The organism is Enterobacter sp. EGD-HP1, from assembly GCF_000733275.2.
Taxonomy (GTDB): domain Bacteria; phylum Pseudomonadota; class Gammaproteobacteria; order Enterobacterales; family Enterobacteriaceae; genus Enterobacter.
The window spans coordinates 1-55726 of sequence record NZ_AVOP01000035.1; the positions used below are offsets into that span (position 1 = coordinate 1).

The 55726-nt window shown below is 56.1% G+C and carries 60 protein-coding genes (1 of these 60 cut by a window edge); 40 read left to right on the forward strand and 20 right to left on the reverse strand.

Features of this window, described 5'->3' with window-relative positions; all coding sequences use genetic code 11:
• Positions 1–219: 219 nt before the first annotated feature.
• Positions 220–1875 (forward strand): glucan biosynthesis protein D, encoded by a 1656-nt coding sequence (locus N037_RS20055; protein WP_032642965.1) that lies wholly within the window; start codon positions 220–222, stop codon positions 1873–1875.
• 102 nt (positions 1876–1977) lie between these two features.
• On the forward strand, positions 1978–2517 hold the full coding sequence (gene rimL, locus N037_RS20060; protein ID WP_032642968.1) for a 50S ribosomal protein L7/L12-serine acetyltransferase: 540 nt from the start codon (positions 1978–1980) through the stop codon (positions 2515–2517).
• On the opposite strand, the gene ydcK is transcribed toward rimL, so the two are convergent.
• Positions 2512–3492: a YdcK family protein gene (ydcK, locus tag N037_RS20065; protein ID WP_032642970.1), complete on the reverse strand. Its 981-nt coding sequence runs from the start codon at positions 3490–3492 to the stop codon at positions 2512–2514. The genes rimL and ydcK overlap by 6 nt on opposite strands.
• Positions 3493–3606: 114 nt before the next feature.
• Between ydcK and tehB the strand changes: the two genes are divergently transcribed.
• Positions 3607–4221, forward strand: coding sequence for a tellurite resistance methyltransferase TehB (tehB, locus tag N037_RS20070; protein ID WP_072164034.1), 615 nt, complete (start codon positions 3607–3609; stop codon positions 4219–4221).
• Here the strand turns inward: tehB and pepT are convergent.
• Positions 4218–5447, reverse strand: a complete 1230-nt coding sequence (gene pepT, locus N037_RS20075) for a peptidase T (RefSeq protein ID WP_032642972.1) — start codon at positions 5445–5447, stop codon at positions 4218–4220. The genes tehB and pepT overlap by 4 nt on opposite strands.
• Positions 5448–5558: 111 nt before the next feature.
• Between pepT and N037_RS20080 the strand changes: the two genes are divergently transcribed.
• Positions 5559–7148 carry an ABC transporter substrate-binding protein gene (locus N037_RS20080; protein WP_032642974.1) on the forward strand — a complete coding sequence of 530 codons (1590 nt, stop codon included), beginning with the start codon at positions 5559–5561 and terminating at the stop codon, positions 7146–7148.
• A gap of 135 nt (positions 7149–7283) precedes the next feature.
• On the forward strand, positions 7284–7958 hold the full coding sequence (locus N037_RS20085) for a DUF3313 domain-containing protein (RefSeq protein WP_023335679.1): 675 nt from the start codon (positions 7284–7286) through the stop codon (positions 7956–7958).
• Positions 7959–7992: 34 nt separating this feature from the next.
• Here N037_RS20085 and N037_RS20090 read toward each other — a convergent pair whose 3' ends face one another.
• Complete coding sequence (locus tag N037_RS20090; protein WP_032642976.1) at positions 7993–8889, reverse strand: DMT family transporter; 897 nt, start codon at positions 8887–8889, stop codon at positions 7993–7995.
• A 174-nt stretch (positions 8890–9063) separates the two neighbouring features.
• On the opposite strand from N037_RS20090, the gene N037_RS20095 reads away from it, so the two are divergent.
• The gene (locus N037_RS20095) at positions 9064–9936 is read left to right on the forward strand and encodes a helix-turn-helix transcriptional regulator (RefSeq protein ID WP_032642978.1); all 873 of its coding nucleotides are present in this window, start codon (positions 9064–9066) and stop codon (positions 9934–9936) included.
• Here the strand turns inward: N037_RS20095 and N037_RS20100 are convergent.
• Positions 9916–11082: a benzoate/H(+) symporter BenE family transporter gene (locus N037_RS20100; protein ID WP_032642980.1), complete on the reverse strand. Its 1167-nt coding sequence runs from the start codon at positions 11080–11082 to the stop codon at positions 9916–9918. The genes N037_RS20095 and N037_RS20100 overlap by 21 nt on opposite strands.
• A gap of 92 nt (positions 11083–11174) precedes the next feature.
• On the opposite strand from N037_RS20100, the gene N037_RS20105 reads away from it, so the two are divergent.
• On the forward strand, positions 11175–11702 hold the full coding sequence (locus N037_RS20105) for a helix-turn-helix domain-containing protein (protein ID WP_032642982.1): 528 nt from the start codon (positions 11175–11177) through the stop codon (positions 11700–11702).
• 80 nt (positions 11703–11782) lie between these two features.
• The gene (locus N037_RS20110; protein ID WP_023335684.1) at positions 11783–13747 is read left to right on the forward strand and encodes a peptidase U32 family protein; all 1965 of its coding nucleotides are present in this window, start codon (positions 11783–11785) and stop codon (positions 13745–13747) included.
• On the opposite strand, the gene N037_RS20115 is transcribed toward N037_RS20110, so the two are convergent.
• Entirely contained in the window at positions 13748–13978 is a 231-nt protein-coding gene (locus N037_RS20115) for a DUF2554 family protein (RefSeq protein ID WP_032642984.1), read from the reverse strand.
• Between the two features lie 243 nt (positions 13979–14221).
• Between N037_RS20115 and N037_RS20120 the strand changes: the two genes are divergently transcribed.
• Positions 14222–14584 carry a hypothetical protein gene (locus N037_RS20120; protein ID WP_023335686.1) on the forward strand — a complete coding sequence of 121 codons (363 nt, stop codon included), beginning with the start codon at positions 14222–14224 and terminating at the stop codon, positions 14582–14584.
• Between the two features lie 164 nt (positions 14585–14748).
• Here N037_RS20120 and N037_RS20125 read toward each other — a convergent pair whose 3' ends face one another.
• Together N037_RS20125 and ftrA are read right to left on the reverse strand one after the other, a co-directional pair.
• Positions 14749–15285, reverse strand: a complete 537-nt coding sequence (locus tag N037_RS20125; protein WP_032642985.1) for a dihydrofolate reductase family protein — start codon at positions 15283–15285, stop codon at positions 14749–14751.
• Between the two features lie 40 nt (positions 15286–15325).
• Positions 15326–16333, reverse strand: coding sequence for a transcriptional regulator FtrA (gene ftrA / locus N037_RS20130; RefSeq protein ID WP_032642986.1), 1008 nt, complete (start codon positions 16331–16333; stop codon positions 15326–15328).
• A gap of 73 nt (positions 16334–16406) precedes the next feature.
• Between ftrA and N037_RS20135 the strand changes: the two genes are divergently transcribed.
• The 8 genes from N037_RS20135 to zinT all read left to right on the forward strand — a co-directional run bounded on the left by N037_RS20135 (position 16407) and on the right by zinT (position 24425).
• Positions 16407–16820 (forward strand): rhodanese-like domain-containing protein, encoded by a 414-nt coding sequence (locus N037_RS20135; RefSeq protein ID WP_023335689.1) that lies wholly within the window; start codon positions 16407–16409, stop codon positions 16818–16820.
• Positions 16821–16976: 156 nt separating this feature from the next.
• The gene (locus tag N037_RS20140) at positions 16977–18080 is read left to right on the forward strand and encodes a cobalamin-independent methionine synthase II family protein (protein ID WP_032642987.1); all 1104 of its coding nucleotides are present in this window, start codon (positions 16977–16979) and stop codon (positions 18078–18080) included.
• Positions 18081–18282: 202 nt separating this feature from the next.
• Entirely contained in the window at positions 18283–19554 is a 1272-nt protein-coding gene (gene urtA / locus N037_RS20145; RefSeq protein ID WP_014883816.1) for an urea ABC transporter substrate-binding protein, read from the forward strand.
• 24 nt (positions 19555–19578) lie between these two features.
• On the forward strand, positions 19579–21153 hold the full coding sequence (gene urtB, locus N037_RS20150) for an urea ABC transporter permease subunit UrtB (protein WP_032642988.1): 1575 nt from the start codon (positions 19579–19581) through the stop codon (positions 21151–21153).
• The gene (urtC, locus tag N037_RS20155) at positions 21153–22226 is read left to right on the forward strand and encodes an urea ABC transporter permease subunit UrtC (RefSeq protein ID WP_032642989.1); all 1074 of its coding nucleotides are present in this window, start codon (positions 21153–21155) and stop codon (positions 22224–22226) included. The genes urtB and urtC overlap by 1 nt, the downstream gene beginning before the upstream one ends.
• The gene (gene urtD / locus N037_RS20160) at positions 22226–23023 is read left to right on the forward strand and encodes an urea ABC transporter ATP-binding protein UrtD (protein WP_032642991.1); all 798 of its coding nucleotides are present in this window, start codon (positions 22226–22228) and stop codon (positions 23021–23023) included. The genes urtC and urtD overlap by 1 nt, the downstream gene beginning before the upstream one ends.
• Positions 23024–23032: 9 nt before the next feature.
• Positions 23033–23731, forward strand: coding sequence for an urea ABC transporter ATP-binding subunit UrtE (urtE, locus tag N037_RS20165; protein WP_032642993.1), 699 nt, complete (start codon positions 23033–23035; stop codon positions 23729–23731).
• A 52-nt stretch (positions 23732–23783) separates the two neighbouring features.
• A complete protein-coding gene (zinT, locus tag N037_RS20170) occupies positions 23784–24425 on the forward strand; it encodes a metal-binding protein ZinT (protein ID WP_032643373.1) in 642 nt (213 codons plus the stop codon).
• A 45-nt stretch (positions 24426–24470) separates the two neighbouring features.
• Here the strand turns inward: zinT and ydeE are convergent, their stop codons facing one another.
• Complete coding sequence (gene ydeE / locus N037_RS20175; protein WP_032642995.1) at positions 24471–25688, reverse strand: efflux MFS transporter YdeE; 1218 nt, start codon at positions 25686–25688, stop codon at positions 24471–24473.
• Positions 25689–25881: 193 nt separating this feature from the next.
• On the opposite strand from ydeE, the gene eamA reads away from it, so the two are divergent.
• Positions 25882–26784, forward strand: a complete 903-nt coding sequence (gene eamA, locus N037_RS20180; RefSeq protein ID WP_023335697.1) for an O-acetylserine/cysteine exporter — start codon at positions 25882–25884, stop codon at positions 26782–26784.
• 32 nt (positions 26785–26816) lie between these two features.
• Here eamA and marB read toward each other — a convergent pair whose 3' ends face one another.
• The 3 genes from marB to marR are packed head-to-tail and all read right to left on the reverse strand — an operon-like array spanning position 26817 to position 27904.
• Positions 26817–27035, reverse strand: coding sequence for a multiple antibiotic resistance protein MarB (marB, locus tag N037_RS20185; protein ID WP_023335698.1), 219 nt, complete (start codon positions 27033–27035; stop codon positions 26817–26819).
• Positions 27036–27068: 33 nt separating this feature from the next.
• Entirely contained in the window at positions 27069–27449 is a 381-nt protein-coding gene (marA, locus tag N037_RS20190) for an MDR efflux pump AcrAB transcriptional activator MarA (protein ID WP_008502237.1), read from the reverse strand.
• Between the two features lie 20 nt (positions 27450–27469).
• Positions 27470–27904 carry a multiple antibiotic resistance transcriptional regulator MarR gene (marR, locus tag N037_RS20195; protein WP_008502236.1) on the reverse strand — a complete coding sequence of 145 codons (435 nt, stop codon included), beginning with the start codon at positions 27902–27904 and terminating at the stop codon, positions 27470–27472.
• A gap of 255 nt (positions 27905–28159) precedes the next feature.
• Between marR and N037_RS20200 the strand changes: the two genes are divergently transcribed.
• Complete coding sequence (locus N037_RS20200; protein ID WP_023335699.1) at positions 28160–28825, forward strand: MarC family NAAT transporter; 666 nt, start codon at positions 28160–28162, stop codon at positions 28823–28825.
• Between the two features lie 84 nt (positions 28826–28909).
• Here the strand turns inward: N037_RS20200 and N037_RS20205 are convergent, their stop codons facing one another.
• Positions 28910–30106, reverse strand: a complete 1197-nt coding sequence (locus N037_RS20205; RefSeq protein ID WP_032642997.1) for a sugar transporter — start codon at positions 30104–30106, stop codon at positions 28910–28912.
• Between the two features lie 177 nt (positions 30107–30283).
• On the opposite strand from N037_RS20205, the gene N037_RS20210 reads away from it, so the two are divergent.
• The 3 genes from N037_RS20210 to N037_RS20220 all read left to right on the forward strand — a co-directional run bounded on the left by N037_RS20210 (position 30284) and on the right by N037_RS20220 (position 32458).
• Positions 30284–31072: a PhzF family phenazine biosynthesis protein gene (locus N037_RS20210; RefSeq protein ID WP_032642999.1), complete on the forward strand. Its 789-nt coding sequence runs from the start codon at positions 30284–30286 to the stop codon at positions 31070–31072.
• A gap of 27 nt (positions 31073–31099) precedes the next feature.
• Entirely contained in the window at positions 31100–31891 is a 792-nt protein-coding gene (locus tag N037_RS20215; protein ID WP_032643001.1) for a PhzF family phenazine biosynthesis protein, read from the forward strand.
• Between the two features lie 84 nt (positions 31892–31975).
• Positions 31976–32458: a GNAT family N-acetyltransferase gene (locus N037_RS20220; protein ID WP_032643003.1), complete on the forward strand. Its 483-nt coding sequence runs from the start codon at positions 31976–31978 to the stop codon at positions 32456–32458.
• Here the strand turns inward: N037_RS20220 and ptrR are convergent.
• Positions 32412–33290, reverse strand: coding sequence for a putrescine utilization regulator PtrR (gene ptrR / locus N037_RS20225; RefSeq protein ID WP_023335713.1), 879 nt, complete (start codon positions 33288–33290; stop codon positions 32412–32414). The two genes, N037_RS20220 and ptrR, sit on opposite strands and share 47 nt — an antisense overlap.
• A gap of 98 nt (positions 33291–33388) precedes the next feature.
• On the opposite strand from ptrR, the gene sad reads away from it, so the two are divergent.
• From sad to N037_RS20270, 9 genes are all read left to right on the forward strand, one after another.
• Positions 33389–34777, forward strand: a complete 1389-nt coding sequence (gene sad, locus N037_RS20230) for a succinate-semialdehyde dehydrogenase (protein WP_032643005.1) — start codon at positions 33389–33391, stop codon at positions 34775–34777.
• Between the two features lie 107 nt (positions 34778–34884).
• The gene (locus N037_RS20235) at positions 34885–36474 is read left to right on the forward strand and encodes a methyl-accepting chemotaxis protein (protein WP_032643007.1); all 1590 of its coding nucleotides are present in this window, start codon (positions 34885–34887) and stop codon (positions 36472–36474) included.
• 62 nt (positions 36475–36536) lie between these two features.
• The gene (gene glsB / locus N037_RS20240; protein WP_023335716.1) at positions 36537–37463 is read left to right on the forward strand and encodes a glutaminase B; all 927 of its coding nucleotides are present in this window, start codon (positions 36537–36539) and stop codon (positions 37461–37463) included.
• A complete protein-coding gene (locus N037_RS20245; RefSeq protein WP_023335717.1) occupies positions 37463–37819 on the forward strand; it encodes a DUF4186 domain-containing protein in 357 nt (118 codons plus the stop codon). The genes glsB and N037_RS20245 overlap by 1 nt, the downstream gene beginning before the upstream one ends.
• 113 nt (positions 37820–37932) lie before the next feature.
• The gene (locus N037_RS20250) at positions 37933–39372 is read left to right on the forward strand and encodes a sensor domain-containing diguanylate cyclase (protein WP_032643009.1); all 1440 of its coding nucleotides are present in this window, start codon (positions 37933–37935) and stop codon (positions 39370–39372) included.
• A gap of 119 nt (positions 39373–39491) precedes the next feature.
• Positions 39492–40457: a sensor domain-containing diguanylate cyclase gene (locus N037_RS20255; RefSeq protein ID WP_023335719.1), complete on the forward strand. Its 966-nt coding sequence runs from the start codon at positions 39492–39494 to the stop codon at positions 40455–40457.
• Positions 40458–40539: 82 nt separating this feature from the next.
• Positions 40540–41067, forward strand: coding sequence for a GNAT family N-acetyltransferase (locus N037_RS20260; RefSeq protein WP_032643011.1), 528 nt, complete (start codon positions 40540–40542; stop codon positions 41065–41067).
• Positions 41068–41185: 118 nt separating this feature from the next.
• A complete protein-coding gene (locus N037_RS20265) occupies positions 41186–42637 on the forward strand; it encodes a tagaturonate reductase (RefSeq protein WP_032643013.1) in 1452 nt (483 codons plus the stop codon).
• A gap of 201 nt (positions 42638–42838) precedes the next feature.
• On the forward strand, positions 42839–43753 hold the full coding sequence (locus N037_RS20270) for a bestrophin family protein (protein WP_023335722.1): 915 nt from the start codon (positions 42839–42841) through the stop codon (positions 43751–43753).
• On the opposite strand, the gene N037_RS20275 is transcribed toward N037_RS20270, so the two are convergent.
• Positions 43741–44289 (reverse strand): GNAT family N-acetyltransferase, encoded by a 549-nt coding sequence (locus N037_RS20275; protein ID WP_032643015.1) that lies wholly within the window; start codon positions 44287–44289, stop codon positions 43741–43743. The two genes, N037_RS20270 and N037_RS20275, sit on opposite strands and share 13 nt — an antisense overlap.
• A 176-nt stretch (positions 44290–44465) precedes the next feature.
• Here N037_RS20275 and N037_RS20280 point away from each other — a divergent pair, with 176 nt between their 5' ends.
• The 8 genes from N037_RS20280 to N037_RS20315 all read left to right on the forward strand — a co-directional run bounded on the left by N037_RS20280 (position 44466) and on the right by N037_RS20315 (position 51503).
• Positions 44466–45428 (forward strand): hypothetical protein, encoded by a 963-nt coding sequence (locus N037_RS20280; protein WP_032643017.1) that lies wholly within the window; start codon positions 44466–44468, stop codon positions 45426–45428.
• The gene (locus tag N037_RS20285) at positions 45428–46015 is read left to right on the forward strand and encodes a hypothetical protein (RefSeq protein ID WP_032643019.1); all 588 of its coding nucleotides are present in this window, start codon (positions 45428–45430) and stop codon (positions 46013–46015) included. Before N037_RS20280 ends, N037_RS20285 begins: the two co-directional genes overlap by 1 nt.
• Positions 46016–46025: 10 nt before the next feature.
• Positions 46026–46496: a GNAT family N-acetyltransferase gene (locus tag N037_RS20290; RefSeq protein ID WP_032643022.1), complete on the forward strand. Its 471-nt coding sequence runs from the start codon at positions 46026–46028 to the stop codon at positions 46494–46496.
• Between the two features lie 12 nt (positions 46497–46508).
• Positions 46509–46949, forward strand: a complete 441-nt coding sequence (locus tag N037_RS20295; RefSeq protein ID WP_032643024.1) for a GNAT family N-acetyltransferase — start codon at positions 46509–46511, stop codon at positions 46947–46949.
• 145 nt (positions 46950–47094) lie between these two features.
• On the forward strand, positions 47095–48090 hold the full coding sequence (locus N037_RS20300) for an alpha/beta fold hydrolase (RefSeq protein ID WP_032643026.1): 996 nt from the start codon (positions 47095–47097) through the stop codon (positions 48088–48090).
• 44 nt (positions 48091–48134) lie between these two features.
• The gene (locus tag N037_RS20305) at positions 48135–48875 is read left to right on the forward strand and encodes a response regulator (protein WP_032643028.1); all 741 of its coding nucleotides are present in this window, start codon (positions 48135–48137) and stop codon (positions 48873–48875) included.
• Entirely contained in the window at positions 48872–50170 is a 1299-nt protein-coding gene (locus tag N037_RS20310; RefSeq protein WP_032643030.1) for an ATP-binding protein, read from the forward strand. The genes N037_RS20305 and N037_RS20310 overlap by 4 nt, the downstream gene beginning before the upstream one ends.
• A gap of 142 nt (positions 50171–50312) precedes the next feature.
• Positions 50313–51503: a cytochrome c biogenesis protein/redoxin gene (locus tag N037_RS20315; protein ID WP_032643032.1), complete on the forward strand. Its 1191-nt coding sequence runs from the start codon at positions 50313–50315 to the stop codon at positions 51501–51503.
• Positions 51504–51508: 5 nt separating this feature from the next.
• On the opposite strand, the gene tam is transcribed toward N037_RS20315, so the two are convergent.
• Together tam and N037_RS20325 are read right to left on the reverse strand one after the other, a co-directional pair.
• Complete coding sequence (gene tam / locus N037_RS20320; RefSeq protein ID WP_032643034.1) at positions 51509–52267, reverse strand: trans-aconitate 2-methyltransferase; 759 nt, start codon at positions 52265–52267, stop codon at positions 51509–51511.
• 83 nt (positions 52268–52350) lie between these two features.
• Positions 52351–52935 (reverse strand): GDP-mannose pyrophosphatase, encoded by a 585-nt coding sequence (locus N037_RS20325; RefSeq protein ID WP_032643037.1) that lies wholly within the window; start codon positions 52933–52935, stop codon positions 52351–52353.
• Positions 52936–53021: 86 nt separating this feature from the next.
• Between N037_RS20325 and N037_RS20330 the strand changes: the two genes are divergently transcribed.
• Positions 53022–53783: a DeoR/GlpR family DNA-binding transcription regulator gene (locus N037_RS20330; RefSeq protein ID WP_023335732.1), complete on the forward strand. Its 762-nt coding sequence runs from the start codon at positions 53022–53024 to the stop codon at positions 53781–53783.
• Between the two features lie 48 nt (positions 53784–53831).
• Here N037_RS20330 and N037_RS20335 read toward each other — a convergent pair whose 3' ends face one another.
• From N037_RS20335 to N037_RS20350, 4 genes are all read right to left on the reverse strand, one after another.
• Positions 53832–54194 carry a DUF4406 domain-containing protein gene (locus tag N037_RS20335; protein WP_032643039.1) on the reverse strand — a complete coding sequence of 121 codons (363 nt, stop codon included), beginning with the start codon at positions 54192–54194 and terminating at the stop codon, positions 53832–53834.
• A gap of 149 nt (positions 54195–54343) precedes the next feature.
• Positions 54344–54715 carry a VOC family protein gene (locus N037_RS20340; protein WP_032643041.1) on the reverse strand — a complete coding sequence of 124 codons (372 nt, stop codon included), beginning with the start codon at positions 54713–54715 and terminating at the stop codon, positions 54344–54346.
• Positions 54716–54857: 142 nt separating this feature from the next.
• Entirely contained in the window at positions 54858–55319 is a 462-nt protein-coding gene (locus N037_RS20345; protein ID WP_032643042.1) for a PACE efflux transporter, read from the reverse strand.
• 80 nt (positions 55320–55399) lie between these two features.
• On the reverse strand, positions 55400–55726 hold the 3' portion of the coding sequence (locus tag N037_RS20350) for an NAD-dependent epimerase/dehydratase family protein (protein ID WP_032643044.1). The gene runs 636 nt beyond the window's last position; 327 of the gene's 963 nt are visible here — the last part of the coding sequence; its start codon lies beyond the right edge, outside the window; its stop codon occupies positions 55400–55402.

Sequence of the window (55726 nt, forward strand, 5' to 3'; positions counted from 1 at the left end):
GATGTCGCACCGGGGCATTTTTACACACATTTCCCAGGCTTTCTTTACACCACTTTCGGGCCGTTCTGGTCGACAGAAAATATTTCTCACTTTGTTCAGATAATCACCGGCCAACAATTGGATTCTTAACCATTTTTGTTTAGGCTGTGCGTTCTTTCTTGCCGTCATTTCGCCGAGCGCGAAACACATTCACACGACCATAAGGACGTTTTTCCAGGCATGAATCGCAGACGTTTTCTAAAAGGCTCGCTGGCAGTGGCAGCCCTGAGCGGCACATCCGGCCTTGCTTCCCTGTTTTCCAAAGCGGCATACGCTGCCGACTCTGACATTGCTGACGGCCAGAGCCGTCGTTTTGACTTCTCCGTACTGCAATCCATGGCGCATGACCTGGCGAAAACCCCGTGGGGTGGCGCGCCGCGTCCGCTGCCGGACACGCTGGCCACCATGACGCCGCAGGCGTACAACGCCATCCGCTACGATGAAAAACAGTCACTGTGGAACAACATTGAAGGGCGTCAGCTGGACGTGCAGTTCTTCCATATGGGGATGGGGTTCCGTCGCCGCGTGCGGATGTTCTCGCTGGACCAGTCTACCGCCATGGCGCGCGAGATCCACTTCCGTCCGGAGCTGTTTAGCTACGGCGAAACGGGTGTGGATACCAAACAGCTGGAAGGGCAAATCGATCTCGGCTTTGCGGGCTTCCGCGCCTTTAAGGCCCCTGAACTGGCGCGTCGCGATATCGTCTCTTTCCTGGGCGCGAGCTATTTCCGCGCGGTTGATGACACCTACCAGTACGGCCTTTCCGCCCGCGGCCTGGCGGTAGATACCTTTACCGACACCCCGGAAGAGTTCCCGGACTTTACCTCCTTCTGGTTTGAAACCGTCAAACCGGGTGATACCACGTTTACCGTGTATACGCTGCTGGACAGCCCGAGCATCACCGGCGCCTATAAATTCGTGATCCACTGCGAGAAGAGCCAGGTGATTATGGAGGTGGAAAACCATCTCTACGCGCGTAAGGACATCAAGCAGCTCGGCATCGCGCCGATGACCAGCATGTTCAGCTGCGGCAATAATGAACGCCGCATGTGCGACACCATTCACCCGCAAATTCATGACTCCGACCGCCTGGCGATGTGGCGCGGCAACGGGGAGTGGATCTGCCGTCCGCTGAACAACCCGCAGAAGCTGCAATTTAATGCCTATATGGACAAAAACCCGAAAGGGTTCGGTCTGCTGCAGCTCGATCGTGATTTCTCGCACTATCAGGACGTGATGGGCTGGTATAACAAACGCCCGAGCCTGTGGGTTGAACCGCGTAACGACTGGGGTAAAGGCGCGGTTGGCCTGATGGAGATCCCGACCACCGGCGAAACGCTGGATAACGTGGTCTGCTTCTGGCAGCCGGAAAAAGCCGTCAAGGCGGGCGACGAGCTGGACTTCAAATATCGTCTGTACTGGAGCGCCATGCCGCCGGTGCGCTCTCCGCTGGCCAACGTCTTCGCTACCCGTACCGGCATGGGCGGGTTCCCGGAAGGCTGGGCGCCGGGTGAAAATTACCCGAAAGTGTGGGCCCGTCGCTTTGCTATCGACTTCGTCGGCGGCGACCTGAAGGCCGCTGCGCCAAAAGGCATCGAGCCGGTGATTACGCTCTCCAGCGGTGAAGCGAAGCAGGTTGAGATCCTCTACGTTGAGCCGTTTGACGGCTATCGCATCCTGTTTGACTGGTATCCAACCTCGGATTCTACGGAGCCGGTGGATATGCGCCTGTTCCTGCGCTGCCAGGGCGACGCCATCAGCGAAACCTGGCTGTACCAGTATTTCCCGCCAGCGCCGGATAAACGTCAGTATGTTGACGACCGGGTAATGCGTTAACTTTTGTGGGATTGTGCCGGGTGGCGGCTTCGCCTTACCCGGCCTACGTTTCAGTACTGTAGGCCCGGTAAGCGCAGCGCCACCGGGCGATGACGAGGCACCATGACATCTGAAATCATCCCCGTTTCACAACACATCGAACTACGTTCCGTCGAAGAGCGCTACACCGCCGACCTGCACAATCTCGTCGTCAAAAACAGAGCCTTTCTGCAAACCGCCTTTGACTGGGCGCAGCACGTGGGCAGCGAAGAGGATACCCGCCGCAACGTGCAGAGTAACCAGATGCTGCACCAGCGCGGCTACGCCAAAATGTTTCTGATCTTCAAGGATGATGCGCTGGTTGGCGTCCTGTCGTTCAACACCATTGAACCGACCAACAAAGCCGCCTACATCGGCTACTGGCTGGATGAAGATCATCAGGGGCAGGGCATTCTCTCCCGGTCGCTGCAGGCGTTTATGCGCTACTACGTCGTACGCGGTGAGGTCCGCCGTTTTGTGATCAAGTGTCGGGTGGCAAATCTGCAGAGCAACAACGTTGCCGTGCGCAACGGTTTTACGCTGGAAGGGTGCCTCCGGGAAGCGGAATACCTGAATGGCCGCTTTGACGATGTGAATATCTACGGGAAGATCGCGACGCTATAACGCCCCCAGCAGCGGGGTGCGGGTGATGCGCTGGTCGCCGTTAATCACCTTTTCGCCGCGCAGGTGAATGCTCTCCCCGGCAAAGGCTTCAATGACCGCATCGTCGGTGATTTCAACCCGGTGCTCAATAAGCACATCGCCGCTTATCCGTGCACGTCCCTGAATCACTACCTTATCATCCAGCATGATTGGCCCGCCGCGCAGCCAGGCCTGACCGCCAATCAGGACGTGGTGCTTGATGACGCAGTTTCCTTCCACCACGGCGTTCTCCGCAATTTGAGAGCTGTAGCGCACCGTCGGGATCGCATCCTCGTCAAAACCAGCAATCACGCGGGCGTTGCCATAGACCTTCGCGCAGTCGCACACCCAGACGTTATTCAGGTCATTACCTTCGAGGATGGCGTTGTCGAATACCTCGGCGCGGTGCTCAACAAAGGCAAAGTTGACCATCGCCTCGCCGTAGATTTGCGCCTGGTGCACAATGCGCGACTGGCTGACGGTCGCCTTATCGTAGATTTGCAGGATCTGTTCATGGTCCGGTGTCAGCCCTTTGGCAGCAATCACCACGCTGTGATGCAGTACGCGGGCCTCGCCGTAAATATGGCACTCGCCGCGCACGCAGGATTGCTGAATGGTGACGTTGTCACTTATGCGCGCGCCGTGACTGACCTCTGCACTGTCAAGCCAGCAACTGCCGCCGATACGGGCATCATGGCTGATGATGCACGGCAGGGTAAGACGCGCGTTGCCGGACACGACGGCACCGGCGAACACCACGCTGTTTTCATCGTAGATCCAGCAGTCGCCGTCCTGCGCGAGGGCGCGCTCATCGTCAACCCAGCCGCCTTTGGTTCCGGCCGTCACGTCGTTAAAATCCACTGTCGCGATAATTTGCCGCAGCGTCACAGAGTGGGTTGTCTCGCCGTTTTTCCATTGCCAAAGGCGTGTCTCGTCGCTAAGGCGATATTTGTTCATCTTTATGTCTCTGATAAGCGTCTTAACTAAACGTAGCAAATTTTTCGGTTTTCGAACGGCTGGCAACCAGGCGGTAAACGCCTTAAAATGGCATCCAGAATGCACTTTAAACGTATGCAGGCTCAGGAAAAAATAATGACCGTCGATGAAAACTACTTCACAGAGAAATATGGCTTAACCCGCACCCATTCAGAGGTGCTGTTCAGTGCGGAAAAGATAAAACCGGGTAAAACGCTGGATCTGGGCTGCGGCAATGGCCGTAACAGCCTCTTTCTGGCGGCTAACGGTTACGAGGTGACCGCGTGGGACAAAAACCCGATGAGCATCGATAATATCGAGCGCATCAAGGCGGAAGAAGGGATCGACAACCTCCACACGGCGGTTAAAGATCTCAACAGCCTGAGCTTTGACGGCGAGTACGATTTCATTCTCTCCACCGTGGTGCTGATGTTCCTGGAGTCAAAAACCATCCCGGGACTTATCGCCAATATGCAGCGCTGCACAAAGCCGGGCGGCTACAACCTGATTGTTGCCGCCATGGATACGGCGGATTATCCATGCACCGTGGGTTTCCCGTTTGCGTTTAAAACCGGCGAGCTGAGCAACTACTATGAAGGCTGGGAGTTGCTCAAATACAACGAAGACGTTGGCGAACTGCACCGCACCGACGAAAACGGTAACCGCATCAAGCTGCGCTTTGCCACGATGCTGGCGCGCAAGCCCGCTTAACGTGGGGCCAGCAGGCAGATCTGCAGCGCAGTCTTGTAAGACGCCTCGAACGACGACAGCGGCAGGAATTCAAACTTCGAGTGGAAGTTATGCGCGCCGGTGAAGAAGTTCGGCGTGAGAAGCCCTTTTGCCGAGAGCGCCGCACCGTCGGTACCGCCGCGCATGGGCGTCGGCTTCGGCGTGATGCCGAGCGATTCCATCGCCTCAAACATCAGGTCGATAGCGCGTCGGTCTTCGCCAATCGCATTGCTGATATTGCTGTAGGTATCTTCAATGCGATAGTCCACCCTGGCCGTTGGATGCTGGGCGGCAATCAGCGCGGCAACGTCGGCAATCTGCTGCTTGCGGGCGGCAAAGCTGTCCTTGTCAAAGTCCCGGATATTGGCTTTAAGAACGGCCTCGTTCTGCCCGGCCTGAATGCCGTTAAACCAGATATAGCCTTCACGCCCCTCGGTGCACTCTGGCGTTTGCTGGCGGTCAAAATGGCTGATGTAGTCAGTCGCCATCAGCAGGGGATTCACCAGCACGCCTTTGGCGGACATCGGGTGCGCGGTTACGCCGGTAAAGCGGATTTCAGCGGCTGCCGCATTAAAGTTCTCGTAGACAATTTCCCCCAGCTCGCAGCAGTCGATAGTCCAGGCAAAGTCGACGTCGAAGCGCTTAAGGTCCAGCGCCTTGGCGCCGTTCAGGCCGATCTCTTCATCAGGCACAAATGCCACGACGATATCCCCATGCTGATGTTCCGCCGTCAGGTTTTCCAGCACCGTCATGACGACCGTGACCGCCGATTTATTATCGGCGCCTAATACGCTGGTTCCGTCGCTGAAAATAATCTCCTCATTCGGGTAAGCCAGAATTTCAGGGTGCTCCTTAACCCGCAGCCAGATGTCTTTCTCTTTATTCAGACAGAGATCTTCACCGGTAAAGGTTAATATTTGTGGATGAATATCCGGTGATAATCCCACGTCCACGGTATCAATATGGGTAATAAAGCCGATGCGCGGCGCACCGGGCACGTTGCCTTTTTTTACCGCCGTTACCGTGGCGAATTCATCAATCACGATGTCGTCTAATCCCAGCTGTGACAGCTCCTGCGCCAGCTCGCGCGCCATGTCGTGCTGGCCCGGCGTTGAGGGCAGGGTTTTGACTTTGGGATCGCTCTGGCTGGTAATAGCGAGATAGCGGAAAAAACGGTGCGTTAATTGTCTGGAAAGCGGCGAGCCCATAGTGATTTGTTCCTTATTTATTTTTCAGGTGTTTGCCATCTCACTTTAATGTTATTTATGAAATGGCAAAAGAATTAATTAGCCGTCGAATTAAAAAGACAGGAATAAATGATGAAAAGCAAACTCACAACTCTCGCGCTGGCACTCGCTGCACTCACGGTCAGTTCCACCGTTGCCGCGAAAACGCTGGTGTATTGCTCCGAAGGATCGCCGGAAAATTTTAATCCTCAGCTATACACCTCGGGAACCAGCGTGGACGCCAGCGCCGTGCCGGTCTATAACCGGCTGGTCGATTTCAAACCCGGCACCACGGAGCTGGTGCCGAGCCTGGCGGAGCGCTGGGAAGTTAGCGACGACGGCAAGGTTTATACCTTCCATCTGCGTAAAGGCGTCAAATTCCAGAGCAATAAATCCTTTACGCCGACCCGCGACTTTAACGCCGATGACGTGATTTTCTCGTTTATGCGGCAGAAAGACGTGAATCATCCGTACCACAACGTCTCTAACGGCAGCTACTCGAACTTCGAAAGCCTGGAGTTTGGCAGCCTGATTACCGGCATTGATAAAGTGGATGACCACACCGTACGCTTTACCCTGGCGCACCCGGAAGCGCCGTTTGTCGCCGATCTGGCATGGTATTTTGCCTCGATCCTTTCTGCGGAGTATGCCGACGCGATGCTCAAAGCCGGCACCCCGGAGAAGGTGGATATGGAGCCCATCGGCACCGGGCCGTTTAAGCTGGCGCAGTATCAGAAGGATTCGCGGATCCTGTTTACGGCGTTCGCCGACTACTGGCAGGGGAAATCGAAGCTGGACCGGCTGGTGTTCTCCATCACACCGGATGCCTCCGTGCGTTTTGCCAAAATCGAGAAGAACGAATGTCAGGTGATGCCGTTCCCGAACCCGGCGGACCTGCCGCGCATGAAGGCGAACAAAGACATCAACCTGATGAGCAAAGCCGGACTGAATACCGGTTTTCTGGCGTTCAATACTCAAAAGCCGCCGCTGGATAACGTAAAAGTCCGTCAGGCGCTGGCGATGGCCATCAATAAACCGGCCATTATTGACGCGGTGTTCCATGGCACCGGCACTGCGGCGAAGAACCTGCTGCCGCCGGGCGTCTGGAGCGCTGACAGCGAGCTTAAGGATTACGATCCCGAAAAGGCAAAGGCGCTGCTGAAAGAGGCCGGTTTTGCCAACGGCGTGAGCGTCGACCTGTGGGCGATGCCGGTGCAGCGTCCGTACAATCCGAATGCGAAACGAATGGCGGAGATGATTCAGGCCGACTGGGCGAAAATCGGCGTACAGACCAACATCGTCACCTACGAATGGGGCGAATACCTGAAGCGCGTGAAGGGCGGCGAGCATCAGGCCGCGCTGATGGGCTGGACAACCGCAACGGGCGATCCTGACAACTTCTTTGGTCCGCTGTTTACCTGCACCTCGGCAAACGGCGGGTCAAATTCGGCGAAATGGTGCTATAAGCCCTTTGACAAAATTATTGCGGAAGCAAAATCAACGACCGATCGCGATAAACGCGTGGCGCTGTATAAACAGGCTCAGCAGATGATGCATGACCAGATGCCCGCGGTGATGATTGCGCATTCAACCATTTTCGAACCGGTGCGCAAGGAGGTGACGGGCTACGAAATCGACCCGTTTGGCAAACATCTGTTCTGGCAACTGGATATAAATCAGTAATTTTTCACTGCCCGGCACGCCTCCGGGCAGTCTTTTCGCAATTTGTGCTCCCCGCATCATTTTTTGTCACAACAAACCCACTCGTCTTTTGCTATAACTTCAAATGCATACTTGCAGATAACATGGAAAACTATCATGCGTACTCAAACTTTTTTTAAAGTTGCAGTGCTTACTGGTCTGTTGGCGCTGGCGGGCTGTTCTTCAAAAGTCGCCGCTCCCGAACAATACTCCGGCTTTTTAAAAGACTATTCAGGCTTACAACAGACAACATCTGCGACGGGAAAACCCACGCTGCGTTGGGTTGACCCTTCCTATAACGAAGCGAATTACGACAGTATTCTCTGGACGCCGATTACTTATTATCCAACCCCAAAACCAACCACTCAAATTGGTCAAAAAACGCTTGATGAGCTGTTGAATTACACCAATAACAAAATGAAAACGGCTATTGGTACGCGTAAGCCAATTGTGACCACGCCGGGTAAACACAGCCTGATTTTCCGCGGTGCCATTACCGGGGTGAGTTCGCAGAAAGAGGGTCTGCAGTTCTATGAAGTGGTGCCGGTCGCGCTGGTGGTAGCGGGTACGCAGATGGCAACCGGGCATCGCACCATGGATACGCATCTCTTCTTTGAAGGCGAGCTGATCGATGCAGCCACTAACAAACCGGTCATGAAGGTGGTGCGTAAAGGCGAAGGTAAAGATCTGAACAACGAAAGTACGCCAATGACCTTTGCGACGCTGAAGCAGGTTGTTGATGATATGGCGACAGATGCCACCATGTTTGATGTGAAAAAAACCGCTAAATAAAATAAAACGGCCTGCGTAATGCAGGCCGTTTTATTTACGCCGTTCGTAAGCGCCTGAACCAGGTTTCCGGTTTGGTAAACATCACCATATTTCCCCCCAGAATCAGCACTAATCCCACGATACCGTTGATATGCCAGACGTAGCCTTCATACACCGTGGAGATGGACAAGGCCACCAGCGGGAAGAGCAGCGTGCTGTAGGCCGCTTTGCCCGGACCAATGCGGCCCACCAGCGTGAAGTAGGCGCCAAAGGCAATGACCGAGCCAAACAGCGCCAGATAGAGCAGTGCGCCAACGTAGCTGAAGGTCCACTCCGGCGCGAAGCTGTCGCCTCTGAACAGGGCAATGCCGCCCATCACCAGCGTGCCGTAGAGCATCGCCCAGGCGTTGGTGGTCATGGTTTCCAGGCCTCTGCGCTGATGGCGCATGCTGATCATATTGCCCAGCGAGAAGCCGTAGGTGCCGAGCGCGGAAAGCCCAATGCCCGTCAGGAGCGACGCGCTCCAGCCGCTGGCCAGCAGATCGTCCCAGAAGAGAGTGACGATCCCGACGAGCCCCAGTGCCGCCGCCGTCCAGAACCGCGCCGGCGGACGCTGCCCGAAGAATATAAAGCTGTTAATGACGTTATAGAGCACGGCCATGGAGAAGATCACCGATTCCAGCCCGGTGTTGATGTGTGAAGCGGCGGTGTAAAAACACCAGAAGTTAAAGCAAAAAACGCAGCATCCCTGGAGCATGCAATAAAGGTGATCCCGCAGCGCCAGCTTGCGCAGGCGGCGCAGGGCGATTAACACCACCATCATCGTGAGGCTGGCGACGGCGAAACGCCAGAAAATAGAGACGGGCGCGGCTACGGGGCCCTGCTGCAGGAAAATCGCAATCCAGGTGGTTCCCCAGATGACCACCACCAGTCCGTATAATAATGCGTTCATACTTTTTCTCTTCTCAAACCACGGAAGCCCGCAGTATGGCGCTGAGATCCGCGACGGGCTTTCACCGGCTTGCGGGTGACTTGCAAAATCTTGCGCTTTTTTCTTCCACGGGGACTGGCAACGGGAGACAACTCTTCTTAGACTGATATTCCCATCAATCATGCGCTAACGGTTATGTCTCACGCTTACGATACCTTTGAAACGCTTTGCCAACAGAATGCGGTCCTGCGGGAAACCGTCTCGCTGAATTCGGGTATTCAGCTGGCAGCGTGGTACAACAAGCACGATACGATAACGGTAAAAAGTAACCATCATACCCTCAGCCTGTACGTGGCGGACGGTTACGAAAGCTACCAAAAGACGCCGGGCGGCTGGAAGAACGGCGGGGGACCGGACCGTTTCTGTCTGATGCCAAAAGAGAGCGAATCGACGTGGGATATCCGTGATGACCTGTCGTTTGTGCATCTCTACTGCACCGATGAACATCTGCGTGACGTGGGGGAAAAAATCTGGGATAAGCGGCCGCTTTCGCTGACGCTGGACGAGCGCATTTTCGGTAGCGATCCGAAGATCACCGCGCTGTATCGCCAGTTTTTGCTCGGCTGCGACTGGCAGCAGAATGCCAACCAGCTCACCCTGAGCACGGCCTCTACGCTGCTCCTGACCCATCTGCTGCAAAACTACTCTAACGTTCAGTGGAAGCTGCCGGTCGTCACCGGCGGGCTATCGCCGTTCGTGCTGCGCAACGTGCTGGCCTTTATCGAAGAGAACCTGGGCCAGCCCCTGACGCTGGCTGAACTGGCGGCGCAGGCCGCCCTCAGCGAATACCATTTTGCCCGCATGTTCCGCCAGTCGACGGGGCTGGCGCCGCATCAGTACGTGATGCAAAGGCGAATGGAAAAAGCGAAGGCCCTGGTGCAGCACACCTCGACGCCGCTGACGGACATCGCGCTTGCCTGCGGGTTTAACTCCGCCAGCCACTTTAGTAACCGCTTTCGCAGCGCGACGGGCATGACGCCTTCGCAGCTACGTGCGGCGAGCGCGTGAAAACAGGGCATAGCATACGCCCCCCAGCACCAGCCCCCAGAATGCCGAACCGATACCCAGGATCGTGACGCCGCTTGCGGTCATCAGGAACGTGACGATGGCCGCGTCGCGCTCCGCTTCGTGGCTTAATGCCTGATATAAACTTCCGCTGATGGTGCCCAGCAGCGCCAGACCGGCCAGCGTCTGGATCCAGCTGAGCGGCAGAGCGGCCATCAGCCCCGTAATCGAGCCGCCGAAAATCCCCGCCAGCAGATAAAACCCTCCGGCTGCGATGGCCGCCAGCCAGCGTTTTTCGGCGTCCGGGTGTGCATCCGGACTTTGACAAATGGCGGCAGTAATGGCCGCGATACAGATAGAAAACACGCCAAAAGGGGAAAGCAGCAGCGCCAGCGCCCCGGTAACGATGATGAGCGGTGAGACCGCCAGCGCGTAACCGGATGCCTTCATCGTGGCGAAACCCGGCGCGTTTTGCGATGCCATGGTGACCAGGAAGAAGGGTACGCCAATACTTACCAGGCTGGTGAAGGTGAACGTGGGCGCAATAAACTCAGGCATCACAAGGGAGAACGCGAGCTTGTCAGTGACAACGTCACCACCCGCCCATGCCACGATACCGCCGACCAGCAGCGTGACCACGATGGCATAACGCGGGGCCAGCGCTTTTGCTATCAGCCATGCCGCAATCATGCTGGCGCACAGCAGAAAGTGCCCCTCCAGGTGCGCAAACGCGTGCAGGCCAAACTGCAGCAGCACCCCAGCCAGCATGGCGGCGGCCAGGGAATGGGGGATCAGCTTCATCAGTCTGGCGAATAAGCCTGTGATGCCGCAGAGCAAAATGAGCGCGTTAGCAAAGATGAACACGCCAATCGTCTCGGCCAGCGTCACCCCGTGCAGGCTGGTGGCAAGCAGAGCCGCGCCGGGCGTCGACCAGGCGGTCAGCACCGGCGCTTTGTACCACCAGGAAAGCGCCAGCGTGCTGACGCCCATCCCAATCCCCAGCGCGGTCATCCAGCCCGCAATCTGCTGTGCGCTGGCGCCTGCCGCCGCGGCGGCCTGCCAGATGATGGCGGCCGAGCTGGCGTAACCAACCAGCACGGCGACAAATCCAGCCAGTGCGACTGGAACAAGGTGAGAGGAAGGGCGCATGGAAACTCCGTTGTGCGTTATAACGTCCGGCATAAGGTAACACTGTGCGCTATAGCGTACAAGTGGTATGCTGATCGTCATCAGGAGGGAACATGGACATCACACTACATCTTGCAACCACGCTGAAAACCCTGCGCCAGGCGCGCGGCTGGAGTTTGTCGAAGCTCGCAGACGAAACCGGCGTGTCAAAAGCCATGCTGGGGCAAATCGAGCGCAATGAATCCAGCCCGACGGTGTCGACGCTGTGGAAAATTGCCACCGGTTTAAACGTTCCGTTTTCCGCCTTCATTACGCCGGAGGCGGACCGGCAGGCGGTGTTTGATCCGCAGCAGCAGGCGATGGTGGTTAAATCGCTCTTTCCGTGGGACGAGACGCTTCGGTTTGATTATTTCTCCATTACCCTGGCGCCCGGCGCGCTGAGTGAATCCACGCCGCATGAGGCCGGGGTGATTGAACATGTGGTGGTGGTCAGCGGCGAGCTGGAGATGAAGCTTGACGGCAAATGGCAGACGATTTCTGCCGATTCAGGCGTCCGTTTTGCCGGTGATAAACCGCACGCCTACCGCAATAGCGGCGACCGAACGGTGCATTTTCACTCCCTGATTCATTATCCCCGCTGACGCTACGCAAAACTGTTTCGCTGACGCATACTTCTGACTACAATAGCCGCCATTTTGACCATAACGGATAACGACGAAGTATGCGCCTGCAATCCCATCATCTTGAACTTTTAAGCCCGGCCCGAGACGCCGCCATTGCCCGTGAAGCGATCCTTCACGGCGCTGACGCCGTCTACATTGGTGGCCCAGGCTTCGGTGCCCGCCATAACGCCAGCAACAGCCTGAGCGATATTGCTGAACTGGTGCCGTTCGCCCACCGTTTCGGGGCGAAAGTGTTCGTGACCCTGAACACCATTCTTCATGATGATGAGCTGGAGCCTGCGCAACGTCTGATTACCGATCTGTACCAGACCGGCGTTGATGCCCTGATCGTTCAGGATATGGGCGTGCTTGAGCTGGATATTCCACCTATTGAGCTCCATGCCAGTACCCAGTGTGATATCCGTACGGTCGAGAAGGCGAAGTTTCTCTCCGACGTCGGCTTTTCGCAGATCGTTCTGGCGCGCGAGCTGAACCTGAATCAGATCCGCGATATTCACCAGGCGACCGACGCGACGATTGAATTCTTTATCCACGGCGCGCTGTGCGTGGCCTATTCCGGTCAGTGTAATATTTCCCACGCGCAGACGGGCCGCAGCGCCAACCGCGGCGACTGTTCTCAGGCCTGCCGTCTGCCGTATACCCTGAAAGACGATCAGGGCCGCGTCGTGGCGTTCGAAAAACACCTGCTCTCTATGAAGGATAACGATCAGACGGCCAACCTGGGCGCGCTGATCGACGCGGGCGTACGTTCCTTCAAGATTGAAGGGCGCTACAAAGATATGAGCTACGTGAAGAACATCACCGCGCACTATCGCCAGATGCTGGACGCCATCATCGAAGACCGCGGCGACCTGGCGCGCGCGTCGGCCGGTCGCACCGAGCATTTCTTTATTCCGTCGACCGACAAGACGTTTCACCGCGGCAGTACGGACTATTTTGTGAATGCCCGTAAAGGGGATATCGGCGCGTTTGATTCACCGAAGTTTATCGGTTTACCTGTCGGTGAAGTGCTAAAAGTGGCGAAAGATCACCTTGATGTTGAAGTGACAGAACCACTGGCGAACGGCGATGGCCTTAACGTGATGATTAAGCGTGAAGTCGTCGGCTTCCGGGCCAATACGGTGGAAAAAACCGGCGAGAACCGCTATCGCGTATGGCCGAATGAAATGCCCGCCGATCTCTACAAGGCGCGGCCGAACGCGGCGCTCAACCGTAACCTCGATCATAACTGGCAGCAGGCGCTGCTGAAAACCTCCAGCGAACGCCGTATCGCCGTGGATATTGAGCTGGGCGGCTGGGAAGAACAGCTGATTCTGACCATGACCTGTGAAGACGGCATCAGCGTGACGCATACGCTCGATGGTCTTTTCGAGGTGGCAAACAACGCGGAAAAAGCGCTTAACAGCCTGAAGGATGGCGTGGCGAAGCTGGGCCAAACGATTTACTACGCGCGCGCTATCGACGTGAATCTACCGGACGCGCTGTTCGTGCCGAACAGCCTGCTTAACGCGTTCCGCCGTGAAACGGCAGAGATGCTGGACGCCGCACGCCTGGCACAGTATCCGCGCGGTAGTCGTAAAGCGGAAGCCGTCCCTGCGCCAGTCTACCCGGACACCCATTTATCCTTCCTCGCCAATGTCTACAACCATAAAGCCCGTGAATTTTATCATCGCCACGGCGTGCAGCTGATCGACGCAGCCTATGAAGCGCATGAAGAGAAGGGTGATGTGCCGGTGATGATCACCAAGCACTGCCTCCGCTTTGCGTTTAACCTGTGCCCTAAGCAGGCGAAAGGGAACATTAAGAGCTGGAAGGCTACGCCCATGCAGCTGGTCAACGGTGACGAAGTTCTGACCCTCAAGTTCGACTGCCGTCCTTGCGAAATGCATGTGATTGGCAAGATGAAAAACCACATCTTCAAAATGCCGCAGCCCGGCAGTATCGTGGCGTCCGTGAGTCCTGACGACCTGATGAAAACCCTGCCAAAACGCAAGGGCAGCTAATTACCGAACGTGCGTGTTTGGTTTGCGCGATTTCTGCCACAGGTGGTGTTCGCGCAAACCCTCCGCCGACTCTTCCGCAGCGCTTCGCAACTCATCGCTGTCGGCTTCATGACGAAGCTGATGCCCCACATTCTTTACCCATAAATATTCATGCCCTTTGTGCCCGGCCATCAGCTGGCCTGAAAATAGCGCACATATAAGCATAATGAGAGATAACCCTTTTTTAATCATGGATTCACCGCTATAAAATAATGCGGGATAATCATGACGATTATTTTATAGTGTTATTATTCAAAAGATAAAATTCACGCAAAGAAAATGTCAAAAAGTGTGGATTTAGAATATCGATTAAGATATTTCCTAAAAATCAATGAGAACTTTGTAAACCCCCATTTCTTGCCCACAATGGATATTTATATTAAGGATAAATCTTATATAATCGCTATCTTGGGCTAAGGAATAGGTCATTTATAAATGAAAAAAATAATAGTGCTTACGCTTCTGGCGGTTGCTGTTGGAGGCGTTGTAGGGGTTCGTTATGTAATTAATGACGAACCAGAATATATCCGGTCTGCAGAGATTCGCGTCGGTTCCTATTTAACCAGCGATTATGGTGGCGTTGACTGCACCAGCAAAAAAGTGAACGACGTGCGCTGGGAATTAGATTGCACCCATCAAGCAAGAGGAAAAACATTCCAGTTTGCGGTTTATCCCTCAGAAAAAGCACCTTATGGGGTCGCACGCTCTTTTTATCTTGAAGCCATTAATGACGACGCCAGACAAAGCGCAGAGCAGGGCCTTATGCGTTATTTAGAGATCAATACCCATGCCGGTTAATAAGGTTGTTTAGCGTTCGTTAAGACAGCAGGTGTTAGGTTGTATGAGATCCGCAGCTCGGCCATGGAGTGTCGGGACGTAGAGACCAAAATACAAATCTATCCATGCAAGCATTTACCGCCATTTATGGCGGTTTTTTTTTACGTGCAGGCCTCGCGATGGGTTCATGGAGTCAGCCGATAGTGCGACTGCACCAGGCCCGAAGGGAAGCTGCGGCTTGATACCAGGGTCAAATCAACATCCCGGGACAAGGTTCCGAACAGTGGCTTTCCCGAACCGAGCAGCACAGGTACGGTCGTGATCACCATATCGGCTACCAGTCCTTCGCGCAGGAACGACTGTATCACCTGTCCGCCATCGAGATAGACGCGATGGACGTCCTGTGCGGCGAGATCGTCCAGCACCTCCTGTGGCGTGCGGGATGAGAACTGCACTTTTCCCTTCAGCGCCTCCGGCACGGGCGTGTTGGCCAGCTGTCGTGAGAGCACCAGCACGGGCCGATCGTAAGGCCATGCGTCGAAGGTCAGTACCTTCTCATAACTCCCTCGTCCCATTACGATCCAGTCTTTGTCTGCGATAAACGCCTCATAGCCATGATCTTCAGTCGGATCGTCGCGCTGCAGCAGCCAGTCGATATCGTCATTCTCTCGGGCGATGTAGCCATCAAGACTGACCGCGATAAAAACGTGTGTGGTGACCATCAGATGCTCCGTGTGCCAGTGTAACCCTTAAACTGACGCCTCAGCGTGCAGTACCAGGACGTGAAAATTGTTTGCGGTACTGGGCCGGGGAAAGCGCGAACTGCTGGCGAAAATGGTGGCGCAGTGTCGACGCCTGACCAAACCCGGTCTGTTCAGCAATACTGTCGATACTTAACCGGCTGCTTTCCAGGTAATCTTTTGCTCTCAGCAGGCGCTCATTGATTAACCAGCGTGCGGGCGTCGTTCCCGTTGCCGCCTCGAAGCGACGAAGGAAGGTGCGCTGGCTCATACCGACCCGACGCGCCAGCGAGTCGACACTGTGCGCCTCGATAAGATGCGTGTGCAGAAAATCAAACAGCTGGCCGAGACGCTGGCTTTCCCGAAGCTGCGCCACCGGGCGGCTCAGCTGCTGCGGCTGAGATCCATCCCTGTGGGGAGGAATGACCAGCCGACGCGCCACGCTGTTGGCGGTTTCCATGCCATAATCACGACGCACAACGTGCAGGCAGAGATCGATCCCCGCAGCGCTGCCAGCGGAGGTCAGAATATCGCCTTCGTCCTGGTAGAGCACATCCTCAACCACGTCGATGTCAGGGTAGCGGGCCTTTAGCGCGTCAATATAGCGCCAGTGCGTCGTGGCTTTGCGTCCGTTCAGCAGCCCCGAGGCGGCGAGGACAAACACGCCCGAGCAGATGGAGAGCAGCTGGCACCCGCGCGCGCTGGCCTGACGCAATGCCCCGCAGAGCGCATCCGGAACCGGTGAGTCCAGTCCCCGCCAGCCCGGAACAACGATCAGGTCGGCAGACTCAAGCAGGGTGATATCCCCGTCGGTGATGATGCGGATCCCGCCCGTCGCGCGAAGTTCACCGCTGTCAACGCTCGCCACCGCAAAACGATACCATTCGTCGCCCAGTTCGGGGCGCGGCAGGCCGAAAATCTCCACCGCTACGCCAAATTCAAAGGTACACAGACCGTCATACGCCAGCACAACCACTTTCGGGCGGGAAATTTGTCTTAAGTTTGTCATCTTTTTGCTGTTTTCTGGCATAAGCGAACGCATTCACGGGCTGAATTTGTGGATAGAGTAGTGTTAACACAAACGCCAAAGATGAGGAAGGATCATGAGCTATGTTACTGAATTTCCGGCTGCCGAGCCGCAGGAAGCCGTTACCCATTTTCTGCGTCGCCTGAGCGTCGAAACCGACTGTGCTGATGTGCATCACGCCATCGTCAACCACGAGCAGGACTTCGTGCTGCTGCACGTGGTGGGAAGCCCGGAGCAGTTTGCCCGTCGTCACGTGCCCGGCGCTCTGCACCTGCCGCGGAGCCAGATTACTGCGGAGCGTATGGCCCAATGGCCTGAAGGCACGCTGTTCGTCGTCTACTGCGCAGGGCCGCACTGCAACGGCGCGGACAGAGCCGCGCTGAAGCTGGCGCGTCTCGGGCTGCCGGTCAAAATCATGCTCGGGGGCATCACCGGCTGGGAGGATGAAAAGTTCGCCTTTGCCAGCAGCGAAACCGCCGCTGCGCTGTGAAGATGAATTTTTTTCAACACCCGTGAATTTTTCTCGTTTGCCGGTGCCGGTAAGGTATGACATTGTTTTTGGACATTTAGACATCCAGAAGTCTAAGGCTTCAAATAATGAATTATCACTGCTGGCAATTATCGCCGGCAGACTGAGGAGATTTTCATGCAACGACACCACGCCCCGTTCCGCGCCGATGTAGTCGGCAGTTTTTTACGCCCGGATGCGATCAAACAGGCTCGCCTGAAGTTCGCCAGCGGTGAAATTGATGCCGGACAGCTTCGCGCGGTAGAGGATGACGCTATCCGCCACGTCGTTGAGCAGCAGTGCGCGTGCGGCCTGCATGTGGTGACCGACGGCGAGTTTCGTCGTGCCTGGTGGCACTTCGACTTCTTCGACGGCCTGCAGGGCGTTGAGCGTTACGATTCACAGCAGGGCATCCAGTTCAACGGGGTACAAACCAAGGCCCACGGCGTGCGCGTCACCGGTAAGCTGGGCTTTGGCGACCATCCGATGCTTGAAGATTTTCGTTATCTGAAGAGCATCAGCGGCAATGCTCAGCCGAAAATGACCATTCCCAGCCCGAGCGTGCTCCATTTCCGCGGCGGGCGCAAAGACATCGATGCGACGGTGTACCCGGATCTGAATGACTATTTCGACGATCTGGCGACCACCTGGCGCGACGCTATCCGCGCATTTTACGACGCGGGCTGCCGTTACCTGCAGCTTGACGACACCGTATGGGCCTATCTCTGTTCGGACGATCAGCGCCGTCAGATCCGCGAGCGCGGCGATGATGCCGATGAGCTGGCACGCATCTATGCCCGCGTCCTGAACAAGGCGCTGGAAGGCAAGCCGGACGATCTGACCATCGGGCTGCACGTCTGCCGCGGGAACTTCCGTTCAACCTGGATTTCCGAAGGCGGCTATGAGCCTGTGGCGGAAGTGCTGTTCGGAACCGTCAACGTTGACGCGTTCTTCCTTGAATATGATAACGACCGCAGCGGGGATTTCGCGCCATTGCGCTTCATTCGCCCGGGCAAGCAGCAGGTGGTGCTGGGTCTTATCACCACGAAAAACGGCGAGCTGGAGAACCCGGAGGGGATTAAAGCCCGTCTGGAAGAGGCGGCGAAATACGTGGCAAAAGAGCAAATTTGCCTCAGCCCGCAGTGCGGCTTTGCCTCTACCGAAGAGGGCAACAGCCTGAGTGAATCCCAGCAGTGGGATAAAGTCCGTCTGGTCACGCAGATCGCCAGCGAAGTCTGGTAAAGCATCTTTCACAGCGCTGCATTATAAAAGTGCAGCGCTGTGCCATTCTGAGACGTTCTCTTTACATCCGGCTTTCCCCCTTCAGAAATAGCGCGTCCTCCATTCTGGCATCCTTTTTGCTGCTGCTTCGCTGATACATTTTTTTCCGCGTCCACGCCTTAACGGACGTTTTCGCACAGCGTTCTTTTTCAGGAGTGAAAATATGCAGCGTCGTACCTTATTAAAAGCCTTTGCGTTATCCGCGTCCGTCGTGGCGATGGGAATGAGTTTTGGCGTGCAGGCGGCCGACACCATCAAAGTGGGGATCATGCATTCTCTTTCCGGCACCATGGCGATCTCCGAAACGCCGCTGAAAGACGTCGCGCTGATGACCATCGACGAGATCAACGCCAAAGGCGGCGTACTGGGTAAAAAACTGGAGCCGGTGGTGGTGGATCCCGCCTCAAACTGGCCGCTGTTTGCCGAGAAAGCGCGCCAGCTGTTAAGTCAGGATAAAGTGGCGGTCGTGTTCGGCTGCTGGACGTCGGTCTCGCGCAAATCCGTGCTGCCGGTCTTCGAGGAACTGAACGGTCTGCTGTTCTACCCGGTGCAGTATGAAGGCGAAGAGATGTCGCCGAACGTCTTCTATACCGGCGCCGCGCCGAACCAGCAGGCCATCCCGGCGGTGGAATACCTGATGAGCGAAGACGGCGGCGCGGCGAAGCGCTTCTTCCTGCTGGGAACCGATTACGTCTACCCGCGCACCACTAACAAGATCCTGCGCGCTTTCCTGCATTCGAAAGGGGTGGAGGATAAGGACATCGAAGAGGTTTATACCCCGTTTGGCCATAGCGACTACCAGACCATCGTCGCCAATATCAAGAAATTCTCCGCAGGCGGCAAAACCGCCGTGGTGTCGACCATCAACGGCGATTCCAACGTGCCGTTTTATAAAGAGCTGGCTAACCAGGGGCTGAAGGCAACCGACGTGCCGGTGGTGGCGTTCTCCGTGGGCGAAGAAGAGCTGCGCGGGATCGACACCAAACCGCTGGTCGGCAACCTGGCCGCATGGAACTACTTCGAATCCGTCGATAACCCGACCAACCAGGCCTTCGTGGCAGATTACAAAGCCTATGCCAAAGCGCATAAGCTGCCGAACGCCGATACCGTGGTGACCAACGACCCGATGGAGGCCACTTACGTAGGTATTCATATGTGGGCGCAGGCGGTGGAAAAAGCGGGCACCACCGACGTGGATAAAGTGCGTGCGGCGATGGCCGGCCAGTCCTTTAAGGCGCCGTCTGGCTTTACGCTCACCATGGATGCCACCAACCACCATCTGCATAAGCCGGTCATGATCGGTGAAATCGAAGGCAACGGCCAGTTCAACGTGGTGTGGCAGACGGAGCAGCCGGTACGCGCCCAGCCGTGGAGCCCGTTCATCGCCGGAAACGATAAAAAGCCCGACCAGCCGATGAAAACCGCCAGCAACTAAGCCATCACCGCAGGGAGAAACGTCATGAACGCCATGCGCATGTTCATCGCTCTTGTATGGCTTTCCGGACTGCTGCCAGGGATGGCGCAGGCATCGGATGCCGATCGTTTTGTTGCCGCCAGCCGCAGCCAGCAGGCGGAATTGCTGACGCAGTGGGCCGCTGCCCCGGACGCGGTAAGGCTGCCGCTGCTCCAGGCACTGCAAAAGGAAAACCTGTATACCGACAGCCAAAAGCACGCCTTTGCGCAGCGCAATGGTCAAATGGTCTCGCTCGGTGACGCTCAGGCGGCCGAAGGGCCAGCCAAAGCCGTTCGTCTGACCAACCGGCTGCGCGTGCTGGCCGCCACGGCCATCGCTACGCATCAGCTCGTCAGTGACAGTGTCACAGAAAGGCGGTCAGCGGCACGTCAGCTTCAGCGGGATGCCCAGCCCGGGATGCTCGCTTTCCTGGAAAAGCGGCTAAACGATGAAACGGACGCGGTGGCACGTCAGGCGCTGCTGCTGGCGGTGGCTAATCTCCAGCTAGCCAGCCCGCAGGCAGAGGTACGCCGCAAGGCTGTCGAATTATTAGGGCAGTCCGACGATCCGGACGTGGAGTCCAGACTTACTCCGTTTACCTCGGCACAGGCAGAGCCGGATGCCGGGGTGCGCGCGGCCGCGCAGGAGAGTCTTAGCCAGGTCCAGCATCGACTCATGTGGGGCGATCTGCTGGGCCAGGCGTTTATGGGGCTGTCGCTGGGGTCGGTGCTGCTGCTGGCGGCGCTGGGGCTTGCCATCACCTACGGCCTGCTGGGCGTCATTAATATGGCGCACGGCGAGATGCTGATGCTGGGCGCGTATGCCACGTGGATGGTGCAGCAGGCGATGGCCGGGCTTGCGCCCCAGTGGCTGGCGCTCTATCCCGTTATCGCGCTGCCGGTCGCGTTCTGCCTGACGGCGGGCATCGGGATGGTGCTGGAGCGCACCGTGATTCGCCATTTGTACGGTCGTCCGCTGGAAACGCTGCTGGCGACGTGGGGGATCAGTCTGATGCTTATCCAGCTGGTGCGCATGACGTTTGGCGCCCAGAACCTGGAGGTCGCCAACCCCGCATGGCTGTCCGGCGGGGTGCAGGTTTTTGCCAACCTGACGCTGCCGTGGAACCGCATCGTGGTGCTGGGCTTCGTGCTGCTGGTGCTGTTCTTTACCTGGCTCATTCTGAATAAAACCCGTCTGGGGCTTAACGTGCGCGCGGTAACGCAGAACCGCAGCATGGCCGCCTGCTGCGGGGTACCGACAGGTCGCGTCGATATGCTGGCGTTTGGGCTTGGTTCAGGGATTGCGGGGTTAGGCGGCGTGGCGCTATCGCAGCTCGGTAACGTCGGGCCGGAGCTGGGCCAGGGGTACATTATTGATTCCTTCCTCGTGGTCGTTCTCGGTGGCGTAGGGCAGCTGGCAGGCAGCGTGGCCGCGGCGTTTGGTCTGGGCATCTTCAATAAAATTCTTGAACCGCAGATGGGTGCGGTGCTGGGCAAGATCGTGATTCTGGTGGCGATCGTGCTGTTTATTCAGAAACGCCCTCAGGGGCTGTTTGCGCTGAAAGGGAGGGTGATTGACTGATGAGCCAGCCGCTGACCTTAACGCTGGCGCGCAAAGCGCCGCGCACAACGCAACTTGCAGGCAGCCTGCTGGTGGTGTGTCTGCTGATATTACCGTTTTTCGCCTTACTGCCCGCGACGCATCCGCTGGCGCTGTCGACCTGGATGCTGACGCTGATTGGCAAGATTCTCTGCTATGCCATCGTTGCGGTGGCGCTGGATCTGGTGTGGGGCTACGCCGGGATGCTCTCTCTTGGGCACGGCATCTTCTTCGCCCTGGGCGGCTACGCGATGGGCATGTACCTGATGCGTCAGGCCTCGGGTGACGGTCTGCCCGCGTTTATGTCGTTTCTTTCCTGGAGTGAACTGCCGTGGTTCTGGTGGGGAACCCAGCATTTTGCCTGGGCGCTGGTGCTGATTGTGATGGTGCCGGGCCTGCTGGCTCTGGTGTTTGGCTGGTTTGCCTTCCGCTCCAGGATCAAAGGGGTCTATTTCTCGATTATGACCCAGGCGCTGACCTATGCCGGAATGCTGCTGTTCTTTCGCAACGAAACCGGTTTTGGCGGCAATAACGGCTTTACCGGCTTCACCACGCTGCTCGGGTTTTCGGTGACGGAAACAACCACCCGTATCGCACTGTTTCTGGCGACCGTGCTGTTGCTGATTCTGGCGTTAGGCACCGGATTTGCGCTGGCGAAGAGCAAGTTTGGCCGCATCCTGACCGCCGTTCGCGACGCCGAAAACCGCCTGACGTTTTGCGGCTACGATCCGCGCGGGTTCAAGCTGCTGGTATGGACGCTTTCTGCCGTGCTGTGCGGCCTGGCGGGGGCGCTGTACGTCCCGCAGGTGGGCATTATCAACCCCGGTGAAATGTCACCAACCAACTCAATAGAAGCGGCCATCTGGGTTGCGCTGGGCGGGCGCGGCACGCTGATCGGTCCGGTGATTGGCGCGGCGCTGGTGAACGGTGCAAAGAGCTTCTTCACCGTCGCGATGCCGGAATACTGGCAGCTGTTTCTGGGGCTGATTTTTATCGCCGTCACGCTGTTTTTACCGCGCGGCGTCTATGGTCTGTTTCGAAAGGGAGATAAATAATGCAGCCAGCCGAAGGGTTATTTACCCGCCAGTTGCCCGGCGATCGTTACCGTGAACAGACCGACCCGGTGCTTCAGCTTGAGGCCATTAACGTCAATTTTGATGGGTTTCAGGCCCTGACCGATCTCTCGCTGAATATCGGCGTGGGTGAGCTGCGCTGCGTGATTGGCCCTAACGGAGCCGGTAAAACCACGCTAATGGACGTTATCACCGGCAAAACGCGGCCAAAGAGCGGCAGAGCGATTTACGATCAGTCCATCGACCTGACCGCGCTGGAGCCTGCGGCCATTGCCCGCCAGGGGATCGGGCGTAAATTCCAGAAACCCACCGTTTTTGAAGCGCTGACGGTGTGGGAAAACCTGGAGATCGCCATGAAAACCGATAAATCCGTCTGGGCGAGCCTGCGGGCAACGCTCAACGGTGAACAGCGCGACCGCATTGATGAGATGCTGGTTTTGCTGCTCCTTAGCGGTGAGCGCGACCGCCGCGCGGGGCTGCTTTCGCACGGGCAAAAACAGTTTCTGGAAATCGGTATGCTTCTGGTACAGGACCCGCACCTGCTGCTGCTGGATGAACCGGCCGCCGGGATGACAGACGCGGAAACGGAATACACCGCCGAGCTGTTCAAAACGCTGGCGGGTAAGCACTCCCTGATGGTGGTGGAGCACGATATGGGTTTTGTTGAGACTATCGCCGACCACGTCACGGTGCTGCATCAGGGACGCGTGCTGGCGGAAGGTTCGCTTCGCGAGGTGCAGGCCAACGAGCAGGTGATTGAGGTCTATCTGGGACGTTAAGGAGGGGTGATGCTACAGGTCAATGAACTGAATCAGTACTACGGCGGCAGCCATATCCTGCGCGGCGTGAGCTTTGAGGCCGTCACCGGAGAGGTCACCTGTCTGCTGGGGCGCAACGGTGTCGGGAAAACCACGCTGCTGAAGTGTCTGATGGGGCTGATCCCGGCGAAGACCGGGGAGATTGTCTGGCAGGGTAAAACGATCACCCACAGCAGGCCGCACCAGCGGGTGCAGTCTGGCGTGGCGTACGTTCCGCAGGGCCGTGAGATTTTCCCGCGCCTGACCGTGGAGGAGAACCTTCTGCTGGGGATGTCGCGATTTTCCTCCCGCGAGGCGAAGCAGGTGCCGGAAGAGATCTGGCAGCTGTTTCCGGTGCTTAAAGAGATGAAGCACCGTCGCGGGGGCGACCTCTCCGGCGGGCAGCAACAGCAGCTGGCGATTGGTCGCGCGCTGGCGAGCCGCCCGCAGCTGCTGATTCTGGATGAGCCAACCGAAGGCATACAGCCGTCGGTGATTAAAGAGATTGGCCAGGTGATCCGCACCCTGGCGGGCCGGGGGGATATGGCGATCCTGCTGGTTGAGCAGTTTTACGACTTTGCCGCCGAGCTGGCCGACAGCTACCTGCTGATGTCGCGCGGCACCATCATTCAGCGCGGGCGGGGTGAAAACATGGAGCAGGAGGGCGTTCGCGGGCTGGTTGCGATTTGAAATGTTATAATATAACATCCGCATTCTTATCAAACGGAATGAGGGTGTTATGTTGACTGCACATATTGGAAAATTTGCCATGACTCTGGGGGCGCTGCTGGTCAGCGGCCAGCTGTTTGCTCACTCGCACGGTCATCAGATGACCGAAGCGGAACAGAAAGCGGCGAGCGGCGTGTTTGAGGATAAGGACGTGAAGGACAGAGCGCTGTCTGACTGGGACGGGACCTGGCAGTCGGTTTATCCGTTCCTGTTGGATGGTTCGCTGGATCCGGTGTTTAAACAGAAAGCGCAGAAAGACAAAAGCAAAACCTTTGCCGAGGTGAAAGCATACTACCGCAAGGGATATGCGACGGACGTGGATGCCATCGGCATCGAAAATAACGTGATGGAATTTCATAAGGGCGAAGCGGTCAGCCACTGTCATTATGATTACAGCGGCTACAAAATTCTGACCTACGCGTCGGGTAAAAAAGGCGTTCGCTACCTGTTCGAGTGTAAGGACGCCAGCAGCAAGGCACCGAAGTTTGTGCAGTTCAGCGACCACACCATCGCGCCGAAGGCCTCTTCGCACTTCCATATTTTCATGGGCAACACCTCCCACGAGGCGCTGCTGAAAGAGATGGATAACTGGCCGACCTATTATCCGAATGAGATGTATAAAGAGCAGGTGGTGGAGGAGATGTTGCACCACTAGGCCTTTGCTTTTGCCGGGTGGGGCTACGCCTTACCCGGCCTACGATTAGGGTTTTGTAGGTCGGGTAAGCGCAGCGCCACCCGACACGGTATCTTCATTCTTCACGCTCATGCCGCGCAAAATCATCAGCCACGCAATGACGATGGCGACCATCATGATGACAAACAACGACCAGTGCGGCAGGTTGGTCAGGATAATACCGGTGATCATCGGGTTTGCCGCCGCGCCGAGCCAGCCCAGCGCCTGGGCTGAGAAATAGCTCGCCTTCATCCCCGGCGGGGCGATGTTGTCGATCAGCATGTATTCACCCGGCGCATAGATAATTTCGCCCAGGGTAAAGATAGCGGCAGCGATGCCCCAGTAAACGAGGTTTTCTCCGGAGAGCATAAAGCCCCCCAGCCCCACGATAAAAAACAGGGTGGCGAGGGTCATCAGCGGGCGAATATTGCTGGCAGAGATCTTACGACCCAGCGCATATTGCAGCGTCACCACCACGGCGGCGTTGACGGGCAATACCACGGCGACCACCTTTTCGGCGAAATTACTGTCTGCATGCGCGGCCAGAACGTATTGGGAAATACAGGTCGCGAACGATCCGCCGACGTATGACGCGAGCAGGCCAGAGAGGGTATACCAGAACAGCGCGCGGTCTTTCAGCAATACCGACGGCTGCCAGGGCATCTTCTCCTCGGCGGTATCCAGCGCCACGCTTTTCTGCACAAAGAAATGGATAAATCCAAGCGGCAGGGCGGCGCAGAAGGCTGCCAGCCAGAACGGCAGCTGCAGGCTGTACATTACCAGCAGGGTGCCAATCGGCGGCCCGATCGTCCAGCCAATGTTCAGGAAGCTGTAGTTCAGCGAGAAGACGCGCGCTTTCTGGCTCGTGGTGAGCACGTCGGAGAACCATGCCTTCAGCACCGTCGAAAAGACGGAATAGGCGCAGTTGATCAGCGCAAAGAACAGCACCACCAGCGTGACGTTATCCACCAGCGGGATCGCGACAAACCCGGCGATAAAGGCCACGATCGCGATCAGCATGTAGCGTTTTTTATCAAACTTATCGGCAAGAATGCCAAAGCCCAGGCTGAACACCACGCCGATAGTCAGCGCAATCGTCAGGGCATAACCAATATTCTCGACGCTCATGCTATAGACGCGCGTGAGATAAATGGTCATAAACGGCAGCGTTGCCCCTCGACCAATGGTTAATAACAATGACGATGCCAGCAGCGCTGCGGTTGAGCGCCTGAGAGATGGTTTCATATTCCTGCCCGACAATTGCTTATGCTTTTTATGTTGTGTCCTAAAAGGATTATCACGACATAAGGGGCTTGTATAGCGCCTAATTTATCCGTAAGTGCTTCGCCTGACTGCCAGAATTAATGATCTTCTCGCGGCCTGCTTTTTTCTGTTACCTTGCAGTGTTAACAAATAATTAATAATTCAGGGGCAGGGTATGACGCGTAAAGACGGGCTGCTGGCGTTGCTGGTGGTCGTAGTATGGGGACTCAATTTTGTGGTCATCAAGCTGGGGCTGCACAACATGCCTCCGCTGATGCTGGCCGGTCTGCGTTTTATGCTGGTTGCGTTCCCGGCCATCTTCTTTGTCGCCCGTCCAAAGATCCCGTTAAAGCTGCTGCTGGGCTACGGTCTGACCATTAGCTTTGGCCAGTTCGCGTTTCTCTTCTGCGCGATTAAGTTCGGTATGCCGGCCGGTCTTGCCTCGCTGGTCTTACAGGCGCAGGCGTTCTTTACCATTATTCTCGGCGCGTTTGTGTTTGGCGAGCGCCTGCAGGGCAAACAGCTGGCGGGCATTACGCTCGCGGTGTTCGGCGTGCTGGTGCTCATTGAGGCCAGCCTGAATGGCCAGCATGTGGCGTTGCTCGGCTTTATGCTGACGCTGGCGGCGGGGCTGAGCTGGGCCTGCGGGAATATCTTTAACAAGCTGATCATGCAGCACGAGGCGCGCCCGGCAGTGATGTCCCTGGTGGTGTGGAGCGCCCTGATCCCCGTCATACCGTTTATGGTCGCGGCGTGGATTCTGGATGGCCCGGCCGTCATGCTCAATAGTCTGGTCGAGATCGACCTGACTACAATCCTCTCTCTGGTCTATCTGGCCTTTGTCGCCACCATTGTGGGCTACGGGATCTGGGGATCGCTGCTGGGTCGCTATGAAACCTGGCGCGTCGCGCCGTTATCCCTGCTGGTGCCGGTGGTGGGGCTTGCCAGTGCGGCACTCTTACTGGATGAAACGCTGAGCGCGCTGCAGCTGTTTGGCGCCGTGCTGATCATGGCCGGGCTGTATATTAATGTCTTTGGCCTGCGCGTGCGTCGGGCGACGCGGGTAAGAAAGGCATAAAAAAAGCCCCGCGTCTGCGGGGCAAAAACGAATCAGAGGCCGTGCTGATTATAATAAGGCACGCCTAATTCGTCGGATTTGTCGCTACCAGCACCCATATGGTTGAAATCATAAGGCGACTGGTCATGTGCTGACGGCAAAATCATCGTATCAGGATTATTTTGCTGCGTTGCACGAGGGGTTTGCTCCGCGAAGGTCTGGCTGGAGAACAGTACCAGCAAGGCGAGGGCGGCGGAGGCGATAACTTTCATGATTTCCTCGGTTACGTCTGTTACAGGCGATGATTAACTACAGTGTTTTAACGGATACAGGTATCGGGATTCGCCCGGCACGCTGGTGATTCGGTACTTATGAGGCGGCACGTCAAAATAGTTCTTGAACGTACGCGTCAGGGTTTGTTGCGATTCAAATCCGTAACGCTCCGCCAGGTAAAGGATCGGCTCATTGCTTTCTTTCAGTTTCTGGGCAATTTCCGTCAGCTTGCGGCTGCGAATGTATTGACCTAATGAATGACCGGTCTCTTTTTTGAACATCCGTTGCAGGTGCCATTTGGAGTAACCTGAACGCTCTGACACTTTTTCAAGGGAGAGCGGCGATTCCAGGTTGTCCTCGATCCAGTCCAAAATGCTATGAATGGTGATAGCGTCAGTATTGCGTCTGGACATCGTCATACCTCTTTTTCTGTTTACGGCAGTATTTTCTTCAGCAAGAGCTCAAGGGTTGCCACTTCATCTGCCGTTAAGTTTTTTGTTAGTTCCTGATGCAGTGTTTGTCCTACTAATTGATGACATTGCTCGCACATGGCCGCGCCATCGCTGGTCAGCTTTACCAGTACGCCGCGTTTGTCATTTGGGTTAGGGCTTCGTTCTATCCATCCTTTGCAGACGAGACGATCGAGCATGCGGGTTAACGCACCCAGATCGACAGAGAGCACCTTTTTAAGCTCAACCGGTGTAATACACACTTCGCAGCGAATGGAACACAGCACTTTGAACTGTGTTGCGGTGATATCCAGCGGTGACAGATAGTCGTTGAGCAGGCGATCTTTTTTCTGATTTACCATATGAATAAGACGACCCAGCGGAACAACGTCGTTAAAGATATCACTGGTGCTTTTCACAATGGTTGCCCTGGCAAGTAGTTAGTCACGGCAGATATTATTGCTCAGGCAAGTATAAGTCAACTGAATGAGTCGGCCGATGCCACGAATTGCTAAAACGTTTCATGAACTTTTTTTGAGGTCTTTCAAATCAGATAGATAACTGCGAGTTATGATTTCAGAGGGAGAAGAATCGTCGCGCTGCACCCATAGCTGAATGTCATACTTTCCCCCTATAATTGCTGAGTTAAATATGGATAAGGACAACAACGCACTATGTTGGATTTAATTAAAGCAATCAGCCTTGGGCTGGTGGTCTTGCTGCCGTTGGCTAACCCGTTAACGACGGTGGCGCTTTTCCTCGGCCTGGCAGGGAATATGAACAGCGCCGAGCGCAACCATCAGTCGATGATGGCCTCGGTGTATGTGTTTGCCATCATGATGGTGGCCTACTATGCCGGACAGGTGGTGATGAATACCTTCGGGATTTCCATCCCCGGCCTGCGTATCGCCGGGGGGCTGATTGTGGCCTTTATCGGTTTCCGTATGCTGTTCCCGGCGCAAAAAGCGCATGAGTCACCGGAAGCGACCAGCAAATCGGAAGAGCTGGAAACCGAACCGAGTGCGAATATCGCCTTTGTACCGATTGCCATGCCGAGCACGGCGGGGCCGGGTACCATCGCGATGATCATCAGCTCCGCGTCGACGGTGCGCGACAGCGCAACCTTCCCGGACTGGGTGCTGACGGTTGCGCCGCCGCTGATTTTTGCAATTATCGGGGTTATCGTTTGGGCGTCGCTGCGCAGTTCTGGCGCCATTATGCGCTGGGTAGGCAAGGGCGGTATCGAGGCGATTTCCCGTCTGATGGGCTTCTTACTGGTCTGTATGGGCGTGCAGTTTATTATTAACGGCGTGCTGGAAATTATTAAGACCTATCATTGATGTCTTGCCCGGCGGCGCTTCGCTTGCACGGGCCTACGGGTTTTGTAGGCCGGGTAAGGCGAAGCCGCCACCCGGCAAGAAGGCTCACCCGTGCTGCCCCTGTTCCTCCAGCGCCACCGGCCACTTACGGAAGATGAGCACCGACCAGACCAGCGCTACCAGGGCCGGAATGGCGCCCAGATAGCCAATCGCCGACATTGATACGTGCAGTATTACCTGATTTCCCACCAGCGCGCCCGCGCCAATCCCCAGATTGAAAATCCCTGAGAACAGCGACATGGCGACGTCCGTTGCATCCGGCGCCAGGGCCAGGACTTTCACCTGCATGCCCAGACCAATAATCATGATCGCCACGCCCCAGAACAGGCTGAGGATCGCCAGATGGTCTTCACTGCCTGCGGCAGGCATCAGCAGCAGCAGGCAGGCCAGCAGCAGACCAATAGCGCTGCTCACCAGCGTCGAAGCATGCCGGTTACCCAGCTTACCGAACAGCACGCTGCCAATAATGCCTGCTCCGCCGAGGATCAACAGTAAGACGGTGGCAAAGTTGGCGCTAAAGCCCGCCACCACCTGCACAAACGGTTCAATGTAGCTATACGCCGTGTAATGGGCCGTCACCACAATAGCGGTCAGCAGGTAGATACTCAGCAGCGCCGGGCGACGCATCAGCAGCGGCAGGCTTTTCAGCGAGCCGGAATGTTCGCTCGGCAGCGCGGGCAGCAGTTTAATCAGGCACACCAGCGTTACCAGCGCGCCCATACCAATGGCGAAGAACGTCGTACGCCAGCCGAAGTATTGCCCCACGATGCGGCCAATCGGCAGTCCCAGCACCATCGCCAGTGCAGTACCGGTGGCAATCAGGCTCAGCGCCTGCGCGCGTTTCCCTGCCGGAGCGAGTCGAATAGCCAGAGACGCGGTGATCGACCAGAACACCGCATGGGCAAAGGCAATGCCGATGCGGCTGATGACCAGCACCGTAAAATTCCACGCCATAAACGACAGCACGTGGCTCGCAATGAACAAGACAAACAGACCGATCAGCAGCCTGCGCCGCTCCATCTGGCTGGTCAGCAGCATAAACGGCAAGGACATCAGCGCCACTACCCAGGCGTAGATGGTCAACATAATGCCCACCTGAGCCGTTTCCATCTGGAAACTTTCAGCGATGTCAGACAACAGCCCAACCGGAACAAATTCTGTGGTGTTAAAAATAAACGCGGCAATGGCCAGCGTGACCACGCGTAGCCACGCAACCCTGCGGGAAACTGTGTTCGTTGTCATAGGGATGTCGGAGATTCGTTGCTGAAAAGAAGAGGAGACGATCTTAAAACGTTGAACGGCGAAAACTCAACCATTATGTGACGCAGATCTCAATATTTACCTTATGAAAGCGGTAGCCGTAAACGCCATTTTCATTGAATATAAAAGAACAACACAATAAAAACAGGCGGTAAGACAATGCAGGAGATTGATTTTTATCTGGTAGATGCGTTCAGCGATACCTCATTTGGCGGCAATCCGGCCGCCGTTTGCCCGCTGAAAGCGTGGTTGCCCGATGAGACCTTACTGCAAATGGCGCAGCAGCATAATCAGTCGGAAACGGCTTTTTTCGTCTGCAGTAAAGGGGGCATTGAGCTACGCTGGTTTACCACGCTTACCGAAGTCAATCTCTGCGGCCACGCTACGCTTGCGGCCGCGCACGTGCTGTTTACCGAACTGGATTACCCGGATTCGCGGATCCACTTTGAAACCGCGTCTGGCCGCCTGACGGTCAGCCGGGAGGGAGAGTGGATGACCCTGGACTTCCCGGCATGTCCAACCCATGAAGAGACGCCTCCGCCGGAGATGCTTTCGGCGCTGGGTATCAGCCGCTACGCTGATGCCCGGAAAGGGCGCGCCTGGCTGATCGTTCTGGAAAATCGCCAGCAGGTTGAAGCGCTTGCGCCGCGCTTCTCGGCGATGACGCCGGGCGAGCATAAGGTGAGCGTTACGGCGCGCGGTGAGGGGGAATATGATTTTGTCAGCCGCTTTTTCTCCCCTGGCGTATCCGTCCCGGAAGACCCGGTCACCGGCTCCGCGCACACGATGCTGATCCCGTACTGGAGCGAAAAACTGGGCAAAACAACGCTGTTCGCCCGTCAGGTTTCAGCCCGGGGTGGTGATGTACGCTGTGAGCTGAAAGGTTCGCGCGTGCTGATGGGCGGGCAGGCCACGCTTTATCTGAAAGGCACAGTTTTTCTGCGCTAAATAGCCATAACAAGAGAGGAAGAGACAATGCAGGAAATTGATTTTTATCTGGTGGATGCCTTCAGCGATAAAACCTTTGGCGGCAACGCCGCAGCGGTATGTCCTCTGGAAGAGTGGCTGCCGGACGAGACGCTGCTCAAAATGGCGCAGCAGCATAACCAGTCTGAGACCGCCTTTTTCGTGCGCACCGACGGTGGGTTTGAGCTGCGCTGGTTTACCACGCTGGATGAAATTAACCTGTGCGGCCACGCCACGCTTGCCGCATCACACGTCATTTTCGAATACCTTGATTATCCGCATACCGAAATCACCTTCACCACCCGCTTCGTGGGTGAACTGACGGTTAAACGCAGCGGCGACTGGCTGACGCTGAACTTCCCCGCGTGGTCGACGGAGGTTGTGGAGAATCCTCCCGAGGTGCTATTTAGCGCGCTCGGCATCACGGCGGCAAAAGAGGTGCGCGTCGGACGCGATTACATGGTGGTGCTGGAGAGCCAGCAGCAGGTTGAAGCGTTAACGCCGGATATTGGGGCCATGCTTCCGCTGGATAAAATGGTCTGCGTGACCGCGCCGGGAGAAGAATATGACTTCGTCAGCCGCTTCTTCTGTCCGGGCGAAGGGGTGCCGGAAGATCCGGTCACCGGATCTGCCCACAGCATGCTGATCCCGTACTGGAGCGAAAAGCTGGGCAAAACGTCACTCAATGCCCGGCAGGGGGCAGAACGTGGCGGGGATCTGCGCTGCGAGCTGAAGGGCGACCGCGTGCTGATTGGCGGCCAGGCGACCCTGTATCTGAAAGGGCGTATCTTTTTGCGCTAGCTGAGTGACGCGCTATAAGTTAATACTATGAACCCCCCTGGCAGGCCTGCGCTATGTTGATATAAAAACAGCAAGGAGCCTGCCATGTATTCCATTACCTCTGAATCTGCACGTCATCCGGACATTCTCAACCTGATCGCGGCGCTTGACCGCTATCAGAGCGAACTCTATCCCGCCGAAAGCAATCATCTGCTCGACCTGTCCGCGCTGCCGGAAACCTCGCTGATCCTGATGGTCATTCGCGACCAGCAGCTCCAGGCCGTGGGCTGTGGGGCCATCGTGCTCAACGGCGACGGAACGGGGGAGATGAAGCGGGTCTATATCGACCCGGCCCATCGGGGGCAGCATCTCGGCGAGACGCTGCTGGCCGCCCTGGAAGATGAAGCCCTGAGCCGCCATTGTCATACCGTAAGGCTTGAGACGGGCATCAAACAGCGCGCCGCGGTTCGTCTGTATGAGCAGTGCGGGTACGATTTGCGTCCGGCATTTGCCCCGTACGCTGAGGACCCGCTCAGCCTGTTTATGGAGAAGGCGCTGGTTGAAGACGTTCGTTTAGCAGCGCTATAAAGGCTTCCAGCTGGCGGGTCATCGCCCCGCGCCGCCACACCAGCCAGGTCGTGAGCCAGCGCCAGTTTTCCGCCAGCGGCCAGGCTTCAACCTGATGATGGCCCGGCATACTCTCCAGCATCGAGCGCGGCATCAGCGCGATGCCCGCGCCCGCAATGACGCAGGCGAGCATGCCGTGGTAGGACTCCATCTCATGAATTCGGCCGGGCGTGGCTCTGTCCGCATGAAACCAGCTTTCCAGGTGTCGGCGATACGAGCAGTTCGCGCGAAAGGCGTAAACGTCGCTGCCGCTGACCTGCGTGGCGCGCGTCACCTCCGCATGCCCGGCAGGCGTGACCAGCATCATCTCTTCCCGGTAGACCGGCATGCCCTCCAGCTCCGGGTGCGACAATGGCCCGTCGACAAAGGCGGCGCTGAGGGTTCCCTCCAGTACGCCATCAATCATCGTTCCGGATGGCCCGGTAGAAAGGGCAAACTGGATGCGCGGATAGCGCTGGTTAAACTGCGCCAGCGTTTCAGGAATGCGCACCGCAGCGGTGCTTTCCAGCGCGCCGAGGGCAAATAACCCCTGCGGCTCATCGCCCGCCACGACCATACGCGCCTCATCCACCAGAGCGAGGATCTGCCTGCTGTAGCGCAGGAAGTTATGCCCGGCGGGGGATAAGCGCAAACGCTGGTTCTCACGAATAAACAGCTCGACGCCAAGATCGGCTTCCAGCTGGCGGATGCGGGTGGTCAGATTGGACGGCACGCGATGCACCTTCTGCGCCGCCTGGGTAATGCTGCCCGTCAGCGCGACGGCGTTAAACATTTCAAGCTGGGTTAAGTCCATAGCATTCTCGTTTCGTGAATAAGGTGGTTAGTATTATTCATTTTTAAGAAATAGCATAGTGAGCCACAATGAATCAACCGAAATGCGTGGAGAAAAACATGACTTATTCATCTGCTACACATGCCCTCTCTGTTAACCCGGCAACGGGAGAAACCCTCGCTGCGTATCTCTGGGCGACGCCGGAAGAGGTTGAACGCGCGATTGCTCACTCTGACGCGGGGTATCGCCAGTGGCGACGCGAAAGCGTGTCCCATCGGGCGCAGAAGCTGCGGGATCTCGGTGCCGCGCTGCGAAACCGCGCGGAAGAGATGGCGCAGATAATCTCCCGTGAAATGGGGAAACCCATCCTGCAGGCGCGGGCGGAAGTGGCAAAATCCGCCGGTCTGTGCGACTGGTATGCCGGGCACGGCCCGGCGATGCTGCGTGCGGAGCCTACGCTGGTGGAAAACCACAACGCGTTCATTGAATACCGTCCGCTCGGGCCGATTCTCGCGGTGATGCCATGGAACTTCCCGCTCTGGCAGGTGCTGCGCGGCGCGGTGCCGATCCTGCTGGCAGGTAACAGCTATCTGCTTAAGCATGCGCCAAACGTGCTCGGCTCTGCGGATCTTATTGGGCAGATATTTGCGGATGCCGGTTTCCCTGAAGGCGTATTCGGCTGGGTGAACGCCACCAATGACGGCGTAAGCCAGGCTATTAACGATCGCCGTATTGCGGCCGTGACCGTCACCGGCAGCGTTCGTGCCGGTGCGGCCATCGGCGCGCAGGCGGGAGCCGCGCTGAAAAAATGCGTGCTTGAGCTGGGTGGCTCCGACCCGTTTATCGTCCTCAACGATGCCGACCTGGATCTTGCCGTAAAGGCGGCGGTAGCGGGGCGCTACCAGAATACCGGGCAGGTTTGCGCGGCGGCGAAACGTTTTATCGTCGAGAAGGGTATCGCAGAGACCTTTACGCAACGTTTTGTCGAGGCCGTTTCTGCGCTGAATATGGGTGCACCGGATCGGGAAGAGAACTTTATTGGCCCGATGGCGCGCTATGACCTGCGCGATGAACTGCATCAGCAGGTGCAGGCCACGCTGGCCGAAGGGGCAACGCTGCTGCTGGGCGGAGAGAAGATCGGCGGAGAGGGGAATTACTACGCGCCAACCGTGCTGTCGAACGTCACCCCGTCGATGACGGCGTTCCGCCAGGAACTGTTTGGTCCGGTCGCGGCCATAACGGTCGCGAAAGACGCGGATCACGCCCTGACGCTCGCTAACGACAGCGACTTTGGCCTGTCCGCCACCGTCTTCACCGCTGACGCGGCGCTTGCGGATACATTCTCCCGCGAGCTGGAGTGCGGCGGCGTGTTTATCAACGGCTTTAGCGCCAGCGACGCGCGCGTGGCCTTCGGCGGCGTGAAGAAAAGCGGCTTTGGCCGCGAGCTTTCCCACTTTGGGCTGCACGAGTTCTGCAACGTGCAGACGGTGTGGAAGGATCGCGTGTAATTTTTTCGGCCCTCATCACGAGGGCCGTTGTCATTTCTCTGCAATGGTTCTGTCATTTTCATTTCGTAGACTCGCTCGTGTCTAACGCATTGTTAATGAAGAAAATCATGAACCTAACGCAAATTTTTCGCCGTATTGCGCAGCGTCTCACCCCTCGTCACTTTGGTCTGCTGACGGGTATCTTTTGCATTATTGGCCTTTTCTCCGCGCTGCAGCTCTCCTCGTCATTCCTGCTTAACGCCTCCCTGAACGACGCCCAGCGTAACGAGCAGCAAAACCTGCTGGCCTGGCAGCAGCAGAGCAAGCTGGATCTGGCCCGCGTTTCCCTGCTGGCGGCAAGCGATCTGCTTAACCGCTCCGGCGTCTGGTTTATGCAGGATAAAGAGACCGGCTCCGACGGAAGCTGGCACAGCCTGATGGACGACGCGCAAAAGGCGCTGACGGTTTCTCAGCAGGCGTGGAAGGCCTGGCAGGCGCTCAATCCGCCGAAAGACGATGCTCTGGTGAACAGCTATCAGCTTTTCTACGGCGCGATCAAAGAACAGGCTGAAGGGCTTCTCAAGACCAACACCATCGACGCTTTTTTTGCCGTACCGGCTCAGGCGTTTCAGTCTGATTTTAACGACAACTATGCGCGCTATCAGCAGGCAAGCGAGAAGCAGGCCATGCAGGGGCGCCAGAGCCTAATGGCACAGCTCTCCGGTCTGCAAACGTTGTTCCTGTTTGCGCCGGTGCTGCTGCTCGCCATCGCGGTTGCCGTCTGGTTCGGCATGTCCAGATGGGTGATTACGCCGCTGCGTCGGTTGATTGCGCATATTAACCGGCTGGCGGCAGGGGATCTCTCCGGCACGCCGCCGGACGTCATGCGCTTCAACCGGGAGATTGGGCAGCTTAGCGACAGTATTGCGACGATGCAGCACGGTCTGCAGCAGCTGGTGACGCAGGTCAGCCATGCCACTGCCACCATGGTGGAGAATATTGGCTCTCTGGCGGAGGGTAACCAGAAGCTGTATCAGCAGTCGGCGCGCCAGGCGAAAGAGCTTGAGGATGTGACGGCGCATATTGCATCGCTGGAGAGCCATGTGGAAGGGAATACCGGCTATGCCAGGCTCGCCAGCTCGCGGGCCGATGAAGCGCGTCAGGCCGCCGTGGGCGGCGACCAGATGATGTCTACCGTGAATGCGTCCATGCAGGCGATCGTCGACCGATCCTCTGAGATGCGCGGGATCGTGGCGATGATCGACAGCGTGGCGTTCCAGACCAACATCCTGGCGCTGAATGCGGCCATTGAGGCGGCTCATGCCGGAAACCAGGGGCGCGGCTTTGCCGTCGTCGCCCGGGAAGTCGGGCTGTTGGCCAGAAAAAGCAGCCACTCGACGCAGACCATTCAGGAGCTTATTAACCGCTCGCTGCAGGGCATTGAAGACGGTTCGCGTGCCGTTACCCTGATGGAAGAGAATTTGCAGCAGGTCACCGGTCTGGTGGGCAATTTAAGCAGTTTGCTGAATGAGATCTCAACCGCCACGCTCAGCCAGGGAGACAGTATTCACCAGATGACGCGCCAGCTTCAGGCGCTGAATCAGGTCTCCCGGCAGACGGACCTGTTGGTCTCTGACGCCTCGGACGCCTCTGAGCGGCTGCAAAAGCAATCCGATCTTTTATTGCAGGCCGTTTCGCGTTTTCGTCTTAGCGCCTGACGCAATACATAAGCCTCTGTTATACTCGCAGCCCGTTTTAGCCTGAGGGCAAGGAGCAAAGTGTGGCTGCGGTCATCCATAATGAGATGTTGGACGAGATTCTGGCGCAGGTTCGTCCGTTAATTGGAAAGGGGAAGGTTGCCGACTATATTCCGGCCCTTGCCTCGGTGAGCGGGAATAAGCTGGGGATTGCTATCTGTACCATCGACGGACAGCGATACCAGGCAGGCGATGCAACGGAACGTTTTTCCATTCAGTCCATCTCGAAAGTGCTGAGTCTGGTTGCGGCGATGCGCCAGTATGATGAAGAAGAGATCTGGGAGCGTGTCGGTAAAGATCCTTCCGGCCAGCCTTTTAACTCGCTGCTTCAGCTTGAGATTGAGCAGGGTAAACCGCGAAATCCCTTCATTAATGCCGGGGCGCTGGTGGTCTGCGATATGCTGCAAAGCCGCCTCAGCGCACCGCGACAGAGAATGCTTGAGATTGTTCGCCAGCTTTCGGGCGTTGACGATATTGCCTATGATGCGGTGGTGGCACGCTCGGAGTTTGAACACTCCGCCCGTAACGCGGCTATCGCGTGGCTAATGAAATCCTTCGGTAATTTCCACAACGACGTGGCGACCGTGCTGCAAAACTACTTCCATTACTGCGCCCTGAAAATGAGCTGCGTTGAGCTGGCTCAGACATTCCTGTTCCTTGCGCACCAGGGGCACGCGCCGCACCTCGATCAGGAGGTGGTTTCTCCGCTTCAGGCCCGGCAGGTTAACGCGCTGATGGCCACCAGCGGGATGTATCAAAACGCCGGCGAGTTTGCCTGGCGCGTTGGGCTTCCGGCTAAATCGGGCGTCGGCGGCGGGGTCGTGGCGATTGTGCCGCACGAAATGGCGATAGCCGTCTGGAGCCCGGAACTGGATGAAACGGGAAATTCGCTTGCCGGCGTGGCGGTTCTGGAGAAACTGACCCAGCGTCTGGGACGTTCCGTATACTGATGTCCGATCTGGATCCTCTCTTTTCCCGCCTGGCGCGATCGCCATTTCGCTCGCGCTTTCGCCTGGGCGATAAGGAACGCCAGTACTGCTGGGACAAAGGCCCCGACACTATTGACCAGCATGCCGCGGATTTTGTCGAAAAGCGCCTTGCCCCAGCACACCCCGCAAACGACGGTAAACAGACGCCCATGCGCGGTCACCCGGTGTTTATCGCCCAGCATGCCACCGCCACCTGTTGTCGGGGCTGTCTGGCAAAATGGCATAATATTCCGCAGGGTGTAACGCTCACGGCGCCGCAACAAAATTATATCGTCAGCGTTATCCACCACTGGCTGGTGCTGCAGATGAACGCCTAAATTTGACGAGTTATGCTCCCGTGGTATTTGTGTTATAGATGCATCCCAAGTTAGTCCCGATCATGCTGACGACCGCAATAATTGCCATAAGCTTTCATATGGAATGATATTTAATGCGTTCTGCTCTTACCGCTTTCAGGCCGTTCCAGCCCGACACGCCGCTGCGAAATGCGTCGACGATCTTCATCCTCACCACCTTATTCTATTTTGTGGGCGCGGAATTACGGCTCGTTGAGGCCCTGTCGCTGTTCTGGCCGCTGAATGGCGTCATGGCAGGGATCTTCGCCCGCTATGTTTACCTGAATCGCCTGCAGTACTATGCGGTATGTTATGTCGCGATGCTGTTGTACGACGCGGTGACGACCAACTGGGGTATGGCCTCAGTGGCGATCAACCTGTCTAACATGATCTTTATCGTTGTTGTCGCCGTGCTGGTTCAGCGCGACAAGCGGCTGATGAAGAGAACACCCGATCCGCTTAACGCATTACGCCTGTTCAACTACTGTCTGATTGCCGCGCTGCTTTGTGCCTTGCTCGGTGCGGTGGGGTCGGTCGGGATTGACAGTCACACCTTCTGGCCGCTGTTTGCCGACTGGTTTAGCGAGCAGTTCTCAACCGGCGTGCTTGTTGTGCCCTGTATGCTCACGTTGCGTATGCCCGGGCGTGAACTCAGGTTACGTCTGGAGCAGCTGCTGCCGGTGATGGCGCTGATCGTCTCGGTGGCCGCGTCGGTGGTGATTGGCGGCGCGGGGAGCCTCTCGTTTCCTCTGCCTGCGCTTATCTGGTGTGCGGTTCGCTATTCATTGCCTGCGACCTGTCTGCTGACGTTTATCACGGGCGCCACTGAAATCATTCTGGTCGCCAACTCGATTATTAATATTGCCGTGGCGACGCCGTTTACGACGCCAATGATGTTTTCAGCCAGGCTGGGCATCGCCACGATGGCGATCTGTCCGGTGATGGTTTCCGTCAGCATGGCGGCGATTAATTCCCTGATCCGCCAGGTTTCACTGAGGGCGGATTATGACTTTTTGACGCGCGTCTACTCGCGTTCCGGGCTTTATGAGGCCTTAAAGCATGAAGAGACGTACCGGCATACGCGTTTTCTGACCGTCATGCTGCTGGATATTGATTACTTCAAAAGCATTAATGATAACTACGGCCACGAGTGCGGAGACCGCGTGCTGGCCTCGTTTGCCCGACAGGTTCAGCAGGTCGTCGGCGAAGATGGCATGGTGGCGCGCATGGGCGGGGAAGAGTTCGCTGTGGTGATCAATTCAGGCGACGCGCAGCACGGTTTTGAACTGGCTGAACGTATCCGTTCCACCGTTGCCAGCCATCCGTTTACCTGGCGTCAGCAGACGCTCTTTCTGACGGTCAGTATTGGCCTCGGAAGCGGAAAGGCGGAGTCATGGCAGTTGACCGAGGTCTTCAACAAGCTCATGGCCGAAGCGGACGATCATCTCTATCGTTCAAAAAAAGCGGGTCGAAACCGTACCAGCGCCCGGGTGGCTGACGAGCAAGCTGCCGCGCCTTCCGGGAGTGAAATATAGCTGCGTTAATCGTCATAAGGCATTGACGTGAATAGTAAGCGGCTTAACAGGCTGTCAGAACACTGACAATGTCTCTGTTTAAGCTACGCTTTTAGTAACGCTTTACGTCAGGAGACATTATGAAAGCACCTGCAACCCCTGAAAATGAAACGGAACGTCTTAACTCACTGCGTGAATCAGGCCTGCTTGAGATCGACAGTTCCCCGGCGTTTGACCGGCTAACGCGTCTGGCAAAACGCTTCTTCCAGGTGCCGCTGGCGATGGTCAATCTCATTGATGAGCATTCGCTAATCGTGAAGTCGGCCGACGGCCAGGCGCCCGGCACCGTTCCGCGTAACATCTCATTTTGTGGGCATACGATCCTCGCCGAAGCGCCGCTGGTGGTGGGGGATATGCTTCAGGACGATCGTTTTGCGGATAACCCGCTGGTGGCCGGTGAACCTCGCGTGCGGTTTTACGCGGGCTTCCCGCTGCGCCTGCGCGACGGCGCCAGCGTTGGCTCGCTGTGCCTGATTGATTACGCTCCCCGGGAGTTTTCTGCCGCCGACCTCGCCGTCCTGGGAGATCTTGGCGCGCTGGCGGAAGATGAATTTGCCGCCATCAGCGCGGCGACCACGGATGAATTAACCGGACTATTCAACCGTCGGGGCTTTAATCAACTCGTGCGCTTCACGCTTTCCGTTGCCCGGCGTCGGGCCGAGCCGCTGACGCTCGGCTGGCTGGATTTGGATCGCTTTAAGGAAATCAACGATCGCTTCGGGCATGAAGAGGGGGATAAGGCGCTGAAAGCCATGGCGCAGCTGATGCGTGCCTCTTTCCGTGAAGCGGATCTGCTGGTGCGTTTTGGCGGGGACGAATTCGCCGTGCTCTTCGCGGATACGGACGAGCAGGGCGCCTGGATTGCCATGCAGTATCTCGCCGAGCAGGTAGAAAGCTATAACGCCCGGAAGCTTCACCCGTGGTCACTCCACTTCTCATGGGGGCTAAGTGAATTCGATCATAACGGTAACGACCTGCAGCAGTGGTTAAAAGATGCCGATGAGAAGATGTATGCCATGAAGCAGCAGCGCCAGCGTTCCCGGTGACATAACAAAAGCGTATGTTCGATCCGTTTGCGTTAAGAAGATGTTAAATGCACAGTGACGGTATTCAACGTAAGGAAAAACAATGAATACCTCACTGCAAATCAAAAATCTCTCCCGAGACGACATTCTCACCCACCTTGATGCGCTGGCCGGGATCCTCGAAAACTGTGTGAACGGCGGGGCATCCGTCAGCTTTATGCTTCCCTTTAGCCTGGAGAAGGGCCGTTCTTTCTGGCGCGGTATTGCTGAAAGCGTAGAGCGCAACGAGCGCCTCGTGCTGGCCTGCGTCGACCCGCAGGACGGCGTCATCGGAACGGTGCAGCTGATCACAGACCAGCCGGAAAACCAGCCGCACCGCGCGGATGTGGCGAAGCTGTTGGTTCACGAGAAAGCGCGCCGGAAAGGCGCCGCGATGGCATTGATGGAAGCGCTTGAAGTGGAGGCCCGGGCCAGAGACATTTCGGTTATGGTACTCGATACCTCCACAGGCAGCGGGGCCGAGACGTTTTACCAGCGCGCCGGATGGCAAAAGGTTGGCGAGATCCCGCGCTATGCGCTGATGCCGGACGGCGCCATGACGGCCACGTCGGTGTTCTATAAGTTCTTATGATTATTTTGTACAACTACGCCGTCCATTGATCAAAACAGGGTTCCCGGTCGTTAAGTTTTGATAAGTTATCGTACCAATCTTATCAGGCTGTATGACTAATCATAAAAGGAACCCCCTTGTGAACACGCTCAATCGTCGTGATTTTCCCGGTGCCCAATATCCAGAACGCATCATTCAGTTTGGTGAAGGCAACTTCCTGCGTGCGTTCGTCGACTGGCAAATTGACCTGTTAAATGAACATACCGATCTTAACGCCGGCGTGGTTATCGTCCGTCCTATTCAGAGCGACTTCCCGCCGTCGCTGAGCACGCAGGATGGTCTCTACACCACTGTCATTCGCGGCCTGAACGAGCTGGGTGAAGCGGTGAGTGAGAGCCGTCTTATCCGCTCGGTTAACCGTGAAATCAGCGTCTACGACGACTATGACGCGTTTCTTAAACTGGCCCACAATCCGGATATGCGCTTTGTTTTCTCGAACACTACCGAAGCGGGTATTAGCTACCACGCGGGTGACCGATTCGACGATGCCCCTGCGGTGAGCTACCCGGCGAAGCTGACGCGACTGCTGTTTGAGCGCTTCAGCCACTTCAACGGTGCAGCGGATAAAGGCTGGATCATCATTCCGTGCGAGCTGATTGACTACAACGGTGATGCGCTGCGTGAACTCGTCCTGCGCTATGCCAGGGAGTGGGCGCTGCCTGCCGCCTTTATCCAGTGGCTAAACGATGCCAACAGCTTCTGCTCGACGCTGGTCGACCGTATCGTGACCGGATACCCGCGCGACGAAACGGCCACGCTGGAAGCCGAGCTGGGCTATCACGATGGGTTCCTCGACACGGCTGAACATTTCTATCTGTTCGTTATCCAGGGGCCGGCATCCCTCGCTCGGGAACTTCGTCTGGATAAGTACCCGTTAAATGTGCTGATTGTTGACGACATCAGGCCCTACAAAGAGCGCAAAGTCGCCATCCTGAACGGCGCGCACACGGCGCTGGTGCCGGTGGCATTCCAGGCCGGGCTGGATACGGTGGGCGAGGCGATGAATGATGCCGAGATCTGCGCATTCGTCGAAAAAGCGATTTATCAGGAAATTATTCCTGTGCTCGATCTGCCGCGTGACGAGCTGGAATCTTTCGCCAGTGCGGTAACAGGGCGTTTTCGTAATCCCTATATCCGACACCAGCTGCTTTCCATTGCGCTCAACGGCATGACCAAATACCGCACCCGCATCCTGCCGCAGCTTCTGGCAGGGCAGAAGGCAAGCGGACAATTGCCGGCGCGTCTGACGTTCGCGCTGGCTGCACTGATAGCGTTTTATCGCCGGGAGCGTAACGGGGAAATCTACCCGGTACAGGATGATGCATTCTGGCTGGAACGTTATCAGCAGCTCTGGGCGAAGCACCGCGACCAGCAGTTGAGTACCCGTGACCTGGTGCAGTCCGTACTGAGCGTGAGCGAGCATTGGGAACAGGATCTGACGCAGGTCTCCGGACTTGTCGACCAGGTCACTCTGGACCTTGACGCCATACTGCTGAAGGGAATGCGCGCAGCGGTTAAACCCCTTTGCTGATCACGTTACCCGGCTCCGGCCGGGTTTTATTACACTTCTATTTAGTTACAACATACTATTTGCTCTTTTTTTTAAAAGCACATGCAGCACCGTGCGGTTATTGCTAAGCAGGTGAGAAAATTCAATGTTCCGTTAACATGCTTGCAACGGTGAGGGAGATCACGTTTAATAGCCTCGCTCTTTTCCTTCCTGAAACTCACTATGATTGTTCGTCCTAAACAGCACTGGCTACAACTGATTTTCGTCTGGCACGGTTCGGTACTTCCTAAAATCTACACTCGACTGCTGCTCAACTTCCTGCTTTCTATCGCCGTTATCCTGATGCTGCCGTGGTATACCTCGCTGGGCATCAAATTTACCGTGGCGCCGTTTAGCATTCTCGGCGTGGCGATCGCTATCTTTCTCGGTTTCAGAAACAACGCCTGTTACTCACGCTACGTTGAAGCTCGCCTGCTCTGGGGACAGCTGATGATAGCGGCGCGCTCGCTGTTCCGCGAGGTAAAAAATACCTTGCCCGACGATAAGCACCTGGGCGAGTTTGTCCGCCTGCAGATTGCTTTTGCCAACTGCCTGCGCATGACCCTGCGCCGGGATCTGAACGCCGGGCAACTCTCTCGCTATCTTGCTCCGGATGATTTACGTCAGGTGATGAGCGCCAACTCGCCGGCAAACCGTATTTTACTGATCATGGGGGAGTGGCTGGCCGTGCGGCGGCGTAACGGGCAACTCTCGGACATCCTGTTCCACAGCCTGAACAACCGTCTGAACGATATGTCCATCGTCCTTTCCGGGTGCGAACGCATTGCGACAACGCCGGTGCCGTTTGCCTATACGCTGATTTTGCACCGCACGGTGTATCTGTTCTGCATCATGCTGCCGTTCGCGCTGGTTGTGGATCTGCACTACATGACGCCCTTTGTCTCGGCGCTGATCTCATACACCTTTATCTCGCTGGACACCCTGGCGGAAGAGCTGGAAGACCCGTTCGGCACCGAGAATAACGATCTCCCGCTGGACGCCATCTGCAACATGATGGAACGCGATCTGCTGCAGATGAACGATGAAGAGAACATTCCGGAAAGGCTGATGCCGGATAAGCATTATCAGCTGACCTGACGGGCGTTCCACTCGTCCCGGGTGATCTCCCACAGCTCAGAATCCAGCATACCGCTGACGTACGCTTTCTGTTCCGTTCTTATAAGCCGCATGCCGCTACTGTCTGAAATACGCCGGGAGCGGCTGTTGGCGGCGGCTTTCGGGGCGCGTAATACGGGTTTGTTTAGCGTATTGAACCAGTAATCCGTCGCGGCAATGCTGGCCTCGCGCATATATCCCTGGCCCTGAAACTCCGGGGCCAACCAGAATCCACGATTGTTATCTTCCACATCGTACAGACAGATAATGCCCATCAGCGCGTCCGGCACCTCGCGGCGACGAATGCTCCAGAACCAGGCAATCCCTTTCGCCATATCCGGCAGCGCCACGTTGTTGACATAGTTTTCCGCGCCGTTATCCGGGTAGGGCCAGGGCACGGAAGAGACCATATAGCGGACAATCTCCCAGCGCGGATAAAGCTTTTGTATCTGGACCGCATCTTCGGCAACCAGCGGTTTTAGCAGCAGGCGTTCTGTCATGAGCGTAGGTATCGTCATCTGCGGATCTCCATATTTAAGCGTTATGCTTTTGTTTGCGTTCTGGTATTTTCACTTCTACCACATTCTATTTAGTTGCGTTGTAACGTATTTACTACCAAAATTTTGCTCTGCAGAGCGCTCGATTACCGTCAGATTAGTTGGGTTAACTTACCCACCCACATAAGGAGTAATGTATGGTTTTGCCTGGAATGAATCCTGAGAAAAATCTACCCGGATATGATTATGCGCGCATAGCAGGTTTTGGAGCTGCAGATTTCGATTTCAAAGCACTGGGTTCCGCAATGGACTGTAATCGCGAATTCGCTCAGGCCGGGATCATTTATTCTGATGGTGCTCAACGCTATCTGGTTCGCTCTGGTCAGCGTCATCCTAATGGTCAAAGTGGTATCGTAACTCACGTAATTGTAACTAAAGCGAACTCACAACCATCCGCCTCTAGTGTAGGTAAATCCTTGACTGATGCTGTGGCATCTACATCTATGGGAACTGAACTTGCATCGACGGTACTATCATGTGGGGCGATGATCATCACTGGAGGAGTGATGCTTGCCGGCACGGCGGCTACCCCCCTTACTGCAGGAGGAAGTGGTGTTTTGGTAGCGATTGGCTACGCAGGCACCCTTGCGACCGGGTTGCAATGCGTTAACGGCCTTTATCGTATCTATGATTTGGTTGAAAACGGTGGCGGTAATGTTGCCTGGCTCGATACGCAAGAATGGTACGTCGCCACCTCAACTTCGCTGGATGTAATTTCGTTAGCAAGTGCAGGAGGGGCGCTAAAAGAAGCAGTTACTACCTGGCGTGCAATGAAATCTATATCTTCCTTGAAAGCCACTGAGTGGTTAAAAAGTTATCCTCGTCAGGATCGTGCTCGTTTGACCGAATTGATAATTCGCGCGCAAAACCCCGGTATAAGCAATAAGGAAATTAAGGCACTTATACGCGCTGGTCTTTATCCGAAACGATTTCCAACCGGGCCTGTTCAGGTAGAACTCACTCGACAACTTGGGCAAGTGGTTACAAGTGCCGCAGCATTGGCCGGGAGTGCTGTGAGTGGCGTTATTGCAGCGCCCAGTAATTTACCACGGACTGGTAAATACGTTATCGGTACCATTCAGTCACTGGCGGTATTCTGATGAAGTTTTTGAGTTTTTTAACCGGACGGGTTTTCCAGGATCTCCTGCAGCATGGCAAAGAGATAGAGGAGGCTATTGCTCACCGTGATACCCGTCTCTTGAATCATTCCACGCCCGAACTGGAACGGTATTTTTCGCGTCCTCTCAGCGAGCTTCCGCGTCAAAATCCTTATCCGATAGCAGTGCTGTTACCTCTTTTTTTAGTGGCGTTTGCGTTAAACCTTCTGCCTTTTCTCAGCGCGCTGCAGGGTTTGTCACCTTTACATCATGCATTGAGCTTTTTCGTACCAGCATTGACGATGACAGGCGCGCTCATTGTGATAAGCGTACTCCTGGCTCGTGGGAAGACGTCGGGATTGTTAGGGTTTAGGGCGTTGTTCATCATTCTGCTGATAACGACCCTCGTTCAGGTTTTACATATCCTGCTTTCGCATGACGGAGGTCTTTGGCCGCTGGTCATCGCATCCTTCGCGCTGTTACTTTGTCGGGTGGTGATGAACAGCAGCGGCTTTGTGCTGTTTACGCTCTATTGTCGTACTCAGCGTCTTGCCATACTGGCACGGGAAATGCGGCTAAAAAGCCGTTAAAGGGGGGGTTATGACGTTACGAAAAGCTAAGCCACAGGAAGCCGAAATACTCTGGAATATTCGCAATCAGGCGATTCGTCACGGCTGTAAAACCAGCTACGATGCCGACGTCATTGCGCGCTGGACGCCCGATCTCATGCCCGAACGCTATCGGCAAATGGTCATTGAATACCCTTTTTACGTGGTGGAAGATGAAAAGGGCGAGATTGCGGCAACCGGCTATCTCGATCTGGATACCCATTGCCTGGAGGCGATTTTCACCTTGCCTGCAGCCTCCGGAAAAGGCATGGCAACCCGGATTATCGAGGCGCTCAAAAATGAGGCCCGCTGTCGGGGGATAACCCGCCTGAGGCTGGATGCAACGCCTAACGCCCAGTCGTTTTATCAGAAGCTGGGGTTTGTGACGCTGAACGAAACCTATCATCACTCGCGTATGGCGGGGGCTGATTTACGCTGTTTTGAAATGGCGATCGACTTGTAATGTGAGGAACACATGGCTGCCACGGTAAGACCTCTACGTGAAGACGATTATTCCCAATGGCGACCGCTGTGGGATGGCTATACCCATTTTTATGATTGCTACCTCGAGGAATCCGTCACCGCATCGACATGGGAAAGGGCACTCTCGCAGCATTCCCAGATGTTCTGCCGGGTAGTAGAGAAGGATCAAAAGGTCATTGGTTTCGCGATGTGCATTCTGCATGAAGGCACCTGGTCAACGGCCCCTATCTGCTACCTTGAAGATCTGTTTGTTGATGCCGACGAACGCGGGGCGGGCGCCGGTAAGGCGCTTATTGATGCTCTGATTGAGGAAGGCAAGCGCGAAGGGTGGTCGAAACTGTATTGGGTCACCCGGGAGAACAACCCGGCGCGTAAGCTCTATGACAAATATGGCGAAGCTGACGATTACGTCCGCTATCGTCTCTCTCTTTAAAGCGATAACGCCTGTGTTTGTATCACACTGTATCAGCCTCCCGGATACATACACAGGCTTGCAATAAACCCGCTTTCGCACATATCCGCTATACATTGCAGTGTTGTTATATCCCCGTGAATTGTACTCAACCGGAGATACCAACATGTTTAGCAAACTCGCGTACTCAACCCTCGCACTGACCGTTTCTCTTGGCACCGTGATGGCCTGTCAGGCTGAAGTCACCGGCACAAATGTCGCGACAGCCTTTGATCATCCGCTGCAAATCAACGCCGGCGATCTGAATATCGGTTATGTCGACATCGGCCCGAAAAATGGCCAGCCGGTTATTTTACTGCACGGCTGGCCGTACGATATTCACAGCTATGCCGAGGTCGCGCCCGCACTGGCGGCAAAAGGCTATCGAGTGATTGTGCCTTCTCTGCGCGGCTACGGCACTACGCGCTTCCTGTCAGCCAAAACGCCGCGCAACGGCCAGCCTTCAGCCATGGCGAAAGACATTGTGAACCTGATGGACGCCCTGAATATTAAGCAGGCGGTATTTGCAGGATATGACTGGGGTGCCCGTACGGCGGATATCGTTGCGGCGCTGTGGCCAGAGCGCGTTAAATCACTGGTGTCGGTGAGTGGGTATCTGATCAGCAGCCAGCAGATTGGCAAACAGCCGCTGCCGCCAAAAGCGGAGCAGCAGTGGTGGTATCAGTTCTATTTCGCCACCGCGCGCGGTGCTGAGGGCTATGCCAAAAATACGCATGACTTCGCCCGTTTAATCTGGTCTCAGGCCTCGCCTGACTGGAAATTTAGCGATGCTGTCTTTAACGCCAGCGCCAAATCGCTCGATAACCCGGATCACGTCGCCGTGACGCTCAGCAACTACCGCTGGCGTTTAGGGCTGGAAAAAGGCGAGCGCAAGTACGACAGCTACGAGCAAAAACTGGCCACGCTGCCGAACATCACCGTTCCAACGATCACCATCGAAGGCGGAAACAACGGTGCGCCGCATCCGGCTCCGCAGGCCTATGCGGGTAAATTTACCGGTAAATATGAGCATCGCACCTTTGGGGCAACCGTGGGGCATAACCCGCCTCAGGAAGATCCGCAGGATTTCGTCAAGGCCGTCGTCGACGCTGACAAGCTCTGAAATGTGCTATTTTCAGTACGTTACCCTTCGATCTGGAGATTTCGGTGGAGCATATTGATCATATCCTTGTCGTCGATGACGACAGGGATATTCGTGAACTGATTGTCGATTATCTCGTTAAGTCGGGCTATCGCGCCACGGGCGCGGCCAACGGCAAAGAGATGCGCGTCGTGCTGGATAAACAGCATATCGACCTGGTGGTGCTGGACGTCATGATGCCCGGCGACGACGGCCTTACGCTGTGTCGAGAGCTACGCGTCGGTAAATATAAAGATCTGCCCATCCTGATGCTGACGGCCCGCAATGAGGAGACGGACAGGATCCTGGGCCTGGAGATGGGCGCGGATGACTACGTGGTGAAGCCGTTTGTCGCCCGCGAACTGCTGGCGCGTATCAAAGCGATTTTACGGCGTTTTCGCACGATGCCGCCCAATCTGCAGGTGACGGAAGCAGGGCGGCTGGTGATGTTCGGCGAATGGCAGCTCGATACCGTCGCCCGCCACTTAATCGATCCGGAAGGGGTGATCGTGGCGCTCAGCGGGGCGGAGTATCGCCTGCTGCGCGTTTTCCTTGACCATCCTCAGCGGGTGTTGACCCGCGATCAGCTGCTCAACCTGACGCAGGGGCGCGACGCCGAGCTGTTTGAGCGTTCTATCGACCTGCTGGTTAGCAGGGTTCGTCAGCGCCTGAACGAAGATGCCCGTACCCCCGCCTATATCAAAACCGTGCGCAGCGAAGGCTACGTCTTTACCATGACCGTAACCATCAAAGAGGTTAACGAATGAGTCCATGGCCACGCTCGCTGCTGGCCCGTTTGCTGATCGTCGTGCTGCCAGGCCTGCTGCTGGCTAACGCCCTGAGCCTGACGCTAGTCATGATTGAGCGAATGCACAGCGCCCGCACGGTGATGCTCGGTAATCTGGAAAACGACGTCGCAACCAGCGTCGCCATTTTAGACCGGTTACCGGCCAGCGAGCGGGCGGCCTGGCTTCCGCGCCTCGAACGGGGTAACTATCGCTATATTCTGGGCACAGGGGAGCCCGGCGCAGCGCCAACGGATAAGCGCTCGCAGGATGCCATCCGTACCTTAAAAGCGACGCTTGCGGCAGAGTATCCGCTCAGCTTCACCGCCGTTCCCGGCACCATTTCGCACATCCAGGCGCATCTTACGTTACGCGATGGCTCGCCGCTGACCATTGACCTCATCCCGCGCATGCCGCCGGTCGCCAGCTGGCTGCCCGTTGTGCTCATCCTGCAGCTGCTGCTCCTGGCGGCCTGCTCCTGGATCGCCGTGCGGCAGGTCATACGGCCTTTCTCACAATTTACCCGCGCGGTGGATTCACTGGATCCGGCGGCCAGCACGCCGATGACGGAGAAAGGGCCGCTGGAGGTGCAGCGCGCAGCCCATGCCTTCAACGCCATGCAGGCGCGCATTCAGTCCTATCTCAGGGAGCGCGCGCAGATCCTGGCCTCTATTTCTCACGATCTCCAGACGCCTATTACCCGCATGAAGCTTCGTGTTGAAATGGCGGATCAGCCTGAACTGCGGGACAAGCTCTTAAACGACCTTGATAACATGTCGCGTCTGGTGCGGGAGGGTATTGCGTATGCCCGGTCATCAGAATCCCTGGAAGAGACCTCGCTGAAGCTGGAGCTGAACGCATGGGTCGACAGCATCGCCAGTGATTATCAGGACATCGGTAAAAACGTGCAGTTTCAGGCAGGCGAAGCCCGTTTACCGATCGTCACGCGCCCGCAGGCGCTTCGTCGGGTGATGACCAACCTGCTGGATAACGCCCTCAAGTTCGGCGAACGTGCCGCGATTGCCATAGATGATTCGTCTGACCTTAAGGTAGTTATTCACATTGTAGACGACGGACCGGGGATCCCCGAAGCCGAGCTTGAGGCGGTATTACAGCCGTTTTATCGGGTTGAAACATCGCGCAACCGCGATACCGGCGGCACAGGACTCGGACTGGCGATTGCCGCGCAGCTCACCGCTCAGCTGGAAGGCAAGCTCAACCTGACGAACCGGACCGAAGGCGGGCTGGATGTCTCCATTACGCTACCGCGCCGTTAGGTAATAATTGTACGGCTTTGTATCTCCCGGCCAGGGCGATACAAAGCCAGACAAAACCCGCGTTTTTACACATATCCTGAACACATCCGCACGATGAAATAGCCTCACTGCAGCGTCGCAGGACTTGTATTGTGAGGTGTCTATGTTCCTGGTAATCGCTTTTCTTGGCGGGATGATAAGCCTGCTCAGCCCATGTACGCTCCCGGTTATCCCGCTCCTGTTCGCCGGTTTTCAGGGACAGCGACGCCATATTCTGGCTATGCTCGCGGGGATGATCGTGATGTTCACCCTGGTCGCGATGATCGTCACCGTCGCCAGCGAGTGGATAGCAGAGGCAACCATCGTCGGGCGCTGGATCGCCCTCGTTATTCTGGCCGCGGCCGCGCTGGCCTTAATTTTTCCGTCGTTCGCCCAGCGTATTGCGGGTCCTGCCGTCAGCGCGGGAAACGTCCTTAACGCCCGAAGCGGGAAAACGCGCGGTATGGCATCGGCTTTTCTGGCCGGGCTGGCGGTCGGGCTGCTCTGGTCCCCCTGCGCCGGGCCCATACTGGGCGCCATTTTCAGCATTAATATCGCCGGCCACTCGGCCATTGCGACGGGCGCGCTGCTGGCGGCCTATGGCAGCGGATGCGCGCTGATGTTGAGCCTGCTCGTTTCAGGAGGCCGCACGCTGATGGCGCCGCTAAGAGCAAAATCGGCGCTGATGGAAAAGCTGCGGCAGGGGGCAGGCGTGACGATGCTGGCGGCGGTCGTATTTAACGCGACAGGGCTGACTTCGCTTCTTAAAGGGGCAAACGGCGTTGCGGACCGTCTGGAGACAACGCTCCTGACGCTGGCGAAACCCACAGCCGCGCAGGTGAAGCTCCAGCCGGTCGTGATGGCAGAGCCCAGCAGCCAGCTGCCTTCGTTAAGCGGCGGGACAGGGTGGATTAACGGTGACCCTGTCACGTCTGAATCATTGCGAGGGAAGGTGGTGTTGATTGATTTCTGGACGTGGGATTGCATCAACTGCCAGCATACGCTTCCCCATGTGCGCGACTGGGCCACAAAGTATCAGTCGCAGGGTCTGGTCGTGATAGGGGTTCACACGCCGGAATATCCCTGGGAAAAGCCGCTCGCCTCGGTGAAAAATGCGGTAAATAAATGGCAGCTGCCGTACCGGGTGGTGACGGATAATAACTATCAAATCTGGAACGCCTTCGGGAACCAGTACTGGCCAGCGCATTACTACTTCGATGCCAAAGGCCAGTTGCGCTATACCGCCTTTGGCGAAGGCGATTATGCGCAGCAGGAAAAGGTCATCCAGCAATTGCTGAAAGAAGCCCGGTCGTAACCCGTTCAGGGCTGACGTTTTGCCACCATAAACAGCCGCGGGAAAGCCAGCAGTATCTGCCCGTTTTCCTGGAGCGGATACTGCTCTTCCAGCAGTTCATGGTAGCGTTTCAGGAACCGTTTCTGCTCGCTCTCATTCAGTTCCTGGAGCCAAGGGCGCAAACCGGTGGCGCTTACCCAGTCAATAATGGCCTGGTGGGAACTCATTTTATGGAAATAGGTTGTCCGCCAGATATCCACGTCACAGCCGGCCTCCGACAAGATGTCGTAATAGGCATGCACGCCCGGCAGAGGTTCGCGGCCGCGATCGGGGTAGTCCTGCTCCAGCGCTACTTCACGCATCGCCACGTGAGTGGGTTCAAGCCAGTTGTCAGGCATCTGGATCGCTAATACGCCGTTAAGCGTGAGCAGGGAAACAAGGTGCGGCAGGAGATCGTAATGGTCCGGGACCCACTGTAGCGATGCGTTAGCGTAAATCAGGCTCAGCGGCTGGCCAGGCTTGTACTTGCGAATATCAGCCTCAACAAAACGGCAGTCGGGTAACGCGCTGCGTGCTTCCTCGAGCATTGCAGGTGAGTTATCCACCCCGCTGATGTGTGCCGATGGCCAGCGATGCTTCAACAACGCGGTGCTGTTTCCTGGCCCACAGCCTAAATCAGCGATGGTGGAGACCTCATCCAGCGGAATTCTGGCGAGCAGTTCAGCGGCAGGACGCGTTCTTTCCGCGCCGTATTGCAGGTAAAGAGAAGGGTTCCAGTCGGCCATCTTCGGTTCTCCGTTTTGCAGGCTTCTGCAAGAATAGCACAGCCAGACACCTGCACGGCGGCAGGTGTTCCAGGAGTGGCAGGCTAGAGAATGCCTTTCAGCGCAACATGATAAAGCATCATGATGGTCTTCCCGTCGACAATCTTGCCCGTTTCAATGCCGCATAATGCCTCTTCAAGCGTCATTTCCAGCACGTCGATATCTTCTCCTTCCGCCTTGATCCCGCCGCCTGCGCCGGTTCTGTCTTTCGGCTGGTACTCGGCAAGATAAAAATAGAGCTTTTCCGTGACGGAGCCCGGGCTCATATAGGCTTCAAAGATTTTCTGCACGCGTGAAACGTGGAATCCGGTCTCTTCTTCCGCCTCTGCTTTTATGCGGCTTTCGGGATCCATATTGTCCAACAATCCCGCAGCGGCTTCGATTAAATCGCCCTCATGGCCGTTGATAAAGACGGGGAAGCGGAACTGGCGCGTCAGGATCACCGTCTTTTTATCACGGTTGTAGAGAAGAATCGTCGCGCCGTTCCCACGGTCGTAGACTTCCCGATGCTGTCGTTGCCACTCGCTATCACGTCGCTGCAGGTCGAAGGTGTATTTTTTAAGGACGTACCAGTTATCTGAGAGCGTTTCACTGTTAATGATGCGTACATCTGCACGTTTTGATTGCACGTTTATTCCTCCTTACGTAGAGTAATTATCATAAACAGCATTTTCGTGCACTTTCAAGATAAAGTATGCAACATCAGGAATTCATGATGCTCACCAGTCAGCGAAAACAATTGATCCTCGAAAAGCTCGGCGCCGAAGGTCAGGTCCAGTCAAAAGCGCTCAGCATGTTCTTTGACGTCTCTGAAGACACCATCAGGCGTGATTTACGCGAGCTGGCGGCAGAAGGGCGCTTGCAGCGCGTTCACGGCGGCGCGCTTCCGGCATCATCCGCGATTGCTCCCTTTGCTGAACGGCAATCCGTGAAAATGGATGCGAAAAAACGGGTTGCCCGCAAAGGCGCACAGCTGATTTCATCGGGCCAGGTGGTGATTGTCGACGGTGGCACGACGACCTCGGCGCTGATTACGTTTTTACCGGCGGACTTGCGCATCACAGTGGTTACGCACAGCCCGAGCATTGCCCTGGGGCTAGTCGATCATCCGTCTATTGAGGTGATTCTGATCGGCGGTCGCTTATATAAGCACTCTATCGTTGCGGTCGGCGCTGCGGCCATCGAAGGTATCGAAAATATTCATGCAGATCTGTTCTTTATGGGCGTGACCGGTATTCACCCCGACGCGGGGCTAACCACCGGAGATTTCGAAGAGGCGTGCATCAAACGTGCATTTTCCGGCAGAGCCGCGGAGACGGTGGTCCTGGCTTCTCCGGAAAAGATCAACACAGCGTCTTCGTTTGTGATTGGCGATGTGTCATCGGTGAACACCATCGTCGTGGAAGACAATACCGATAAGGCGTGGATCCGCGCGATATCGGAAAAGGGGGTATCCATCGTGTTGACCTCAGAGTGAGGCTCTCTGATAGCCAGCCTGTGACCACAGGCTGGCTGGCGATCTGCCTTAAGCCTCAGGAATACTCTCAAGCGCGGTATAAACCCTCAGGCCATATTTGTGGGCGACTTCAATGTCCATATCGGCACCTTTAGACGCACCGGGAATACGATAAATCGCATCACATTTAGCGATGAGCCGGTGAGCAACGGGGTACAGCATCGCTTCACTGATTTCATCATCAACCGCTTTCGAACCTGCGGCCTTTGCCAACGGTAAAGCCAGCCATTCGCCAATGACCGGGACGTGACCCCGCTGGTAAACGGCTAATGCTGCGCTTTCGAGACGCGCCAGATTCTCATCAATACGTGCCTGAACGCCCTCGGTTCCGCTGCGATAGGGTCCAGCAATTAAAATTAGCTGTTGTGTCATAGGTACCTCTGTCAGTGTTGTTGCATGAAATTGCACGTTTACTACCGATACCATACGAGATTATGGCCCTGTTATGAAATGATTTCGTGCATTATCGTGCAAAAAGATGCATGACAAATCGTTTACCCGTTTCTGACAGAAGGCCTCAGCTACTGACTGTCCGGCGCATGGCATACCGCCTCGATATTATGGCCATCAGGCGAGATGACAAACGCGGCATAGTAATTTTCACTGTACGGGCGTAACCCCGGTGCGCCGTTATCACGTCCGCCGGCGCGCAGGGCGGCATGGTAAAACGCATTGACCTGCTGGCGCGTGTTGGCTACAAACGCCAGATGCAGAGGAGCAGGTTTATCATTTGTCTGAAAAAGACAGAGCGAAACGTCGCCTGAACTCATTTCGACACCGTAGTCTGGCGTGCCTTCATCGATGAGTTCTACGCCAAGTGGTTTAAGCGCATGGAGAAAGAAGGTTTTACTTTTTTCATAATCACTAACGCCGAATTTTACATGATCGAACATGGTTCCTTCCTTTACGAGATGGAGAAATAACGAGTATAGAAGGAGAGTGGGGCGAACATGATAAAGAACGCGTCAATGTGAAAGGCATCAATTTATGCAGTCTTTTCCGATGCCGAAACGAACAAATGGCATATTTAAAACGTCAGGGTTTGAACTGGCGAAACATAGCAACCCGTTTCCGTCCAACAAATATCCACCGCAGGTAGTCGTATAGCCAGTTAAACAGCATTGTGTATGGCAGGAAAAACAGCACCAGACCAATCTCAACGAAAAATGCCTCAGCCAGTGTTAGATTCAGCATAACCATCGCGACGGGAATCAAGGTGATGATCAGTCCTGTTTCAAAACCCACCGCATGTATTGCACGAATAAGAAAGGTTCGCTGAAAACGGTATTTTTTCTGCAGCGCGTCAAAGAGTTTATTAAATACAAAATTCCAGGCCGTCGCGGTGAGGGCGGATATCACGGACAGCGAGCCTGACTGGAGTACCGACACGTTCATCAGCCAGGCAAGCGACAGCGCAATAATAACGTTAGCTATCACTTCAAAAATGACAGCATGAAAGATTCGCTCTTTAATACTTTTATTTAATTCAATTTCCATTTGCCTGGGGATACTTTTTCAAAAGCTGAAGTATATCAGACATCGTTCAACCCTTACTAAACGCGCAGGTTAGGATTATGTTAAATACAGCGCAGGCCAGCTAATGTGGAATGCACGGCCTCAATAAGAGGGGTCTGCGGTTCATGGCCTAAAAAGGCAACCAGTTTTGAATTGTCCATTTCTATTGTCTGGTCCCAAAGATAGCGCATCTCCCGCATTTCATGCAGCGTAGCGTTAAAGGGACTCATCGCAGAGATAAGCCACCAGGGAAATGGCTTCACCTTTGCCTTAATACCGGCACGCGCCGCGACGTGCTTTATGGCTGCGGTCATTGCTGTCCCATCAGCATCCCAATGACCGCGCATATGGAAACTGGCAAACGGTTCGAGCTCATCCCGACGTGCCAG

What these genes read in the sequence shown, in the direction of transcription:
- tam (WP_032643034.1), bottom strand. Translation starts at nt 52,267, where the DNA reads ATGGCCGACTGGAACCCTTCTCTTTACCTGCAATACGGCGCGGAAAGA.
- N037_RS20215 (WP_032643001.1), top strand. Translation starts at nt 31,100, where the DNA reads ATGCAGGAAATTGATTTTTATCTGGTGGATGCCTTCAGCGATAAAACC.
- N037_RS20300 (WP_032643026.1), top strand. Translation starts at nt 47,095, where the DNA reads ATGTTTAGCAAACTCGCGTACTCAACCCTCGCACTGACCGTTTCTCTT.
- N037_RS20285 (WP_032643019.1), top strand. Translation starts at nt 45,428, where the DNA reads ATGAAGTTTTTGAGTTTTTTAACCGGACGGGTTTTCCAGGATCTCCTG.
- N037_RS20330 (WP_023335732.1), top strand. Translation starts at nt 53,022, where the DNA reads ATGCTCACCAGTCAGCGAAAACAATTGATCCTCGAAAAGCTCGGCGCC.
- N037_RS20105 (WP_032642982.1), top strand. Translation starts at nt 11,175, where the DNA reads ATGGACATCACACTACATCTTGCAACCACGCTGAAAACCCTGCGCCAG.
- urtB (WP_032642988.1), top strand. Translation starts at nt 19,579, where the DNA reads ATGAACGCCATGCGCATGTTCATCGCTCTTGTATGGCTTTCCGGACTG.
- N037_RS20210 (WP_032642999.1), top strand. Translation starts at nt 30,284, where the DNA reads ATGCAGGAGATTGATTTTTATCTGGTAGATGCGTTCAGCGATACCTCA.
- N037_RS20295 (WP_032643024.1), top strand. Translation starts at nt 46,509, where the DNA reads ATGGCTGCCACGGTAAGACCTCTACGTGAAGACGATTATTCCCAATGG.
- N037_RS20270 (WP_023335722.1), top strand. Translation starts at nt 42,839, where the DNA reads ATGATTGTTCGTCCTAAACAGCACTGGCTACAACTGATTTTCGTCTGG.
- N037_RS20125 (WP_032642985.1), bottom strand. Translation starts at nt 15,285, where the DNA reads ATGGTCACCACACACGTTTTTATCGCGGTCAGTCTTGATGGCTACATC.
- ydcK (WP_032642970.1), bottom strand. Translation starts at nt 3,492, where the DNA reads ATGAACAAATATCGCCTTAGCGACGAGACACGCCTTTGGCAATGGAAA.
- ftrA (WP_032642986.1), bottom strand. Translation starts at nt 16,333, where the DNA reads ATGCCAGAAAACAGCAAAAAGATGACAAACTTAAGACAAATTTCCCGC.
- N037_RS20250 (WP_032643009.1), top strand. Translation starts at nt 37,933, where the DNA reads ATGCGTTCTGCTCTTACCGCTTTCAGGCCGTTCCAGCCCGACACGCCG.
- N037_RS20115 (WP_032642984.1), bottom strand. Translation starts at nt 13,978, where the DNA reads ATGATTAAAAAAGGGTTATCTCTCATTATGCTTATATGTGCGCTATTT.
- N037_RS20080 (WP_032642974.1), top strand. Translation starts at nt 5,559, where the DNA reads ATGAAAAGCAAACTCACAACTCTCGCGCTGGCACTCGCTGCACTCACG.
- urtC (WP_032642989.1), top strand. Translation starts at nt 21,153, where the DNA reads ATGAGCCAGCCGCTGACCTTAACGCTGGCGCGCAAAGCGCCGCGCACA.
- N037_RS20340 (WP_032643041.1), bottom strand. Translation starts at nt 54,715, where the DNA reads ATGTTCGATCATGTAAAATTCGGCGTTAGTGATTATGAAAAAAGTAAA.
- N037_RS20085 (WP_023335679.1), top strand. Translation starts at nt 7,284, where the DNA reads ATGCGTACTCAAACTTTTTTTAAAGTTGCAGTGCTTACTGGTCTGTTG.
- eamA (WP_023335697.1), top strand. Translation starts at nt 25,882, where the DNA reads ATGACGCGTAAAGACGGGCTGCTGGCGTTGCTGGTGGTCGTAGTATGG.
- N037_RS20055 (WP_032642965.1), top strand. Translation starts at nt 220, where the DNA reads ATGAATCGCAGACGTTTTCTAAAAGGCTCGCTGGCAGTGGCAGCCCTG.
- N037_RS20260 (WP_032643011.1), top strand. Translation starts at nt 40,540, where the DNA reads ATGAATACCTCACTGCAAATCAAAAATCTCTCCCGAGACGACATTCTC.
- urtD (WP_032642991.1), top strand. Translation starts at nt 22,226, where the DNA reads ATGCAGCCAGCCGAAGGGTTATTTACCCGCCAGTTGCCCGGCGATCGT.
- N037_RS20245 (WP_023335717.1), top strand. Translation starts at nt 37,463, where the DNA reads ATGTCCGATCTGGATCCTCTCTTTTCCCGCCTGGCGCGATCGCCATTT.
- N037_RS20235 (WP_032643007.1), top strand. Translation starts at nt 34,885, where the DNA reads ATGAACCTAACGCAAATTTTTCGCCGTATTGCGCAGCGTCTCACCCCT.
- marB (WP_023335698.1), bottom strand. Translation starts at nt 27,035, where the DNA reads ATGAAAGTTATCGCCTCCGCCGCCCTCGCCTTGCTGGTACTGTTCTCC.
- N037_RS20255 (WP_023335719.1), top strand. Translation starts at nt 39,492, where the DNA reads ATGAAAGCACCTGCAACCCCTGAAAATGAAACGGAACGTCTTAACTCA.
- sad (WP_032643005.1), top strand. Translation starts at nt 33,389, where the DNA reads ATGACTTATTCATCTGCTACACATGCCCTCTCTGTTAACCCGGCAACG.
- N037_RS20315 (WP_032643032.1), top strand. Translation starts at nt 50,313, where the DNA reads ATGTTCCTGGTAATCGCTTTTCTTGGCGGGATGATAAGCCTGCTCAGC.
- N037_RS20095 (WP_032642978.1), top strand. Translation starts at nt 9,064, where the DNA reads ATGTCTCACGCTTACGATACCTTTGAAACGCTTTGCCAACAGAATGCG.
- marA (WP_008502237.1), bottom strand. Translation starts at nt 27,449, where the DNA reads ATGTCCAGACGCAATACTGACGCTATCACCATTCATAGCATTTTGGAC.
- N037_RS20335 (WP_032643039.1), bottom strand. Translation starts at nt 54,194, where the DNA reads ATGACACAACAGCTAATTTTAATTGCTGGACCCTATCGCAGCGGAACC.
- N037_RS20275 (WP_032643015.1), bottom strand. Translation starts at nt 44,289, where the DNA reads ATGACGATACCTACGCTCATGACAGAACGCCTGCTGCTAAAACCGCTG.
- N037_RS20200 (WP_023335699.1), top strand. Translation starts at nt 28,160, where the DNA reads ATGTTGGATTTAATTAAAGCAATCAGCCTTGGGCTGGTGGTCTTGCTG.
- tehB (WP_072164034.1), top strand. Translation starts at nt 3,607, where the DNA reads ATGCAGGCTCAGGAAAAAATAATGACCGTCGATGAAAACTACTTCACA.
- pepT (WP_032642972.1), bottom strand. Translation starts at nt 5,447, where the DNA reads ATGGGCTCGCCGCTTTCCAGACAATTAACGCACCGTTTTTTCCGCTAT.
- N037_RS20205 (WP_032642997.1), bottom strand. Translation starts at nt 30,106, where the DNA reads ATGACAACGAACACAGTTTCCCGCAGGGTTGCGTGGCTACGCGTGGTC.
- ydeE (WP_032642995.1), bottom strand. Translation starts at nt 25,688, where the DNA reads ATGAAACCATCTCTCAGGCGCTCAACCGCAGCGCTGCTGGCATCGTCA.
- N037_RS20220 (WP_032643003.1), top strand. Translation starts at nt 31,976, where the DNA reads ATGTATTCCATTACCTCTGAATCTGCACGTCATCCGGACATTCTCAAC.
- ptrR (WP_023335713.1), bottom strand. Translation starts at nt 33,290, where the DNA reads ATGGACTTAACCCAGCTTGAAATGTTTAACGCCGTCGCGCTGACGGGC.
- N037_RS20345 (WP_032643042.1), bottom strand. Translation starts at nt 55,319, where the DNA reads ATGGAAATTGAATTAAATAAAAGTATTAAAGAGCGAATCTTTCATGCT.
- N037_RS20135 (WP_023335689.1), top strand. Translation starts at nt 16,407, where the DNA reads ATGAGCTATGTTACTGAATTTCCGGCTGCCGAGCCGCAGGAAGCCGTT.
- N037_RS20140 (WP_032642987.1), top strand. Translation starts at nt 16,977, where the DNA reads ATGCAACGACACCACGCCCCGTTCCGCGCCGATGTAGTCGGCAGTTTT.
- N037_RS20280 (WP_032643017.1), top strand. Translation starts at nt 44,466, where the DNA reads ATGGTTTTGCCTGGAATGAATCCTGAGAAAAATCTACCCGGATATGAT.
- urtE (WP_032642993.1), top strand. Translation starts at nt 23,033, where the DNA reads ATGCTACAGGTCAATGAACTGAATCAGTACTACGGCGGCAGCCATATC.
- N037_RS20110 (WP_023335684.1), top strand. Translation starts at nt 11,783, where the DNA reads ATGCGCCTGCAATCCCATCATCTTGAACTTTTAAGCCCGGCCCGAGAC.
- N037_RS20310 (WP_032643030.1), top strand. Translation starts at nt 48,872, where the DNA reads ATGAGTCCATGGCCACGCTCGCTGCTGGCCCGTTTGCTGATCGTCGTG.
- N037_RS20090 (WP_032642976.1), bottom strand. Translation starts at nt 8,889, where the DNA reads ATGAACGCATTATTATACGGACTGGTGGTGGTCATCTGGGGAACCACC.
- N037_RS20100 (WP_032642980.1), bottom strand. Translation starts at nt 11,082, where the DNA reads ATGCGCCCTTCCTCTCACCTTGTTCCAGTCGCACTGGCTGGATTTGTC.
- rimL (WP_032642968.1), top strand. Translation starts at nt 1,978, where the DNA reads ATGACATCTGAAATCATCCCCGTTTCACAACACATCGAACTACGTTCC.
- N037_RS20120 (WP_023335686.1), top strand. Translation starts at nt 14,222, where the DNA reads ATGAAAAAAATAATAGTGCTTACGCTTCTGGCGGTTGCTGTTGGAGGC.
- urtA (WP_014883816.1), top strand. Translation starts at nt 18,283, where the DNA reads ATGCAGCGTCGTACCTTATTAAAAGCCTTTGCGTTATCCGCGTCCGTC.
- N037_RS20290 (WP_032643022.1), top strand. Translation starts at nt 46,026, where the DNA reads ATGACGTTACGAAAAGCTAAGCCACAGGAAGCCGAAATACTCTGGAAT.